Below are 56,367 nucleotides of genomic sequence, written 5' to 3' on the forward strand. Positions count from 1 at the left end.
CCAAACCTATGCTCAAACCAAACTTCGTGACACAAACCCGTGATCTTGGCGCGCCGCGCGCGGGGGCCGGTGTTCGCCGTGGTCGGTGATCGCGTCGATCTTGCGCGAAGTGTTAGCTATATGTCGGAGTTGTGCGTGTCGCGCCCACAGTTCGCGCAAGATCGGCGGGGTGGGGGTGGGCGGGACGACTTATGATCGCGGCCATGACCCATGTGCCTACGCCGCCCGTGCCGCCCGGTCCGGGGGCCGCGCCGCCGTTTCCGGCCGCGCCCGCCGAGGGTGGCGGGACCCGGCTGGGCTGGGCGCTCGGCGCGGCCGGGCTGATCGTGGCGCTGTGCTGCGGCGGCGGCCTGGTCGCCGGGGTGGGCCTGGCGGTCACCGGGGTCAAGGCGATCAACGAGCGGGCCCAGGTCGCGGTCGGCGGCTACCTCGGCGCGCTGAAGGACGAGCGCTACGAGGACGCGTACGACATGCTGTGCGACGCCGAACAGCGGCGGCTGACCCTGGACCGGTTCACCAGCCAGGAGCGCGCCCGCCCGGACCGGCTCGCGTCGTACGAGCTGGGCGACGTGGAGCTGGCGGCCGACATCACCCTGCCGGTGACCGAGCGTTACACCGACGGCGACTCGGCGCAGGTGACCTACCTCCTGGTGCAGAACACCAAGACGACGGCGCTGGAGGTCTGCGGCAAGCGCTCCGGCACGCGCTGAGCGCCCCGCCCGGCGCGCCTGCTCACGCGGCCGGTGCAGTAGCGTTAACCGAATGCGGGTTGCCGTCGGTGGCCCGTACCGTATCCACGTCGGCGGGCAGCTGAGCCCGACCGACCTCCGCCGACAGCCAGCCGGCGGCTATCTCCAACGGAATGGAGCCTGATCATGCCCGCGGACCGCATCGACTCCGTCGTCAGCCTGGCCAAGCGCCGGGGCTTCGTCTACCCGTCGAGTGAGATCTACGGCGGCACCCGCTCGGCCTGGGACTACGGTCCGCTGGGTGTGGAGCTCAAGGACAACGTCCGGCGCCAGTGGTGGAAGACGATGGTCCAGCAGCGCGACGACATCGTCGGCCTGGACTCCGCGGTGATCCTGGCCCGCCAGGTGTGGGAGGCCTCCGGCCACATCGAGGCGTTCGTCGACCCGCTGACCGAGTGCACCCATTGCCACAAGCGCTTCCGGGCCGACCACCTGGAGGAGGCGTTCCTGGCGAAGAAGCCGGGCGCGACCTTCGCGCTGTCCGAGCTGAACTGCCCCAACTGCGGCAACAAGGGCGGCTTCACCGAGCCGCGGATGTTCAACGGCCTGATGAAGACGTTCCTCGGCCCGGTCGAGAGCGCCGAGGGCGTGCACTACCTGCGGCCGGAGACGGCGCAGGGCATCTTCGTGAACTACGCCAACGTGGCCACCACGGCGCGCAAGAAGCCGCCGTTCGGCATCGCGCAGGTCGGCAAGAGCTTCCGCAACGAGATCACCCCGGGCAACTTCATCTTCCGGACCCGCGAGTTCGAGCAGATGGAGATGGAGTTCTTCGTCGAGCCCGGCACCGACGAGCAGTGGCACGAGTACTGGCTGAACGAGCGCTGGAACTGGTACCTCGACCTCGGCATCTCCCCGGACAACCTGCGCTTCTTCGAGCACCCGAAGGAGAAGCTGTCGCACTACTCGAAGCGGACCGTGGACATCGAGTACCGGTTCCGCTTCGGCGGCACGGAGTTCTCCGAGCTGGAGGGCATCGCCAACCGCACCGACTTCGACCTCACCACGCACAGCAAGCACTCCGGCGCCGACCTGTCGTACTTCGACCAGGAGAAGCAGGAGCGCTGGGTGCCGTACGTGATCGAGCCGGCGGCCGGTCTGACCCGCGCCGTGCTCGCCTTCATGCTGGAGGCGTACGACGAGGACGAGGCCCCCAACACCAAGGGCGGCGTGGACAAGCGCACCGTGATGCGCTTCGACAAGCGGCTGGCCCCGGTGAAGGTGGCCGTGCTGCCGCTGTCGCGCAACGAGCAGCTCTCGCCGAAGGCCCGTGAGCTGCAGAAGGCGCTGAGCATGCGGTGGACCGTCGACTTCGACGACGCCCAGGCGATCGGCCGCCGCTACCGCCGCCAGGACGAGATCGGCACGCCGTACTGCGTCACCGTCGACTTCGACACCTTGGACGACAATGCGGTGACCGTACGTGATCGTGACTCGATGGTGCAGGAGCGCGTCTCGCTGGACCAGGTCGAGCGCTACCTGATCGAGCGCCTGCCCGGCTGCTGAGCAGCTGAGCTGTGAGAAGTCCCCGGGATCCGTTCCCGGGGACTTCTCAGCGAAGCCCTGGCACGATTGTCGAGTTAGTTTCGGGTCTTCCCCGGTAACATACGGACAGTGACCACCATCGAGCTGAAAAAGACGCCGGGAGCCGCGCCCGAGCCGGCCCGGTCGCGGCCGTCCTGGCGCGCGTGGCTGGTCATCGCCGCCGCGCTGCTGCTGGCCGTCTTTCTCGCGGGTCACCGGCTGGTCCCCAACCGGCACGGCGTGGGCAGCGTGCTGGACAGCATCGCCCCCCTGTTCGGCCTGGCGGTCCCGGTGCTCGCGATCGCGGCGCTGCTGGTCCGCTCGGGCAAGGCCCTGCTGGCGGTGCTGCTGCCCGCCGTGATCTGGCTGGCGATGTTCGGCGGCGCGCTGCTGCCGCCCGCCGGCGGGCCGGTCGAGCTGCGGGTGGTCACCCAGAACCTGTACGCCGGCAACCCCGACCCGGCGACGACGGTGCGGGCGCTGGCCGCGGGCGGCCCGGACCTCATCGCGCTGCAGGAGGCGTCCGGCGGCACCATAGAGGAGCTGGCCGAGGAGCTGTCCGAGACCTACCCGCACCACGCGATCAAGTCCACGGTCGGCCTGCTCAGCAAGCACCCGATCACCAAGGTCACCGGGGTCGACACCGGCCTGGACTGGACCCGCGCGCTGCGCGCGGTGGTCAAGGCGCCGCAGGGCGACATCGCGGTGTACGTGGTCCACCTCGGCTCGGCCCGGATCAACGAGACCGAGACCCGCGACCACACCATCGACATGCTGGCCAAGGCGCTGCGCGCGGACAAGGCCGAGCGGGTGCTGGTGCTGGGCGACCTGAACACGGCGGCCACCGACCGGGCCATCGCGCCGCTGTCGGAGCTGCTGCACGACGCGCAGGCCGACGCCGGCTGGGGCTGGGGCTTCACCTGGCCGTCGACGCTGCCGGTGATGCGCCCGGACCACGTGCTGTACCGCGGGTTCACCGCCACGCAGGCCGGCACGCTGCGTACCCCCGGCACCGACCACCGGGCCGTGACCTCGGGGTTCGCGTTCTAAGAAATCCGTACGTGTACTTTCCTCTCGTCCGGACTGGTACTTTCGGGCACTTACTTGGTAACGTCATGTCTGCTCGGCTTCGGCCGGGCCGGCTATCAGCCGTAACGTCGCTCAAGAAACGGGTGCCGGGTCCGTCACAGCAGGACCGCGTCCGGAGACCCCGTCACCGGATCCCCCGCGGTTCAACTGCGCCGGAGGCTTTGTAATGTCTGTCCAGATCGCCCGCGAGACCGTCGTGTCCGCGTCCCCCTCGTCCCTGACCGACACCACGCTCGACGCCACGACCGGCGAAATGCTGCTGGTCCGCCTCGCCGAGCTCGACGAGCAAGACCCCAAGCACGAGGACGTGCGCCAGGAGGCCATCTGCGCCTTCCTGCCGCTGGCCGAGCGCCTGGCCCGCCGCTTCCGCCACCGTGGCGTGGACAGCGACGACCTCGTGCAGGTCGCGACCATCGGCCTGATCCAGGCGGTGGATCGTTTCGACCCCAACCGTGGCAGTGCCTTCGTGCACTTCGCGGTGCCGACGATCGTCGGCGAACTCAAGCGCCACTTCCGCGACCGTGGCTGGAGCATGCGGGTGAGTCGCCGCATGCAGGAGCTCTACCTGGACATCAACCGGGTGTCCCCGGAGCTCTGCCAGACCCTCGGCCGGTGGCCGAGCATCGAGGACCTGGCCGAGCATCTGCAGGTGAGCGCGGAGGACGTGCTCGCCGGGATGCACTGCGCGCAGGCCTACCGCATCAACTCGCTCAACGTCGCGGTCAGCGGCGAAGACGGTGATGTGGAGCTCGGTGAGCTGGTGGGCGAGACCGACAACGCACTGGAGTCCGTTCCGGACGTGCACGCGGTGCGGCAGTTCGTCAAGGAACTGCCGGAGCGCGAGCAGCGCATCCTGAGCCTCCGCTTCGACCTGGGCCTGAACCAGGCGCAGATCGCGGAGCGCATCGGGGTCTCCCAGATGCACGTGTCCCGCCTGCTCAGCCGGTGCCTCGCCCAGCTGCGGGAGCGCATGCTGGCCGAGGACTGAGCCGGGGTGACGATTTCTCGGTTTCACGTCCGGTGTCGCGGGTAGATGGTTGCCATGGAACTTCTGCTGTGGATCCTCGCCGTGGTACTGGTCGTGTCCGGGATCGTCTCGCTGGCTCGGCGCCAGATTCTCTGGGGCGTCGTGCTCATCGTCGTCGGTCTGCTCGTGGGACCGGGGGGCGTCAGCATCTTCTCGTAGGGTGCGCGCCGCAAGAACTGGGGTGGGTGGACCGCGGTCCACCCACCCCTTGCTGTGTGACCACAGACACCGGGCGATTTCACATCCGCGCCGTAGATTGGCGCCGTGACGGTACTCGGCAAGCCCCTCGAACTGCGCGGCGTCACGCTGCCCAACCGCATCGCGCTGGCGCCCATGTGCCAGTACTCGGCCCGGGACGGGCTGCCCGGCGACTGGCACCTGGCCCACCTGGGCGCCCGCGCCGTCGGCGGGGCCGGGCTGGTCATCGCCGAGGCGACCGCCGTGCTGCCGGAGGGCCGCATCTCGCCCCGCGACACCGGCATCTGGTCCGGCGCGCACGTGGACGCGTGGCGCCCGATCACCGCGTTCATCGCCGCGCAGGGCGCCGTCCCGGCGCTGCAGCTGGCCCACGCCGGGTTCAAGGCGTCGACGTACTGGCCGTTCGCGCAGGAACGGGGTGGGGTGCCGGACGGCGACGGCGGCTGGCAGCCGGTGGGCCCCGGCGCGGAGCCGTTCATCCCGTCGTATCGCGCGCCCCGGGCGCTGGACGAGGCCGGGATCACCGCGGTGATCGACGCGTTCGCGCAGGCCGCCGTGCGGGCCGTGGACGCCGGCTTCCAGGCCGTGGAGATCCACGCGGCGCACGGCTACCTGCTGCACGAGTTCTACTCCCCGCTGACCAACCACCGCACCGACGGCTGGGGCGGCGACCGTCCCGCGCGGATGCGCCTGGCGCTCGCCGTCGCGCGGGCCGTACGCGCCGCGGTGGGCCCGGACCTGCCGGTGCTGGCCCGGGTCTCCGCGACCGACTGGACCGACGGCGGCTGGGACGTCGCCGACACCGTGGTGCTGGCCCGGGAGCTGGCCGCGGCCGGGGTCGACCTGATCGACTGCTCGTCGGGCGGGGCCGCGCCGCACGCCGACATCCCGCTCGGGCCCGGCTACCAGGTGCCGCTGGCGCAGCGGGTACGCGCCGAGGCGGGCGTGCTCACCGGCGCGGTCGGCCTGATCACCGAGCCGGAGCAGGCCGAGCGCATCGTCGAGGACGGTCAGGCCGACCTGGTGCTGCTCGGGCGGGAGCTGCTGCGCGACCCGTACTGGCCGCGCCGCGCCCTGGACCGGCTCGGCGGCCTGCCGCACTGGCCCGACCAGTACCAGCGCGCCTTCTGACGCACCGGGAGGTCAGCCCGGTCCGGGGCGGTCGCGGGCGTCCAGCAGCGACTGGCCCGCGGCGGTCGCCACGTAGAGCACGGTCCGGCCGTGGCGGCTGCGCGCCAGCAGGCCCGCGGCGTGCATGACGCCCAGGTGCTCCGATACGGTGCCCGCCGCCATGCCGGTGCGACGGGCCAGCTCGCTGGTGGTGGCGGGCTGGCGCAGTATGTCCAGCAGCCGCGCCCGGGACGCGCCGAACAGCGCGGCGAGCGCCCCGTCCGCGGCCGGGCCGTCCTCCCACACGCTGCCGACGGCGCGCGCCCGCATCCGCGCCCAGTACGGCGCGACCGCGACGCGGTGCCACTCGCGGGCGCCCGCGACCAGCTCATCGAGCAGGCGGGGCGGGTCGTCCAGCAGCGCCGTGGTGCGCGGGCCCAGCGGCAGCTTCTCCGTGGTGGCCGCCAGGTCCGCGTGCAGCACGTCGGCCGGGGTCGCGGCGACCACGGCCAGCTCGTCGTCCAGCTCGCCGAGCGGGCCGGGCGGCGCCGGGGTCAGGAAGTCGGGCAGGTAACCGTGCGCCCGGGTCAGCTCGCTGAGCAGCGCCAGACCGTCGGCCGCCGCCGGATCCGGGCGGACCTGCCGCGCCCAGCGCAGCCACGGCAGGTGCACCGGGAAGCGGTCCGAGTTGCCCAGCACGTACCTGCCGCGGACCGTCTCCCACAGCGGCGAGATGCAGAAACGGATGTCCGCGGCGTCGCGCACCCCGAACAGGATCCGGCTCACCGGGCTCTCCGATCTTTCGGCGTACGCCGAATCGCTGGGTGGCGCAACCACCCTACTGATGGGATATCCACAAGCGACAACACGCCGGTCGAGAGGGCGGGCGAGGTCGTGCCGAGGCGGCACGGGCCGGGCGCTCTTGTAGGAACGGGGGAGAGCGCCCAGCCCCGCCATACCCAAAGGAAGGGCACCTTCTTAACGCTATGCGTTGTAGAAGGTGCCCTTCCTAACGTCTCCCAGGTCACGGGCGACCCGCCGTCGCGAGCGCCGAAACCCACGCGCGGCAGGGTGATGATCGCTGTCGCGTGTCAGAACCTGAGGCTGGACAACACTTTTCGACACGAGACAGCGATCTGGGAAAGCGTGCCCGCTTTGCCTGGTCGGGGAGCTGGCGCGGGGGTGGGATCATGGGGTCAGCGCCGGTTCTCGAGCGGCGCGGGGGAGGTGACGGGCCGTGTTGGAGACCGCCACCGAGGTGCGGCGGCCGTTCCCGTTCGGGCGGGAGGATCTCGATCCCGAACGGATCGGGCTGGGCGTACGGCAGACGCTGGACCACTACTTCCACTGGCGGGACGACTCGCCAGGCGTGATCGCGGCGCATGTGGACGGATACACCGAGCAGCTGCGGCAGATCCTGTCCCGGCACGGCGCGGCCGGCACGCTGCACCGCGCCGCGTGGCCGCCGCGCCGCCGCCGGGAGGAGCGGGCGCAGGCGGTACGCGAACTCAACTACTTCGGCGTCTACAACCTGAGCGAGATCCCCGGCCCGGCCGACGTGGCGCGCGCCGAGCGGCTGGCCCGGGTGCATGCGGGCGCGGTACGGGACACGCTCGCCGCGATCGAGGGGGGCCACGGCCCGGCCGGGGTGGTGGCGGCGCTGGAGGCGCGCTTTCCCGGGCTGCGCGGGGTGCCCGAGACGCGCTGGCTGCTGGCCCGGCTGGACCGGCTGCACCGCTGCCTGCCGGACACCGTGGTGCGCGCCGGGGCGATGGGCAAGGTGGTCCGCACGCTGGCCGGGGTGCTGGCGATCGGGGCGTACGACACCCGGGACGCGGGCGGGGCCGCCATCCGCGCCCACCTGACCCGGATCCTGCCCGGCGCGTACGCGTACGGGGCCGCGTACGCCATCGTCGACGACTCGTTCCAGGACCTGCGCAGCGAGCACATCCCGCAGGCCGACCGGGACCGGCTGCACCGGCTGATCCTGCGCGGGCTGTCCACCGGCGGCGCCGTCGACCCCGCCGACATCCCCGACCATCCGCTGGCCGAGGAGCTGCACGAGCTGTACGGCGTCGCGCTCGACGTCTACCCGTTCGGCACGCACCGGCACCTCTACCAGGCCGCCGAGTCGATGTACCTGGCCCAGCACCGGGACGCGGAGCTGTCGCCGGAGGGCGGGCTGGACGCGGCGTATCCGGACATCTTCCTCAAGGCCGGGCTGAGCCGGGTGGTCGCCAACCTGCTGGGCAGGCGCGAGGTCGACGAGGGTTTCTACGCCCGCTGCCTCAACACGATCTTCCTGAGCCAGTTCAAGGACGACCTCGCCGACCGCGAGGAGGACCGGCGCGCGGGCCGGACGACGCCGTTCACGCTGCCCGCGCCGGCGCGCGCCGGTGGGCGGGCCGATCCGCTGTACGATCTGTTCGCGTACGACGCGTACGTGGTCGAGCAGGTGTACGGCGGCCACCCGGCGGCCCGTGACGCGCTGATCGGCGTCGGCACCGTCAAGCTCGTCGCGCACCTGTGCCGCGACCCGCGCGCCACTCTCGCGTTGCTGGACGAGTACCCGGCGACGGCGCAGATCGCGTCGTTCCTGCGTACCGCCGCGTCGGTGCCCCGCCGCGCGCTGCCGCACCTGACCACGGGCGACCTGCGGGTCAAGCGGGCGGCCGCCGTGATCATGGGCGAGCGCGACCCCAACAGCGTGGACGCGCGGACCTTCGTGCTGGACCGGCTGGAGCGCATCAACGAGCTGGTGCACGAGTGCCACACCGGGGTCGACGCGGGCGAGCTGGCCCCGATCCTGGCGTACACGATGGACGGTCCGGCCAAGCGGCTGCGGCCCGCGCTGACGCTGATGCTGGCCGAGGGGCTCGGCGTCGCCGACACGCTGTCCGAGCCGCTGCTGGGCGCGATCGAGCTGTTCCACACCGCCAGCCTGATCTTCGACGACCTGCCCGCGCAGGACGACGCCGCGCTGCGCCGGGGCCGCCCCGCCGCGCACACCGTGTTCGACGAGGGCAGCGTGCAGCTCGCGGCGATCTCGATGCTGTCCTCCGGGTTCGGCATGCTGGCCCGGCTCGACCGGCACTACCCGGCGCAGCGGGTCACCGACGTCATCGAGTACGTCGGCAAGGTGCTCGGTCCGCAGCGGCTGTGCCGGGGGCAGTACCTGGACCTGCGCTTCGCCCGCGACGCGCGGCCGGTCACCGGCGAGGACATCCTGGAGATGTACCGGCTGAAGACCTCGACCATGGTGGAGGCCGCGCTGGTGCCGCTGATGATGCTGCTGGAGCGCCCGGCGGGGGAGATCGAGCTGGTCACGCGGTACGCCGACCACGCCGGGGTGGTGTTCCAGGCCCGCGACGACATCCTCGACGCCACCGCCACCTCGGCTCAGCTCGGCAAGGACGCCGGTGCGGACCTGGGCAAGGCGAACCTGGTCCGGGTGTACGGGCTGCCGGAGGCGCGACGGCTCATGGAGCAGCACCGCGCCGACGCGGTCGCCTGCCTGCACGCGCTCCCCTTCGACACCCGCCTGCTGGAGGGCATCGTCGACCACTTCGCCGACCGCCGCAGGTGACGGCTTAGCCGGGCAGCTCTGCGGCCCATGATCGCTGTCTCGTGTCGAAAGCTCTGCTCAGGCCCCAGGTTTCGACACGAGATAGCGATCATCACGAGGTCGCGGGGCCCGCCGAGCGGTCGGTGCCGGTCAGCCGCCGGAGTCGTCGTGCTCGGCGTCCTCGGGGACGGCCTCGGAGTCGCGGTCGTCCAGCCAGCCGTAGGGGAGCACGACCTTGGCGGGGGAGTTGGTGCGGCCGCGCGGCTGGCCCAGGTTGGCCTCCGGGAACGGCACCCCATGGTCCAGCTTGCCGAGCAGGTCGTCCAGCTCCATCAGCGACGACGCCATCGCCATCGACCGGCGCAGCTCCGACCCGACCGGGAAGCCCTTCAGATACCACGCGACGTGCTTGCGGAAGTCGGTGACCGCCTCGCGCTCCTTGCCCCACCACAGGGTGAGCAGCTCGGCGTGGCGTCGCATGACCAGCGCGACCTCGCCCAGGCTCGGCATGACCCGCTCGGGCCGCCCGGCGAACGCGGCGGCGAGGTCGGCGAACAGCCACGGCCGCCCCAGGCAGCCGCGCCCCACCACCACCCCGTCGCACCCGGTCTCGGCCACCATCCGCAGCGCGTCGTCGGCCTCCCAGATGTCGCCGTTGCCCAGCACCGGCACGTCGAGCGCCTGCTTGAGGGTCGCGATGGACTCCCAGTCGGCCTCGCCGGAGTAGCGCTGCGCGGCGGTGCGCGCATGCAGCGCCACCCACTTCGCGCCGGCCTCCTGCGCGATCAGCCCCGCCTCGACGTACGTCAGGTGCTCGTCGTCGATGCCCTTGCGCATCTTCACGGTGACCGGGATGCCGGCGGGCGCCGCCGCGTCCACGGCCGCCTTCACGATCGACCCGAACAGCCGCCGCTTCCACGGGATCGCCGACCCGCCGCCCTTGCTGGTGATCTTCTTGACGCTGCACCCGAAGTTGAGGTCGATGTGATCGGCCAGGTTCTCGTCCACCACCCGGCGGACCGCCTTGGCCGTGATGTCCGGATCGACGCCGTACAGCTGCATGCTGCGCGGCTGCTCGTCCGGCCCGAACTCGATCATCTTCTCGGTCTTCGGGTTCCGCACCGCGAGCGCCACCGTGGTGATCATCTCGCAGACGTAGATCCCGGCCCCCTGCTCCCGGCACAGCTGCCGGAACGCGACATTGGTGATCCCCGCCATCGGCGCCAGCACCACCGGCGGATCAACAGGGATCCTCCCCAACATCAACGTCGCACCACTCACCCGCCAAGAATCTCACGCCCCACCCCACCCCCCACCCCCTGGTTACCGACACCACACCCCGCCCCCCGCCCCGCCCTCAAGATCGCGTCGATCTTGCGCGAAGTGTTAGGGATATGGGCGATTTGTGCGTGTCGTACCCACAGTACGCGCAAGATCGACGCACTTGAGGCGGGTGCGGGTGCGGGTGCGGGTCAGGGCTGTCAGGAGCGGGTGCGGGCGCCGGAGCGGAGGCGGTCGGGGTTGATCTCGCGGTCGGGGAAGCGGCGGACGTAGTCGGTCTCGAGTTCCACGGTTCTGGTGGTGTGGCGGGTCAGGGCCTGGTCGGAGGCGTGGCGGAGGGAGTCGAGGCGGGTGCGGTAGAGGGCCGCCAGCTCGCGGTAGAGGTCTTCGTCGGAGAGGTCGCGGGCGGGGACGCCTTCGCCGGTGTCCTGTTGCCAGGCGTAGACGATCTCCACTACTTCGTCGTAATCGCGCATTTCTTCGGAATACCCCGGATCGGGGGCGGGTATGCGTCATCGGAGACGATCTGGAAGTGGGTGGATCATGAATCCGACTGGTAAGAGCGTCGCCTTCCTCGTGTCGAAGGAGGGCATCGAGCAGGTGGAGCTGACCGAGCCGTGGCGGGCCGTGGCGGAGGCGGGGGCGACCCCGCGGCTGATCTCGCCGGAGCCGGGCACGGTGCGGGCGTACCACCATCTGGAGCCGGGGGACACGTTCCCGGTGGACCAGGCGGCGGGGGAGGCGGACGCGGCGGAGTTCTCCGCGCTGGTGCTGCCGGGCGGGGTGGCCAACGGGGATCTGCTGCGCTGGCAGGACAGCGCGCGGGACTTCGTGCGGCGGTTCCTGGACACGGGGCGGCCGGTGGCGGTGATCTGCCACGGCGGCTGGGTCCTGATCGACGTCGACGCGGTACGCGGGCGGCGGCTCACCTCGTGGCCGAGCATGGCGGCGGACTACCGCAACGCGGGCGCCGACTGGGTGGACGAGGCGCTGTCCGTGGACAACGCCGGCCCGTTCACTCTGATCAGCAGCCGTAAGCCGGACGACCTGCCGGGATTCTGCGAGGAGCTGGTACGCCAGCTCGACAAGGTCTGACCGGTCAGCGGCCGCGGCGGCCCTTGCGCAGCAGCGTCTGCAGCGCCTGGGCCTCGTACGCCGCGTCGGCCGCCTCCTGGGTGAGGGCGTGCGACGAGACGCGGGCCACCTCGGCGGCCCGTCGCGCGGCCCGCTCGCGGGAGGCGGCCACCTGGTAGAGCCGCTGCGCCTCGGCGTCCTCGGCGCGCAGCCGGGACAGCTCGTGCGAGCGCTCCTGGCGGGCCTGGTCCCAGCCGTCGACCTGCTGCCAGACCGCGCGCAGCTGCTCGATGGTGAGATCACCCCGTTTGTACGCGTCCCGCGCGGCCCGGGAGATCTCCCGCACCGCCTCCTCGGACACCGCCGGCTCCTCCGCCGGGGGCTGCGCCTGCAGGGCCTCGCCCGCCTCCTCCAGCCGGCCCGCCGCGTCCAGGTGGGCCTGCCAGGCGGTGTCCCGCTCGGCCTCGGCGGCGGCCAGCTCGGATGCGGTCTTCTCAGCCTTCAGCACGGCGGTGCGGGCTGCTTCGAGCACCTCGGCGGCGACCTCCTCCAGCTCCTGCGCCTCGGCGGACAGCCGCTCGCGCGCGGCGGCGTTCAGGCGGACCGGCCGCCCGTCCGCGGCGGCCTGCATCCGGGCCAGCAGGCTCAGGAAGGCGATCGCGAGCAGCGTGAACGGCACCCCGCCCAGCAGCATCAGCGCTGAGGAAGACACATCCTGCACCCTAGTATCGATCCGCGTTGATCGTTAGGGGCTGTAGGCAAATCGTCACCCGCCGTTGAGCGCGGGCAGCAGCTCCTTGTGCGCGAAGTCGAGGAACTCCGGCTGCGAGTCGCCGCCGATCTGCAGCACCGCGACGTCGGTGAAGCCCGCATCGGTGAACTCGCGGATCGCCGCGACGTGCCGGTCCACGTCCGGGCCGCACGGGATCTTCGACGCGACGTACTCCGGGGTGACCGCCGCGGCGGCCGCGTCGAACGCGCGCGGGCCGGGCAGCTCGGCGTTCACCGCCCAGCCCAGGTTGAACCAGCGGAACTGCTCGTACGCCGTCTGCGCGCACGCGTCGGCGTCCGGCCCCCAGCACAGCGCGACCTGGCCGTAGCGCGGCCGGCCGTTGCCGCCGGACTTCTCGTACGCCTCGATCAGCTCGGCTTTCGGCTCGACCGCGATCAGCGCGGCGTCGTGGCGGGCGGCCAGCCGGCACGAGGACGGCCCGGACACGGCCACCCCGATCGGCACCCGCTCCTCGGGCAGGTCCCACAGCCGCGCCTCGGGCACGTCGTAGAACTCGCCGCTGTGGTGCACCGTCTCACCCGCCAGCAGCGGCTTGATGATGTCGAGGGCCTCGGCCAGCATGGCGTGCCGCTGGGTGGCCTGCGGGTAGGCGCCCACCACGTGCTCGTTGAGGTTCTCCCCGGCGCCCAGGCCGAGCGTGAACCGCCCGCCCGACATGACCCCGACGGTCGCCGCCATCTGCGCCACCACGGCCGGGTGGTAGCGCATGGTGGGGCAGGTCACGAACGAGACCAGCCCGATCCGGTCGGTCACGTGGGCCGCCGCGCCCAGCACCGACCAGGCGAACGGCGCGTGCCCCTGCTCGGCCAGCCAGGGGTAGTAGTGGTCGGAGCAGACCGCGAAGCCGAACCCGGCCGCCTCGGCGCGTACCGCGTCGTCGACCAGGTCCCGCGGGCCGCGCTGCTCGCACATGAGCGTGTATCCGTAGTTGGTCATTCCCGCTGCTTACCCCCGGTGCGCGGGGCTGACACCCGGCGGGCCTGACACCCCCGCCTGGTAGAACTGCGGGATGGCCGAGGACAGGGCGCAGTTGCGGGAACGGGCCGAGGCGGTGCTGCGCCGCCTGGCGGGTGAGCACGCGGTGCTGCGGGCGGACCAGTGGCGGGCGATCGAGGCCCTGGTGGCCGACGCCCGGCGGGTGCTGTGCGTGCAGCGCACCGGCTGGGGCAAGTCCGCGGTGTACTTCGTGGCCACCGCGCTGCTGCGCGAGCGCGGCCACGGCCCCACGGTCATCGTGTCGCCGCTGCTGGCGCTGATGCGCAACCAGGTCGAGGCGGCCGGGCGGGCGGGCATCCACGCCCGCACCATCAACTCGGCCAACCTGGAGGACTGGGACCAGATCACCGCCGAGATCGCCGACGGGTCGGTCGACGTGCTGCTGATCAGCCCCGAGCGGCTCAACAACCCCGACTTCCGCGACGGGGTGCTGCCCCGGCTCGCCGCGACCACCGGGCTGCTGGTCGTGGACGAGGCGCACTGCGTCTCCGACTGGGGCCACGACTTCCGGCCCGACTACCGCCGCCTGCGCACGATGCTGGCCGAGCTGCCCGCGGGCACGCCCGTGCTGGCCACCACCGCGACCGCCAACGCCCGCGTCACCGCCGACGTCGCCGAGCAGCTCGGCGACGCTCCGGATCATGGCTCGTCCCGGCGCGCCGCCGCTCAAGCGGCGCACCAAGCGACTCACCACGATCCGCTGGTGCTGCGCGGCCGGCTGGACCGCGAGTCGCTGCGGCTGGCCGCGCTGCGGCTGCCCAGCCCCGCCCACCGGCTGGCCTGGCTCGCCGACCACCTGGAGCGGATGCCCGGCTCGGGCATCGTCTACACGCTGACCGTGGCCGCCGCGCAGGAAACCGCCCAGTTCCTGGCCTCGCGCGGGTACGCGGTCGCCGCGTACACCGGCCAGGCCGAGGACGCCGACCGGCGCGCCGCCGAGCAGGACCTGCTCGACAACAAGATCAAGGCGCTGGTCGCCACCTCCGCCCTCGGCATGGGCTTCGACAAGCCCGACCTCGGCTTCGTCGTGCACCTGGGCGCGCCCGCCTCGCCCATCGCGTACTACCAGCAGGTCGGCCGCGCCGGGCGCGCCGTCGCCAGCGCCGACGTGATGCTGCTCCCCGGTCCCGAGGACACGGCCATCTGGCGATACTTCGCCTCGCTGGCCTTCCCGCCGGAGGACCAGGTGCGCGGTGTGCTCCACGCGCTGGCCGACGCGGGCCGCCCGCTGTCCACGCAGGCCCTGGAGACCCAGGTCGACCTGCGCCGCAACCGGCTGGAGCTGATGCTCAAGGTGCTCGACGTGGACGGCGCGGTGCGCCGCGTCCGGGGCGGCTGGGAGCACACCGGCCTGCCCTGGTCCTACGACACGGCCCGCTACGCCCGCATCGCCCGTGCGCGCCAGGACGAGCAGCAGGCGATGCTCGACTACGCGGCCGGCACGGGCTGCCGTATGGAGTTCCTCCGGCGTTCCCTCGACGACCCCGAGGCGGGCCCCTGCGGCAACTGCGACAACTGCACCGCCCCCGCCTTCACCGCGGACGTGTCGGCAGAGGCCCTGCGCGCCGCGCAGACCTTCCTCGGCCGTCCCGGGGTCGAGATCGAACCGCGCAAGATGTGGCCCACGGGGCTGCCCGCTGTCGGCGTACCGCTGTCCGGCCGCATCCCGCCCGCCGAGCAGACCCACCCCGGGCGCGCCGTGGGCCGCCTCTCCGACCTCGGCTGGGGCGGCACGCTGCGCACCCTGCTCGCCGACGGCGCGGCGGACCAGGCTCCGCCCCAGGACCTGCTGGCAGTGCTGATCGAAGTCCTCAAGGACTGGTCCCACGGTGACAGCCCCTGGCCCGCCCGGCCCACGGGTGTCGTCGCCGTCGACAGCACCACCCGCCCCCGCCTGATCCAGGCCGTGGCTCAGCACGTCTCGCGCGTGGGCAGGCTGCCGTTCCTCGGCACCGTCACGAGCACCGCCCCGCCCGGCGTCCACCGCGCCAACAGCGCGCAGCGCGTCAAGGCCCTCCACGGCGCCTTCACCATCCCCGACGCCTTGGCTGCGGAGCTGCGCGAACAGACCGGCCCCGTCCTGCTCATCGACGACCTGGTCGACTCCGGCTGGACCATGGCCGTCGTCGCCCGGCAGCTGATCCAGGCGGGTGCCCCCGGCGTCCTCCCCCTCGCCCTCGCCCTGTCCGCCTGACCCCACCCCCCGTCCGCGTCGATCATGAACTTATGGGCGTGTTCGACGGCGTGTCGCGTCCACAACTGCCTGATCGACTCGCGGAGACCATGCTTGATCGCGTTCTCGTGTCGAAACCTAAGGCTGAACCGCACTTGTCGACACGAGACAGCATCAACCCGGTGGCGGCCCGCGAGCCGCGAGCTGCGGAGGTTAAGAAGGTGCCCTTCCACTACGGATAGCGTTAAGAAGGTGCCCTTCCTTCGCGGGTCAGATCGAGGGGTCGCCGCCGTGGACGTTGGATTCGACCTCGTCGGCGGCGGCCTCCAGGAGGCGGTGGGCCAGGCCGGAGAGGGCGCGGGCGCCGGCCATCTCCTCGCCGATGGAGGCCCGGGGCCGGTCGACCGGGTTGCGGCGGGCCTGGCCCTCGCCGACCAGCAGCCGCCCGTTGGGCAGCCGGATGGACGCGGTGGCCCGGGTGAGATCCACGTCCTCCTCGAACCGCAGCTCGACCATCAAGGTCTTGGTCATCGTCGCCGTGGTCATGCGCGTCCCCTCCCTGCTGCGATGCTGCTCTCATTGTCCCTCGCCAGGCGTGCCCGGCAGGCGGACACGCGGCCGATGGGGCAGGCTGACCCGCATGCAGGCGATTCAGATCATGCGGTACGGCGGCCCGGACGTGCTCACCCCGGCGGAGGTGGATCCGCCCGCCCCGGGGCCCGGCCAGGCGCTCGTCGAGGTGGCCGCGGCCGGGGTGAACTTCATCGACGTGTACCACCGGCTCGGCCGCTATCCGACGCCGCTGCCGTTCGTGCCCGGCGTGGAGGGGGCCGGGCGGGTGCTGGCGGTCGGGCCGGAGGTGACCGAGGTCCGCGCCGGTGACCGCGTCGCCTGGGCGCTGCTGCCCGGCACGTACGCGGAGCAGGCGGTGGTGCCGGTGGACAGGCTGGTGCCGCTGCCGGACGGGCTGGCCGAGCAGACGGCCGCGGCGGTGCTGCTGCAGGGCATGACCGCGCACTTCCTGACCCATGACGTGTACGCGATCCAGCCCGGCGACACGGTCCTCGTGCACGCCGCCGCGGGAGGCATGGGCCTGCTGCTGTGCCAGCTGATCCCGCACCTGGGCGGGCGGGTGATCGGCACGGTGTCCACCGAGGCGAAGGAGAAGCTGGCCCGGGAGGCGGGCGCCGCGGAGGTGATCCGCTACGACCAGGTGGACGACCTGGCCGCCCGGGTGCGCGAGCTGACCGGCGGCGAGGGCGTGGCCGCCGTGTACGACGGCGTCGGCGCGTCCACGTTCGACGCGAGCCTGGCGTCGCTGCGCCGCCGGGGCACGCTGGCGCTGTTCGGCGCCGCGAGCGGCCCGGTGCCACCGGTGGACCCGATCCGGCTGATGCAGGCCGGTTCGGCGGTGCTGACCCGGCCCACCCTCGGCGACTTCGTGGTCACCCGGCAGGAGCTGCTGGAACGGGCCACGGACGTGCTGGGCCGGGTGGCCGCCGGGACGCTGCGCGTGTCGGTCGGCGGCCGTTACCCGCTGGCCGAGGCGGCGCGGGCGCACGAGGACCTGACGTCGCGGCGCACCACGGGCAAGCTGCTGCTGATCCCCTGACCCGTCACTGGGTGAGGTCGAGGCAGTCGACGTTCGGGCCGCCGTCGCCGCTGACGGCGGTGGCCCGGATGATGTTCGCGCCGGCGGTCAGCGTGACGGTGACGGTGGCGGAGCCCCAGTCGTCCCAGTCCCGGGTGGCGTCGAAGCGCACGTCGCGGGCCACGACGGTGCCGTTGACGCTGATGTCCATGGGCCGGTTGCGCCCGCTGGCGTTGGCGAAGCGCAGCCGCAGGCTGGCCGGCCCGGCGTCGCCCTGCACCGTCCACTGCAGATAGCTGCCGGAGGTGTTCTCGTAGTCCATGAACCCGCTGCCGCTGTAGTTGCGGTGGTCGTTGGCGAAACGCGCCCGCGAGCCGGCGGCGTTCTCCGCCTCGTAGCGCACCGTGCGCTGCACGGCGGGCGGGGGAGTGGGCGACGGCGACGGCGGCGGAGCCGGTGAGCTCGCCCCCGGCGATGCTGCGGTGGACGCGGCGGTCCCGGTGCTGGGCCCGGTCGACGTGCGTACGCCGCTGCGCTGCGGGGCCGGGGTGTGCGCCAGCGGCACGTCCGGCGCGTTGGGCGCCCCGGCGGCCGGGGCCGGGCTGGGCGCGTCCTGCCAGGGCAGCGCGTCGTTCCAGGAGATCGGCTGCCGCACGGTGGTCACGATGAGCAGGATGAGCGCGCCGGTGAACACCGTGGTGGCCACCAGGGGCAGCAGGCGCAGCCGCTCCAGCACCGTGAACCGGCGCCTGCGGCGTCCCTCGTACCCGAAATCGTCTTCCACCCGGAAGTCCCGCCGTCCTCACCCGCCGCCATGCGGCCCGCCATCGCTCCGAGCGTGAAACGTAGTCATCGCGGAGCGGCGGCGGACCATCCGCTCGGTCAGCAATCCGCCAGCCGACGGTCCTGCGTTGTCCCCCGGATCGGGGTGGAACCGCGTCGATGGGTCGTGACTCGACCGTGCATGACGACGAGACGTGACGCGCTGGCACTGTTCGGCGCGGGTGCCGCGGCGGTGCTGACCGGCTGCGGCCAGGCCGGTCCGGAACCGGCCGTGTCCGCACCGGACCTGGTGCTGGCGCAGGTGGAGGAGGGGCTCGCGGTGCTCCGGCCGGACGGGGTCGAGCGGCTCGGCGCCGGGCTGGCCGCCCCGGACGGGGCGACCGTCTTCGCCGCGCGGGCCGAGGGCGTGGACACGGTGCTGTCCACCATCGAGCTGCGGACCGGACGGCGTACGCCGGGCCCGCGGCTGGCCGGGGCGTGGGTGCCGCGGGTCGCCTCGGCGGACGGGCGGCTGGTGGCGCTGGCCGCGCCGGACTCGGCGGGCGTCACCCACGTGCCCGCCGGGCGGGCGCGCACCCCGCTGGTGGTCGCCGGGAAAACGGCCGAGGTGGCCAGGCTGGAGCTGGCCGGCAACCTGGTGCCCGACGCGTTCACGTCCGGCGGCGAGGGCCTGTTCGTGCTGGACTGGCTGCCCCCTGCGGCACCGGACCGCTACCGGGTGCGCCACCTGGACGTGGCCTCGGGCACGGCGTCGCGGCTGCTGACCCGGCTGAAGTCGCCGGTGCCCGAGGGCGCGGAGGAGGAGATGAGCGGTGAGGGCCGGCTCGCCGTGTACGCGCCCGGCCGGCAGGTGCTCTACACGCTGTACACCCACCAGCCGGACCACACGCACACCCGGGACCTGGTCGCGGGCCGCCGCTCGAACGTGCACGCGTTCGTGCACACGCTGCACCTGACCGAGCAGTGGGCGTTCTGCGTGGACCTGCCGGCCCCGTTCGGCGAGGGCCCCGGCGCGGCGCACACCCTGGCCATCGCGCCCGACCGGTCCGAGCTGTACGTCCTGGACGTGTCCAGCGGCAGCTACGCGGTGATCGACACCGAGCAGCTGACCGTGCGATCGACCGCGAAGGGCCCGCAGGCGGCGGGCACGGCTTATGCCGCGGCCACGTTCGACGCGCTGTTCGTGGCGGTGGGCGAATCGGTCCACACGACACCGCGCACGGGCGTCTCCGCGTGGCGCAGCTGGACCGCGGGCGGCCCGGTGTCCGGCCTGGCCGCCAGCCCCGACGGCAGGCGTCTCTACGCCGCGTTGCCCGACCGCATCGCCTGGTTCGACGCGGCCACCGGCACCCGCCTCGGCGAGCAGCCCATTCCCGGCCTCACCGGCCTGAGCCGCGTGCTCTGACCCGGCGCTCGGTCCCGTCCCGCGCTGAGCGGGTGTTCCGGCCGGGTCCACAGTGGGAAGATCAGCGTTTCGTGTCACAACCTCGGCTCTGAGCAGAGGTTCTGACACGAAACGCTGATCTTCAACTCCGCCCGCGAGTCTTGGCGCGCCCCAGTGGCGGAACGCCGGCCGCGACCAGCGCCAGCAGCCAGGCGGGGGCGAGCAGCGCGGTGAAGACCGCGTACCAGGGCAGGCGCCAGGTCCAGGACGGGCCGGTGGCGGCGGTGAGGTCCCCGCCGGTCCACGGGCGGGCGGCCAGGGACCAGGCCAGGAAGGCGTCGCCGACGGGCAGCGCGCCGCCGAGGTGGCGCCGGGTGCCGTCCCACTGCACGGCCAGCCCCGCGCCCTCGGCCAGGCCGGTCAGCGCCGCGGCGGCCGGGCGGTCGCCGTAGAGGACCGCGTCGCCGAGCGCGACCGCGCTGGCCGAGGCGCTGAGCCCGCGGAACAGCGGGCCGGAGTCGACGTCGCCGGGCGCGTCCACGCCGAGCGGGTGCTCGCGTACCCCGGGCAGCCCCGGCACGTCCGAGGCGAACCGGTCGCGGAACACCGCCCAGTCGCGCGCGCCCAGGGCAGGGTCCACGTCGCGCAGGAAGCGCAGGATGATCACCTGCGAGGTGGCACGGGCGCCGCTGGTGGGCTCGCCGGTGCCCGGATCGACCGTGTGCGGGAGCAGTCTCGTGGCCGGGTCGCGGCGCGCTCCGGCCGCCCGCAGCCAGTCGGCGACCAGGGCGGACCGGTCGGTGCCGGTGAGCGTCCCGGCCACCCGCACCGCCGCGATGCCGACCGCGCTGTCGCACGGCCAGGCCTGTCCCGGGTACGCCGTGAGGAAGGGCGACCCGGTCGTGTCGAGCTGCCGCCGGAACGCGGCGGCCAGCGCCTGCGCGTCGGCGGCCAGCCGGTCCCGCTCGGGCGCGCCCGGCCCCGCCAGCCCGACCACCCCGGCCCGCAGCCAGGTGGTCCAGCCCTGGTAGAAGACGCCGTACGGCGGGTCCAGTGCGGCGTCGAAGACGGCCCGGCCGTCGGCGGAGTCGACATGCGACAGCGCCCAGCGCGCCTCAGCCAGCGCCCGCTCCCGCAGCGCCGGATCGTGCGCGCCCACGTCGACCCAGGTCAGGCCGTAGAGGGCGTAGCTGAAGAACCAGCCCTCCGGGAACAGCGCCTGCATGTCCCGGGCGCTGCCGCCGTCGAGCGCCTCGCGCAGGAACGCCAGCCGGGGCAGGGCGTCGGCGGCGACCTCCGCGCCGGTGCGCTCCAGCGGGCTGCCGGTGTGCAGGCGGGACAGCTCTATCCCGGCCACACTGGTCATCATCAGTACAAACAGGACGACGACCGAACGCAGCACCCTGATCACGCTGCGATAGTAGACGGGTGTGCATGCGTTCCGTCACCCCTCGGGCCTACCATCGACCGGTGACCCAGGGTGTGGAAGCAGTGGATCTGTTGCGGCTCATCGGATCGGCCGCGCACGACTACGACCGCATGGACGAGCTGGAGCAGGTGCTGCTGCCCGGCGACGACCTGCACCCGCTGGCCGCGCAGCTCGTCGCGCCGATCCTGGCCTTCGCCGCGGACCCCAAGACCAGACTGCCCGACCAGCTGCTGATGCTGGTCCGGGAGCTGGCCGCGCATCCCGGCGGCGGGGCGGTGCGCGACAGCCTGCGCGCCTTCACGATCACGCTGCGTAATCTGTCTGATCTCGACGATCACAGCGTCGTCGAGGAGTCCACCGCGCTGCTCGGCTACTGCGGCCCGGACCCGGCGCTGTCGGCCGCGCTGCTGGCGCGGGCCCGCGCCGAGGCCGACGACTACCTCCGGGTCACCCCGCTGGTGACGGCGGCGCAGCTCGACCCGGCCGCCGCCGCGGGGTGGCTGCCGGAGTTCCTGGCCGAGTCGCAGACGCCGACCACCCGGGTGGCCGCCGTGCTGGCCGCTCGCGAGGCGGGACTGCCCGCGGGTGCCGACACCGCCGCGGCGCTGGCCGCGGGCTGGTCCGCCGATCCCGACGCGCTGCGCTGGACCACCCGCAAGGCCCGGCTGGCCGGGCTGGTCGGCTACGCCGCCGGTCCCGGCCGCGAGGAGGAGGTGTACGCCTCGATCGCCCGCGACGGCCAGCCCCAGGCGCGCCGGGACGTGGCCCAGGCGCTGGCCGACCGGTCCGCCCGCGGCGACCTGCCCGACGGCCTCGGCGCCCTGCTCTGCCGGCTGCTCGACGACCCCGAGGAGCGGGTGCGCCGCTGCGCGTACCGGGCGGTCGTCGCCGACGACGCGCTGACCCGCCGCCAAGCGGGCTGGCTGGCGCTGAAGGTGGGCCAGGGCGCCCCGATGCGCCGCTCGGCGCTGGACGCGCTGCTGCGGGTGGGCGACCCGCGCTGGATGGACCACGCGCTGGACGCGCTGCGCCAGGGCTGGACCCCGCCCCGGCTGCCCGCCGCCCTCGTGGCGCTGCCGTCGCTCGACGCGCCGCTGCGCGAGGCGGTGCTGGGCCGGGTGCTGGCGCTGGCCACCACGATCGACGTGGCGCGCTCGCCCAAGGCGACCGCCAACGACCACCGCGAGCTGGTCGGCCTGCTGAAGGTGCTGGAGCACACGCCCGAGGGCGCGATCGCCCCGCTCGCCGCGCACCTGCCGCAGATGACCTTCCCGCCCCGGCTGTGGGTCGCGGAGTTCCTGGCCGAGGCGGGCCGGGGCGATCCGGCCGTGCTCGCCGCGCTGGCCGCGGTGGCCAACGGCGAGGTCATCTACCTGCGGCTGCTGTGGCTGGCCGGGGGCGACGACGCGCCGCTGCGGGCCGCGATCGCGGTGGCCCCCCGCCGGGACGTGCTGGCCGCGGTCGCCGCGGCCGAGGTGTTCGGCGACGCCGACCCGGACGTGGCGGCCCGGCTGCGCGACATCCGCGACAGCGACGCCGACGTCAAGGACCGTTTCGCCGCCGCGGGCGCGCTGTGGGAGCTCACCGGCGATCCGGCCGAGGCCGCGGCGACCGTACGCGAGGCGCTGCAGGCGCCGTGGCTGCGGACTCGGCAGCGGGCCGCCGAGCTGGCCGAGCAGCTCGGCCTCGCCGGGTGAGCCGCGGCTGAGAAAGCGCTCTATACCACAGTCTTTGCTGGTGCGCGTCCACTGAGGAGCCGCTCGCATATCCATAGTTGACTAATGGTTGCGATCTCGTTACGGGCGCTATGGTGCCGGTTCGGAGTGCGCGCCGGCCAACGTCGACAGGATGCGCGACGGATTCGGTCGAGCCACGGGAGTGTCCGGCATGGACCAGCGCGACCAGGAAAACTACGCCGCCCAGGCGCTGGCCGTCTTCGACGGGTTCGGCACGGCGGAGGCGATCGTGTACGGCGCCCGCCGGATCACGTACGCCGAGCTGGCCGCCGGGATCCGCGACATGGCGGCGACCCTGTACGAGCACGGCGTCCGCTCCTCCTCCGCGGTCGCCGTGCTCGCCGGCAACCCGCCGGAGTCGGTGCAGGTGCAGTTCGCGCTACACCTGCTCGGCTGCCGCTCGGTGTGGCTGGCGCCCAACGCGCCCCCGGCGCTGTGCGCGGACTACCTCGGCCTGGCCGGTGCCGACGCGTTCGTGTACGACGCGCGCACCCACGGCCCGCTGGGGGAGCAGCTCGCGTACGGCGCGGGCGAGCTGGGCGTGTTCTGCTTCGGCACCGGATCCGGCCCGGACCTGTCCGCGCCGCGGCTGCCGGGTGCGGCGCAGCTCGGGCTGCCGCCGTCGATCCGCGAGCCGCAGTCGCTGTTCCAGACCGGTGGCACCACCGGGCGGCCGAAGCTGGTGCACCACCGGCACACCTTCTTCAAGGCGGTGCAGGCCGTCGCGGCCAGTTACCAGGTGACCGACGGCCGGCCGCTGCGGCACCTGGCGGTCGGCGGGTTCTGGCACTCCAGCCAGCAGGTCGCCGCGATGATCACACTGTTCACCGGCGGGGTGCTGGTGCTGCACGACCGGTTCCACCCGGAGGACTTCCTGGCCACCCTGGAGCAGGAGCGCATCACCAGCGCGACGCTGCCGCCGCCGATGCTCTACCAGGTGCTCGACCACCCGCGGCTGCCCAAGACCGACACGTCCAGCCTGCTCACGCTGTCCTGTGCGGGCAGCGCGGCGGCCCCGTCCCGGCTCGCCGAGGCGATCGAGCGCTTCGGCCCGGTGCTGCGCCCCGTGTACGGCATGAGCGAGGCCACCTTCATCGCCGCGTACCCGAACCTGGCGCACGACCCGGCGCACCCGGAGCGGCTCGGCTCGTGCGGGCGGCCGTACCCCGGCGTCCGGGTGGAGATCCGCGGCGGCGACGGGACGCCGCTGCCGGCCGGAGAGGTCGGCGAGGTGTGGGTGCGGGCGGCGCTGATGACGTCCGGCTACTGGGGCCAGGCCGAGCTGACCGCCCGCACCATCGTGGACGGCTGGCTGCGCACCGGCGACCTGGGCCGCTTCGACGACGGCGGTTACCTGTTCCTGGTGGACCGGCTCAAGGACATGATCGTCACCGGCCAGACCTCGACGAACGTGTACTCCCGCACGGTCGAGGACACCCTGCTGCGCCACCCGCAGGTCCGGGCCGCCGCCGTCATCGGCGTGCCGCACGACGCCATGGGCGAGGCCGTGTACGCCTTCGTCGTGCCCGCCCCAGACGCCCAGGTGACCCCCACCCAGCTCCGCCAGTGGGCGGTCGCCGAACTCAACGAGCTCTGGGCCCCGTACGCCGTCGAGTTCGTCCACGACCTCCCCCTCACCGACGTCGGCAAAATCGACAAGAAGGCCCTCCGTGCCCGCCGCACCGCCACCGCCACCGGCTGAAAGGAAGGGCACCTTCTTAACGCTCCGCGTAGGAGAAGGTGCCCTTCTTAACCTCGCGCCTCAGGGCAGGCGCAGTGCGCGCTGCTCAGCCGTGCGCGGCCGGACGGACTGCCGGCCGGGCCGGTGAGCCGTGACGGCCGAGCGCGCCGACCCCGGGTTCACGCCAAGGCGGACTCGACGACATCCGCTGCCAGTGGCGCACCGCCGCAGGTCAGGATCTCCGCCTGGAGGCCTGCCACGGCCTCGCGTACGCCCCGGTCGGCCGCCAGCCGCTCCACCGCCGAGCGCAGCCCGGCCGCGGTGAGCGAAGCCGGGTCGAGCGGGACGGCCGCGCCCAGCTCTGCCGCGCGCTGCGCGTTGACCTCCTGCTCAGGCGTCTGCGCCAGCGTCAGCATCGGCACGCCCGCCCGGATCGCCTCCTGGATGCCGCCCATGCCCGCGTGCGTGACGAACACCGCCGCGTGCGCCAGCACGTCCAGCTGCGGCACGCTCGCCGCCACGGTCACGTCACCGGGCACCGGGCCCAGCTCGGCCGGGTCGGTCCGCTCGCCCACCGCCAGCACGAGCTGCCAGCCGCTGCCCGTGAACGCCTCCACGCAGGTGCGGTAGAAGCCCGGCAGCCGGTTGTACACCGTGCCCAGCGACACCAGCACCACCGGGCGGTTCGGCTCGGCGGGCGACCAGCGCTCCTGGAACGGCCGCGGCCCGGTGCACGGCCCGGTGAAGTGCCGGTCCGGCCCGAACGTCTCCGCCCGGTACTGCATGAACCGGGGGTAGAGCAGCAACTGCGCCACCGGCTGGAAGGCCCGCACCGCCTCGGGGTCGAACCCCTCGCCCGCCACGTATCCGTCGAGCTGCGCCTGATGATCGGGCAGGCCGGGCCGGGGCGTGACGGTCAGGCCGAGGTGCCGGGCGATCGACCAGTGCTCGTTGGCGGCCAGGAAGCTCTGGAACTGCACCGCGGGCAGCCCCTCGCGCAGCGCGACGAGGCGTCCCGCCAGGCTCTGCATCCCGTACACGACCAGCTCCGGCCGGTCGTCCCGGAAGTATGGTGCGAGCTGCGGGAACGTCGCGCGGGCCTCGCCGAGGAAGCCCTCCCGCACGGCCGTGATGTAGTCGGCCCGGTCCGGCCGGGTCAGCCCGCGGTCGCTCTCGCCGGGCAGGCTGGAGGTGTACGCCACGACCCGCGCGCCGGTCGCCGCGACCGCCTCGGCCCGCGCCTCGACGGTGGCGTAGCTGACCCGGTGGCCCCGCCGGACCAGCTCGGCCACGATCGGCAGGGTCGGGTATACCTCACCGACCGTCGGCGCGTTCACGAACGCGATGTGTCGCCCCACCGCCACAGCCTCCGGTCCACACCCCCGCACCTCAACCGCAGGAGTGTCCACCCTTTGGCAACCGATCGTCTGATGGACATGTCTCGAACAGATGCGTTTCTCCCGGCCGGGTGCCTGGTGTCGGGTGCCGGGTGGCCGGGTGGCCGGACACGGGCCCGAGTCGAAGGCCGGGCCCGTGTCAGAGCTTCAGGCCGAGATAGGTCAGCGGCCCGGCGTCGGGGACGTCGACGACGTGCATGCCGATCCGGTCGTAGAAGGCGCGCGCGGCGGTGTTCGCGGAGACCAGGCCCAGGTGCACACCGGGCACCCCGGCCTCCTGCAGCGCCAGCACCAGCCGCCCGATCAGCGAGCGGCCGTGTCCCTGACGCTGGTGCTCCGGCAGCAGGTCGATGTGCAGGTGCGCCGGGTACGCCGCCAGCTCCGGCACGATCATCCGCTCCGGCCGGTGCAGCAGGTCCCGCATGACCTCGTCGCCGTCGCGGGGCTCGGCGCCGTCCAGCGGCGGGTAGCGGTCGGCGACCAGCGGCAGCCACTCACGGCGGAACCGCTCCACGAAGGACGCGGTGTCGCCGGTGGCGAGCACGTATCCCACCGCTCGGTCGTCGGCGTCGGCGAGCACGAACGCGAACTGCGGCTCCAGGTGGGCGTACGGCCCGGCGAAGATCTCGGGCAGGATGCCCGGGTCGCGGTAGTGCGGCCGGGCGTCGCCGCCGAGGTGGGCGGTGCGGACGCAGATGTCGTACAGGTCGTCGCGATCGCCGGGACGGTAGGGGCGGATGATCGTCATGGCGCGACCCTACCTGGAAGCGCTCCCATCCGCCCGCCGGTCAATGCCTCGCCCGGAGATGTAGCAGAGTGCAGGGTATGACCGCACGCCCCGAGGACTACGCACCCGCGCTGGACCACGCCGTCGCGCACACCCTGGCCTGGCTGGCGTCCCTGCCCGACCGCCCGGTGCGGCCCAGGGCCACCGCCGACGAGCTGAGCGGGGTCTTCGGCGGCCCCCTGCAGTCCGGCCCGTCCGACGCCGCCGAGGTGGTCGACCTGCTGGCCCGGCAGGCCGAGCCGGGACTCATGGCGATGCCGTCCGGCCGCTTCTACGGCTGGGTCATCGGCGGCACCCTGCCCGCCGCACTCGGCGCGGACTGGCTGGTCAGCGCCTGGGACCAGAACGCCGCCATGCGCTACAGCACGCCCGCGACCGCGGCCATCGAGCAGGCCGCCGGCGAGTGGCTCCTCGACCTGCTCGGGCTGCCCGCGCACGCCGACGTCGGTTTCGTCACCGGCGCCACCATGGCCAACTTCACCGGCCTGGCCGCCGGGCGGCAGCAGGTGCTCGCCGACGCCGGCTGGGACCTCGACCGCGACGGGCTCACCGGCGCGCCCCGCATCCGCGTCCTCGTCGGCGCCGAGCGGCACGCCACCGTCGACCAGGCCCTGCGCTACCTCGGCCTCGGCGCGCCGGTCGAGGTGCCCGCCGACGAGCAGGGCCGCATCCGGCTCGACGCGCTCGCCGACGAGCTGGCCCGGGGCAGCGGCCCGGTCATCCTGTGCCTGCAGGCGGGCAACATCCACTCCGGCGCGTACGACGACATCGGCGCCGCCTGCGCGCTCGCCCGCGAGCACGGCGCCTGGGTGCACGTGGACGGCGCCTTCGGGCTGTGGGCCGCCGCGTCCCCGGCCACCCGGCACCTGATGTCCGGGCACGAGCTCGCCGACTCCTGGGCCACCGACGCGCACAAGACCCTGAACGTGCCGTACGACTGCGGGATCGTGGCCGTGGCCCGCCCCGGCGCACTGGCCGCCGCCATGGGTACGCAGGCCAGTTACCTCGTACGCACCGACGGCGGCCCGTCCGACCCGCAGGACCGGGTGCCGGAGCTGTCCCGCCGGGCGCGCGGCGTGCCGGTGTGGGCGGCGCTGCGCTCGCTCGGCCGCTCCGGGGTCGCCGACCTGGTCGAGCGCCTGGTCCGGCACGCCCGTGCGCTGGCCGACGGCATCAGCGCCATCGAGGGCGCCACCGTCCTCAACGACGTGGTCTTCACCCAGGTCAGTGTGTCCTTCGGCGACGACGCCCGGACCCGCGAGGTGACCGCCCGGCTGCTCGCCGACGGCACCTGCTGGATGTCCGGCTCCCGCTGGCAGGGCCGCGACATCCTCCGCGTCTCCGTCAGCAACTGGTCCACCGACGACACCGACGTGGCCGCCTCCCTCACCGCCCTCCACCGCGCCTGCGAAGGAAGGGCACCTTCTTAACGCTATCTGTAGTAGAAGGTGCCCTTCTTAACGCCGCTCCCAGTGCCTCTCGCCGGCGGGGCGGTGCTGTTGGGCCGAGATCGCGGGTTCGTGTCAAGATCTGCGGTTCTGCGCAGGGTTCCGACACGAAACACCGATCTTCGACGGCTTGGCCCGCGCGGGGAGTGCGCGGGGCTCGACAGGACTTCGGGGGAGGACGGATGAGTGGCGCTGAGTGGGCTGCGGAGCATGAGGTCGGTGCGGCGCAGGCGGCCGAGCTGATCGGCGCACGGTTCCCGCGACTGCGCGGGCTGACGGTGACGCCGTTCGCCACCGGCTGGGACAACACGGTGCACCTGGTCGGCGGCGAGTGGGTGTTCCGGTTTCCGCGCCGGGCGATCGCGCTGAAGCTGCTGGCACACGAGACGGCGGTGCTGCCCCGGCTGGCCGGGCGGCTCCCGCTGCCGGTGCCGTGTCCGGAGCTGATCGGCGAACCGGCCTGCGGCTACCCGTGGCCGTACTGGGGTGCCCGGCTACTGCCCGGCGTCGGGCTGGCCGACTCCGGCCTGCCCGACGAAGCGCGGGTCGCCGCCGCAGCCGGCCTGGGCGCGTTCCTGCGCGCCCTGCACGACCCCGCGCTGGCCGCCGCCGTAGCGGTTCGCCGCCCGGACACCCCGACCGGCGTACCCGGCACCACGCCAGGTACCGGTATCGGCCCCGACACCAGCACCACGCCCGGCACCGGCACCGACATCGGCACGATGCCCGGCACCAGCACCAGCACCATGCCCGGCACGGGTACTCCGGCACCTGTGCCTGATCTCGGCGGCCCGGCGGCCGGGGCCGGCGCAGCCGCGTCCGATGGCGGAGCGGACGAACCCCGGGCCGTGCTGCCGGTCGATCCCATGGGACGTGGCAATCCGTCGGTACGGGCGCCGCTGGCGCGCGAGCGCCTCGACCGGGTGGCAGCGCAGGGCATCTGGCAACCCGACCCCGCCGTGTACGCCCTGCTCGACGGGGCGGTCCGGCTCGGCCCGCCGGACGGCGCACCCGTGCTCGTACACGGCGACCTGCACCAGCGCCACCTGCTCCTGGACGCCACCGGCCGCGCCGCAGGGGTGATCGACTGGGGCGACGTGTGCCTGGGCGACCCCGCCCTGGACCTGTCCCTGGCGTTCAGCGGCTTCACCGGCCCCGCCCGCGCCGCGCTGCTGGACGCGTACGGCCCCGTCCCGCCGGAGCGCGAGGCACGGGCGCGCGTGCTGGCCGTCTTCCTCAGCGTGACGCTGGCCGAGTACGCCCACGGCGAGCACCGCACCGCCCTGCTGCGCGAGTCCCTCGCCGGCATCTCCCGCGCCGCCCGCTGACCAGCCGGAACCGCGGACCGGACAGCACCCCGCGACGCAGCAGCGCCACCAGGGAGCCGTTAAGAAGGGCACCTTCTACTACGGAAAACGTTAAGAAGGTGCCCTTCCTTCTAGACTGGGGGTATGGCGATCCTCGGCATCGACATCGGTGGCTCCGGCATCAAGGGCGCTCCGGTGGACGTCACTCAGGGCAACCTGGCCGGTGAGCGGTTCCGGGTGGAGACCCCGCAGCCGTCCGACGTGAACCGGGTGGTGGCCGCCGTCGCGGAGGTGGCGGGCCAGTTCGGGGTCGCCGAGCGGATCGGGATCACGTTTCCCGGGGTGGTGCTGGGCGGGGTGACCCGCACGGCCGCCAACGTGGACAAGTCGTGGCTGGGCGCGCCCGCGCAGGACCTGTTCGCTCAGGCGGTGGGCGTGCCGGTGACGCTGCTCAACGACGCCGACGCGGCCGGGATCGCGGAGATGCGCTTCGGCGCGGGCCGCGGCCGCAAGGGTGTCACGGTGATGCTGACGCTGGGCACCGGCATCGGCAGCGCGATCTTCATCGACGACCGGCTGGTGCCGAACACCGAGTTCGGGCACATCCAGCTCGACGGCGAGGACGCCGAGGAGAAGGCGTCGGCGCACGCGCGTGAGGTGGACAAGCTGGGCTGGGGCAAGTGGGCCAAGCACGTCGAGGAATACCTCAGGGAGATCGAGAAGCTGCTCAACCCTGATCTGATCATCATCGGCGGCGGGGTGAGCAAGAAGTCCGAGAAGTTCCTGCCGCTCATCGACCTGCGCACCCCGGTCGTGCCCGCGGTCCTGCTCAACGAGGCCGGCATCATCGGCGCCGCCCTCGCCGCCGCCGAAAACGGCTGAAACCGACTCCGCCGGGCCGCTCGGCTGGGCGGCGGGTGGGGATGATCGCGAGTTCGTGTCCAAACGTGGGCTGGAACCGCGGATCTTGACACGAAACGGCGATCATCACAGGGGAGCAGGGGAGGTCGGGGGTATGCGTATCGGGAATACCGAGGTCAGGCCGTTGGGTGGGGCCTGGGGGTGCCTCGCCATGATCCTCGTGTCGATCCTGCTCTCGGTCGTCTGCACGATCGGGCTGAACCTGATCATCCGCTGACCGGGATGGGACCGGGACCGGCCCGTGCAAGGGGCGCGTTCCCCGGCCGGGAGGCCCGTCGGCGTTGGACAATACGCACAGGCACCGGCGTCCGGCGCCGGTTCCGGACCGAGGAGCCGTGATGGCCTTCCAGGACCGTATGACGCTGCGCAACCTGTACCTCTACCTGGTCTGCCTGATCACCCTGGTGATCTCGATCTTCGCCGCGGTCAGCCTCGTCCGGTCGGCGGTGGAGCTGTTCTACCCGGACCCGGGCTACTACGGCTACCCGCCGCGCTGCGCGGACGTGCAGGGCGGCAAGCCGTGCGACGCGGCGCAGCAGGCGGCCTTCGAGGTGGACCAGAAGCGCCAGCAGGAGCTGATGAGGGACTCGCAACGGCGCAACGCCATCCTGGGCCTGGTCACCTCGGGCACCACGCTGGCGATCGCGGTGCCGGTGTACGCGTACCACTGGAAACGGATCCAGACCGAGCTGCCGCCCCGGACCGTGGTGCCCGCCGGGGAGCCGCCCACGGTGTGACCGCTCAGGCCAGGGTGAGCCAGAGCTGCTCGTGGCCGCGCAGCATGAGCTGGCGCGGGGTGCCCGGCGGCGCGGCCAGCCGGATGTCGCCGAAGCGGTCCAGCAGCATGGCCAGCCCGCGCTGCCCTTCGAGCCGGGCCAGGGCCGCCCCGAGGCAGTAGTGCGCGCCGCCGCCGAAGCTGAGCGTGGCCGTCTCGGTCCGGTCGGGGTCGAACGTATCGGGGTGCGCGAACCGGGCCGGATCGCGGTTGGCGGCGGCGAGCAGCACCAGCACCCAGCACCCGGCCGGGATGGGCACCCCGGCGACCTCGCTGTCGGCGGCGGCCCAGCGTACGGAGAAGTGCGTGGGCACCTCGTAGCGCAGGATCTCCTCGACGTAGCGCGGGGTGAGCGAGGCGTCGGCGCGCAGCCGGGCCAGCGCCTCGGGGCGCTCCAGCAGCAGGGTGAGGCCGTTGCCGAGCAGGTGGGTGGTGGTGACGAAGCCGGCGTTGAACACCACGATCAGGTTGGCCAGCAGCTCCTCCTCGGACATCGGGGCGCCGTCGGCGTCCGTCGCCTGCACCAGCGCCGTGATCAGGTCGTCGCGCGGGTCCCGGCGGCGCAGGGCGGCCAGCTCGCCGAAGTACGCGGTGATCTCCTCGGAGGCGGTGTTCGCCGCGGCGACGTTGTCTGGGGTCGCGCCGCCCAGCTCCAGGATCGCGCCGAGCGCGAGCGCGCGGGGGCGATACCAGGCCCGGTCGGCCTCCGGCACGCCGAGCAGCTCGCCGAGCACGTTGGCGGGCAGCGGGAAGGCGAACTCGCTCATGAAGTCGACCTTCGCGCCGCCTGCGGCCTGCTCGGCGAGCCGGTCGAGCAGGTCCGCGGTGAGCCGTTCGACCGCGGGCTCCAGGGCGGCGATCCGGCGCGGCGTGAAGGTCTGGTTGAACATCCTGCGCAAGCGGGTGTGCCGGGGCGCGTTGGTGAAGAACACCGAGTTCATGAAGACCGCGTGCGCCCGGTTGCCCTCCCAGCTGGGTTTGGCGCCGAGCAGCGTCTCGTCCATCACCTTGAAGGTCGCCGAGTCGCGCAGCACCTGTGCCGCGGCGTCGTACCCGTGCACGACGTAGCTGTACCGGTCGCCCGGCTCGACCCTGCAGACGGGGCCGTGCCGGTGCAGCTCGGCGTAGAACGGGTACGGGTCCCGGCGCACCTCGTCGGTGTGCAGCGAGGCGAGGGAGACCTCGGCGGCCATGGTCAGTCCTCGTCCTCGTCGTCTTCGAGCAGCAGGTCGAGCGGGATGGCCTTGGCCATGGCCTCGTTGCCGGCGTCGTTGGGGTGGATGTGGTCGCCGCTGTCCCACTCGGGGCGCAGCTTGGTGGGGTTGGCCGGGTCGCGCAGCGCGGCGTCGAAGTCGATGACCCCGTCGAAGTCGGTGCTGGTGCGGATGTACGAGTTCACGGTGAGCCGCACCGAGTCCAGCGTCGGCGTGTACGCGACCACCCCCGGCGCGGACTCGAACGCGTTCCACGGGCTCAGCGTGCAGACGATGATCTTCAGCCCGGACTGCCGGGCCAGCGACGCCAGCTGCTGGATGCGCGCGATGATGTTGTCGGCGCTGTCCTGGCTGAGCCACACGTCGTTGATGCCCAGGGCCAGGATCACGGTGCGCACCCCGGTCTGCCCGAGCACGTCGAAGTGGAACCGGGACGAGCCGTTCATGCCCAGCTCGTTGACGCCGAGGTCGGCGCCGTCGAGGGTGAGCCGGTTGCCGGACAGGCCCGCGTTGAGGATGCCCGGCGCCCTGCCCTCGGGCGCCTCCTTGACCAGCCGCGCGCCGAGGTAGTCGGTCCACCGGCGGTCGGCGTTGACGGTGGACTTCAGCCCGTCGGTGATCGAGTCGCCGAGGACCACGATCGAGCCCTGGCCGCTGCGGTTGAGCACGTCGAGGCCGGTCAGGTAGTACCAGTTGTTGCGCGTCTCGGCGAGCTTGGCGCCGCTGGCCGAGGTGGCGTGGTCGCCCGCGCCGATGTAGGCGGTCTCGCGGGCGTACAGGTGCCAGGTGGCCGGGCCGGGGGTCTGCGTGGGCAGGTACAGGGTGACCGCGATGTCCTGCGACGCGGGCACGTCCATCTGCACCGGGTCGCTGACGGCGCTGCCGCCGGCGGGGATGGTGACCGATTTCTGGCCGTTGAAGGTGGCGTCCACGATGGAGCCGGGCTTGAGGTCGCCCGGACCGGCCTCGGGCCACGGCAGCGCGAGCGTGGCATGCCCGATGGTGAGCGGCTTGGTGCCGTACCGGTTGGACAGCCGGATCCGGGCCTGGCTGCCGCCGACCGACGTGTGCACGAACATGCGGATGCTCTGGTCGCTGAAGCCGTCCTTGGACTTGCCCGCCCCGGCCGGGGTCAGCGCCGCCGACCACGAGCCGGTCCAGCGCTCCGGCTCGGGCGCGACGGCCTGGCCGTTCGCGGTCGCGACGAGCAGGGTCGAGCCGACGGTCACCAGGGTGACCAGGGCCATCACGAATTGCCGTTGCCGGGGGCTGTTCATCGGCGCGGACGCTCCTCGGGCATCGAGGGACATGGCCAGAGGTCGATCACCGGGCACGACGGAAGCGGGTCCGCTGGCGCGTCCGGGACGGGCCGGGGTGTCGGCAGTCTAAGCCGATCCGAGGGCGGTTTGCATCATCGGAATCGATGAGGGATCCGGTCCGGACGTCTGCATACGCAAATGTCCCGATTGACAATTGTCGGCTGCACGAATCGACGGTCCGCAGTGGTGGCTGATTCACGATCGTGGCGGTATCGTCGCCGCTTAGGCCGTTGCCACACACCGGTAATCGGCCTGTTACCAGCGAATCCGCTGACTTCCGGCCGAACTGGGGTGACTCGATCGTGGGTGAACAGATCTTTGATCCGAAAGCGAACTATGCCGCGCAGGCATTGACGCTCTTCACCCGATACGGTGACGCCGAGGCGCTCGTCGCGGTCGACGGGCAGCGCTACACCTACGCGGAGTTGCACGCCGAGGTGGTCGCGATGGCCGGGGCGCTGTGGGCGCACGGCATCCGCCCCGGCGCCGCGCTCGGCGTGCTGGCCCGCAACCCGGCCGAGTCGATCTTCCTGCAGCTCGCGGCCGGCCTGCTCGGCTGCCGCACCGCCTGGATCGCCAACAACGCCCCGCCCCGGTTCCGCCGGGACTTCCTCGACCTGGCCCAGGTCGACGCCTTCGTGTACGACGCCCGCAAGCTGCCCGAGATGGGCGCCGAGCTGGCCGCGCTCGCCGCGCCGCGGCCGGTGTTCTGCTTCGGGCCGGGCGGGCTCGGCCCCGACCTGACCGGCGGCCCGCGCGCGACCGAGCTGCCGATCGACCCGCTGACCGTGCCGCACGAGCCGTCGTCGCTGTTCCAGACCGGCGGCACCACCGGCCTGCCGAAGCTGGTGCACCACGGGCACTCGTTCTTCGCCGCGCTGCACCTGCTCTCCCGGTACTACGCCGACAGCGGCCAGCCCACGCTGCGCCACCTGCTGATCGCGGGCACCTGGCACGTCAGCGCGCAGACGGCGGTGTTCATGACGCTGTTCACCGGCGGCACCGCGTTCCTGCACGACGGCCTGGACTACCCGCTGTTCTACGACACCATCGAGCGCGAGCGGATCAACAGCACGCTGCTCGCGCCGCCGCTGCTCTACCTGCTGCTCGACGACCCGAAGTCGGCCGGGGTGGACTTCAGCAGCCTGCACACGCTGACCATCTCGGGTGCGGCGGCGTCCCCGACCCGGCTGGCCCAGGCCATCGAGCGCTTCGGGCCGGTGATGCGCATCGTGTACGGCATGAGCGAGTCCCCGTTCATCTCGGCGCTGCCCAATCTGGACCACGATCCGGCGCACCCGGAGCGGCTGGCCTCGTGCGGCATCCCGTACGGCGACGTGCGCGTGGAGATCCGCGACGCCCGCGGCGCGGTGCTGCCGGCCGGCGAGGTGGGCGAGGTCTGGGTCACCGGGTCGCTGCTGATGCGGGGCTACTGGGGCATGCCGGAGCTGACCGCCGAGACGCTGGTGGACGGCTGGCTGCGCACCGGCGACGTGGGGCGGCTGGACGCCGACGGCTACCTGTACCTGTTCGACCGGGTCAAGGACATGATCGTGACCGGGCTGAGCAGCACGAACGTCTTCTGCCGCCCGGTCGAGGACGCGCTGGCGGCGCACCCGCAGGTGCAGGCCGCCGCCGTCATCGGGGTGCCGCACGAGCTGGAGGGCGAGGCGGTCCACGCGTACGTGGTGACCACGCCCGATGCGACGGTCACCGCCGAGGAGCTGATCGCGCTGGTCAGCGCCGAACTGAACGCGATGTGGGCGCCGCAGACGGTCGGGTTCGTCGACGCCTTCCCGCTGACCGAGTTCGGCAAGGTCGACAAGAAGGCGCTGCGCGCGCGGTACGCGGCCGACGCCTGATCTGGAGGGTAGTGATGACGGTCCACGCGGCGCCGGCGCTCGGCGATCCCACGGCCGAGCCGTCCGGCACGCCGGTCCGGCTGCCGGTGTCGGCCGCCGAGTCGGTGTCGGTGCTGGCCACCCGGATGTCGTTCGTGGTCGTGCCGTGGCTGCTGCTGGCCGCCGACGCGGGCCTGCGTACGGTCGGCGTGGTCGCGGCGGCGCAGCTCGTGGCATACCTGCTGGCCGGCCCGGTGGGCATCGCGCTGGCGGACGGCCGCCGCCCGGTGCGCGTGGGCGTCGCGGCCGACCTGCTCAGCGCCGTGGCCCTGACGGGCGTGGCGTACTTCGCGCTGCCGGACTCGCCGGTGACCGGGTGGCCGGGCCTGGCGGGCACCGCGGGGCTGGCCGCGCTGGCCGCCGCGCTGCGCTCGGTGAGCGACCGGGCCAAGGACGCGGTACGCCGCGACGCCGACCCCGAAGAAGCCCGCCCGCCGCGCTCCGGGCTGGCCCGCGCGTTGCAGGTGCTCGCGCTGCTGGCCATGGGCGCCGGGGCGGGCGTGCTGGCGGTGCGCCTCGGCCCGGCCGGGGTGCTGTGGCTGGACGCGGTGCTCTGCGCCCTGGCCGCGGCCCTGCTGGTGCAGGCCGTCACCGAGCGCCCGCGCCCGGCCGGTGCCGCCGCCGCGCCCGAGGTGCTCAGCGGCGAGGTGCTGCCCGCGAAGCCCGGCGCGGCCCCGGAGGCCGCCGCGGGCGAGGAGGCGGCGGCGGGCTCCGGCGACGAGCCCGACCCGGCCGGCCCGGCTGATTCCCTGAACGGCTCCGGTGGCGAGCACGCCGCGGCGCGCATCCGCACCGGCGGGAACGCGGTCCATGCGGCGATTCCGGCGCAGGCGACGGGCAGCCCGTCCGCCAACGGCAGCCACCCGGCGGGAGCGGAGCAGGCCGAGGGCAGGGCGCGGGGCGAGGCGGCGCCGCCGATCGCGCGGACCCGCGCGAAGGACCTGCGCCGGGGGGCCATGGCCGAGCTGCGCTCGGACGGGCTGATCCGGCGGCTGGCCGTGGTGCTGTTCCTGACCAACCTGCTGGTGCAGGCCGGGGCGGTGCTGCTGGTGCCGGCCTGGATGACCCACGTGCTGCGCGAGCCGGAGCTGCTCGGCCTGGTCGGCGGGGCGTTCGTGCTCGGTGCGGTCACCGGCGGGGTGGTGCTCGCCGGGCTGACCCGCGAGCCGTACCGCTGGGTGGTGGCGGCGCTGGCGTTCCTGGCCGGCGGCGGCACGGCCGCGGTGCTGGGCGGGCTGCCGCCGCTGCTGCTGCTGATCGTGGTGGTGGCGTTCGTATGCGGGGCGACCCTGTCGTCGGTGACGCCCGCGCTGGGCACGCTGCTCGCGCAGCGGGTGCCCGCGCCGGTGCGCAGCCGCGTCGGCGGCTTCGCCGCGTCCACGGCGTACCTGGGCCTTCCGGTGGGCACGGTCGCCGCGGCGTGGGCGCTGCCGGTGCTGGAGCTGCGCTGGGCGCTGGCCGCCGCGGCGGGGGCGTACCTGGTGGCGCTGCTGGTGCCGGTGTTCGCGTACCGGACCTGGCGGCAGCTGAGCGCGGGCGCGCCCGCGGTGCTGACCGGCGCGGCGCGGCTGCCCGCCCGGCTGTCGGTCACCCTGGCCTACGCCAACGGCCAGTGGCTGGTCGAGGTGCGCAAGGGCCGGGCCCTGCTCGGTACGCGGCACCTGGTGAAGACCGCCGAGGCGATGAGCATGCTCGCCTCGCTGGACGTGCCCGGGGTGCGCAGCAGCGTCGAGGAGGCGCTCGCCGTTGACCAGACCGAGGCGGCCCGCCAGGCCGAGCGGATGCGCGGCGAGCTGGCCGAGTTGGAGGCGAAGCTGGCCGGGCTGTCCGAGATGGCCGAGTTGAGCGACGTGCGGCTGCCCGCCCAGCCGGGGCCGCCGCCGGCCGAGAAGGCCGCGAAGCATGGCTGACGGCTATGCCGTGACGCTGGAGGCGGCCGATCCGTGGTGCCTGCGGCCGGGAGAGGCGGCCGCGCTGCTGGCCGGGCATCCGTGGCGGCGGTTCGCGGTGGTGGGCGACAGCGTCGCCGCCGGGCTCGGCGATCCGGTGCCCGGCTACGTCGAGCTGTCCTGGTGCGACCGCATCCGGACCGAGCTGGCGGCGGTGCGCCCCGAGCTGGTCTACCTCAACCTCGGGGTGCGGGACCTGCGCGCCGCCGAGATCCGGGCGGGCCAGCTCGGCCCGGCGCTGCGCTTCGCACCGGACCTGGTGCTGGTCGCGGCGGGCGGCAACGACGCGCTGCGCCGGTCGTACGATCCGGACGCGGTGGACGGCGAGCTGGCCGGGATGATCACCGAGCTGCGCCGGGCGGGCGCCGAGGTGATCACGGTGGGCATGTTCAACGTGTCCTACGCGCCGTCCTTTCCCGATCCGGTGAAGCACCTGGTGCGCGAGCGGATGGACACCCTGGCGGTGCGTACGGCGGCGCTGGCGGCGCGGCTGGGGGCGATCCACGTGGACTGCTCCGGCCACCCCGCCGAGCGCGACCCCGGCAGCTACAGCGCCGACGGCATCCACGGCAACCTGCGCAGCCACAGCATCTGCGCCGCGCTCACCATCCGCCGCCTCGGCGCCCACCTGGGCAACACCTTCGCCTGACCGGCCCCCACCACCACGGCCGCGTCCGCGCGTCGCCACCCGGCCACAGGCCCCCGGCGCGCAGACGCGGCTCCGGCCTGCCCGGTTCCCGAGCGGCGCACATCTGGCACATACATTTAGCACAGTAAATATTGAAGATTCTTGCATTGTTTGGCATCGTGTTCCACGACCGAGCGCCCTAACCGGGCAACCCGGTCACCTCCGGCATGTCATCCCACATGCCACAACCCCGAGGAGGAACCGTGACCAACTCCAGGTCTCCGCTGCTCCGCGCCGCGGTGCGCGCCGCCGCGGCCACCCTGCTGGGCGCCGCCCTGATCGTGCCGGCTACCGCGCAGGCCGCCCCGGTCGGCGGCACCGGCCCCGCGCTGAGCCCCGCCGCGGCCGAGACGCTCGCCGCCGAGCTCGACTCGCCCGGCGCGTACGTCGACGACAGCGGCCGCATGGTCGTCACCGTCACCGACGGTGCCGCCGCCGCGCAGGTCCGGGCGAAGGGCGGCGTGGCCAAGCTCGTCACCCGCAGCGCCGCGCAGCTGAACGCGGCCACCGCCGAGCTCGACCGGCTGGCCCGCATCCCCGGCACCGCCTGGTCCACCGACCCGATCACCAACCAGGTCGTGGTGACCGCCGACGACACCGTCACGGGCGCGAAGCTGGCCAAGCTCAAGGCCGTCACCGACCGCCTCGGCGACGCGGTGCGCGTGGAGAAGGTCGCGGGCACGCTCAGCCCGACCATCGCCGGCGGCGAGGCCATCTACGGCGGCGGCTCACGCTGCTCGCTCGGCTTCAACGTGCGCAACTCGGCCGGCCAGCAGTTCTTCCTCACCGCCGGGCACTGCACCAACCTGGCCGCGACCTGGTACGCCAGCCCCAACAACCAGAACCTCCTCGGCACCCGCGTCGGGTCCAGCTTCCCGGGCAACGACTACGGCATCGTGCGCTACGACAGCTCGATCGCGCGGCCGGGCTCGGTGTACCTGTACAACGGCTCCTACCAGGACATCACCAGCGCGGCCACCCCGTCGGTCAACCAGACGGTCTACCGCAGCGGCAGCACCACCGGCGTGCGCAGCGGCCGGGTGCTCGGCCTCAACGCCACCGTGAACTACGCGCAGGGCAGCGTGTCCGGCCTCATCCGCACGAACGTGTGCGCCCAGGGCGGGGACAGCGGCGGGTCCCTCTACGCGGGTACTGTCGCCTACGGTCTCACCTCCGGCGGCAGCGGCAACTGCACCACCGGCGGCCAGACCTACTTCCAGCCTGTCGTCGAGCCGCTGTCGGTGTACGGCGTCAGCGTCTACTGAGCCATCCTCCACATGAGGCGGCCGCCGGGGGTCCCGCCCGGCGGCCGCCGCCATTCCCGTTCCGGGGTTCAGCGGCTGGACTTGTAGACCTCCTGCACCGCGGTCAGCAGCTGGTCCCGCTGCGGCTGCACGGCCAGGTCCAGCTCGCGGGCGAACGGCAGCACCGCCCCGTCCGGCCGGGTCACCCGCTTGGGGGGCACCGCCAGCCGCATCTCCTCCGCCGCGACGGCCAGGATCTCCCCGCCGATGCCGCACATGCGGTTCGAGTCGTCGACGACGACCAGCCGCCCGGTCTTGTTCACCGACGCCGCCAGCCCGGCCCAGTCGAACGGGTAGAGCGTGCGCGGGTCGAACACCTCCACCGAGATCTGGTCGGACAGCTGCTCGGCGACGTCCAGCGCGGCCTGCACCAGGTGCCCGACCGCGACCACGGTCACGTCGGCGCCCTCCCGGTGCACCCGGCCGACGCCCAGCGGCACCGGGCCGAGGGAGTCCATGTCCACGTCGGCGCGTACCCCCAGCGAACCGGCGGGCGCGAACAGCACCACCGGGTCGTCGTCGCGGATCGCGGTCAGGAACAGCCCGTACGCGTCCTCCGGCGTAGCCGGCACCAGCGTCTTCACCCCGACGTGCGCGAACAGCCCGTACGGGTGGTCGGAGTGCTGCCCCGCCCAGCCGCTGCGCGAACCCGAGCCGGGCACGAAGTACGTCACCGGCACCTTGGCCTGCCCGCCGGTCATCAGCGAGAACTTGTGCGCCTGGTTGGCGATCTGCTCGAACACCAGGAAGAGCAGCGACGGGATCTGGAACTCGATGACGGGGCGCAGCCCGGCCAGCGCCGCCCCGGTGGCGAAGCTGGTGAACGCCTGCTCGGACAGGGGCGTGTCGACCACCCGCTGCGGGCCGTGCTTGGCCAGCAGGCCGGTGGTGACGTTGTTGACGCCCACCCCGATGTCCTCGCCGAGCACGCACACGCTCTCGTCCCGGGCCATCTCGTCGGCCAGCGCCCGCTGCAGGGCCTTCAGGTAGGACAGCCGCGCCATCAGCGCACCCCCTCGAACAGTCCGATGCCGTTGCGCCCCCGCAGGCCGGTGGCGTAGAGGTGGTCGAGCGCGCCGGCCGGGTCGGGCGCCGGGCTGTCCAGCGCGAACGCGACCGCCTCGGTCAGCACCGCCTCGATCTCCGCGTCGATCACGGCGCGGGCGCCCTCGGGCAGCCGCGCGCCCTGCACGTCGAGCGGGTCGCGGGACCGGCCCGCGGCCACCTCCTCGTCGGTGCGGTAGCGCACCCGGGCCTTGTGCTCCCAGGTGTGGTGCGCGTCGAAGCGGTACGCCGTGCACTCCAGGAAGCTCGGGCCGCCGCCCGCCCGCCCCAGCGCGACGGCCTCGGCGGCGGCGTCGCGCACCGCGCGGGCGTCGGTGCCGTCGACGGTGACCGCCGGCATGCCGAACGCCGCCGCGCGGGCGGTGATCGACCCGGCCACGCCCTGCTCGATGGTGAGGGTGGTGGCGTAGCCGTTGTTCTCGCAGACGAACAGCACCGGCAGCCGCCACAGCGCGGCCAGGTTGAACGTCTCCAGCAGCACGCCCTGGTTGACCGCGCCGTCGCCGAAGAAGCTCACCGCGACCCGGTCGCTGCCCTCCTTCACCGCGGCCCAGGCGGCGCCGGTGGCGATCGCGCCGCCCGCGCCGACGATGCCGTTGGCGCCGTAGATGCCCTTGCTGAAGTCCGCGGCGTGCATCGAGCCGCCCCGGCCCTGGTTCAGGCCGGTCGCCCGGCCGGTCAGCTCGGCCAGCATGCGCACCGGGTCGGAGCCCTTGGCGAGCACGTGCCCGTGCCCGCGGTGGGTGCTGGTGATGACGTCGTCGTCGCGCAGCGCCGCGCAGACGCCGGCCGCGATCGCCTCCTGCCCGATGTACGGGTGGATGCCGCCGACGATCTCACCGCTGTGCACCAGCTCGATCGCGCGCTCCTCGAACCGGCGGATCAGCCGCATGGTCCGGTACAGCTGCTCATCCAAGACGCGCCTCCAGCACCCCGTCGCGGGACTCCACGACCTCGAACCCGGCCTTGCCCAGCAGCTCCCGGTACTCCGCCTCGGTGCGGTCGCGGCCCTCCAGGGTGACCAGCATCAGCAGGTCGACCAGGCCGGCCGCCGAGCGGGAGGCGGCCGGGGCGCTCTCCGGCAGCAGCTCCTCCAGCACGATCACCCGGCCGTGCGGGGGCAGCACCGCGTGCACCCGGCGCAGGATCGCCACCGCGTTGTCGTCGTTCCAGTTGTGCAGCACCCGCGCGAGCACGTACGCGTCGCCGCCCTCGGGCACGCCGTCGAAGAAGCTGCCCGCCACGCACGACGAGCGCTCGGCCAGTCCCGCGGCGGCCAGCCGGGCCCGCGCCGCCTCGGCCGCGTCGGGCAGCTCCAGCAGCACACCGCGCAGGTGCGGGTGACGGGTCAGCACGTCGAGGAGCAGGCTGCCGTTGCCGCCGCCGACGTCCACCACGGTGCCCGCCCAGGTCAGGTCGCACTCGGCGAGCCCGTCCGGCGGACGCTGGTCGCCCATGGACTCGTTGAACACGGCGGCGGCCTCGGGATTGTCGTCGAGGTAGTCGTAGAACGGGCGGCCGTACACCGCCTCGAAGGCGGGGCGGCCGGTGCGCAGCGTGTGCACGATCTCGGCGAACGAGCGGAACACCTCGTCGCCCTGCATCAGCGCGTTGAGCCGGACCGAGCCGGGCACGTCGGCGCGCAGCAGCTCGGTGGTGGGGGTGAGGCCGAACGTGTCCGGCTCCGGCTCGGTGAACAGGCCCATGAGGGCCAGCGCGCGCAGCAGCCGGCGCAGCGCGGCGGTGTCGGCCCCGCAGTCGTGGGCGAGCTGCCCGACGTGCACGGGGCCGTCCGCCATGAGGTCCGGCACGCCCAGCTTCACCAGCGCGTACACCCCCTGGGCGACCCAGGTGCCGGAGAGGATGCCGAGCAGTTTGCGGCGGGCGAGGGATTCGTTCATGCAGCGCTCCGTGCCGTGTCGTCGATGTGCCGCAGCCGCGGCTCACTTGTGGCGGTCGCCGTAAGTGAGCCGCGGCCGAAAAAAAGAGAGGTCAGCAAGCCTTGATCGCGTCGTGGATGCCCGTCCACAGCCGCTGCCGGGCCGCCAGCGCCGCGTTCACCGTCTGCGCTGCCTCCGCCCACCGCTCGTCGGCGTCGCCGCACAGGTCGGTGACCATCTGCATGGCCATCGGGGTGTGCTCCTCGCCGTCGACCTCGATGTGCCGGGCCAGGTAGTCGACGAACGTGTCGAGCTTGCCGCCCTCCTGGTTCACCTTGATGACCTGCTGGAACATGTCCGGGATCAGGTCCTCGCGGCCGAACGCGAACGAGGCGGCCTGGCAGTGCACCGGCAGCGTGTCGATGAAGCGGAACGTGGTCCGCACGAACTCGGCCGACACCGGGTTGACCTTGGCCTCGACCAGCGCCTGCTCGACGGTGCTGCCGGTCCGGAGCAGATCGATGAAGGTGTTGATCACCGTCGTGTCCGCGCCGGCCTCGTCCATGCCCTTGACGTACAGCTCGAAGTGGCTGATGAAGCCGCCCTGCAGCTCGTCGCTCTCCTCGACCAGCACGATGTCGTTGATCAGGCGGCGGCTGCCGGTCGGGCCGCTCGGGATCCACGGCACGGTGACGCTGGTCAGGCTGCGCTGCAGCGACTTGAGCAGCGACATGAAGTCCCACACCGCGAAGACGTGGTGCTCCATGAACGTCACGATGGCCTGGTGGCTGTCCAGCGCGGCGTAGATCGGGTGGGTGATGACGGCGGTGCGGGCGTCGCTGACGGCGTCCTCAAGCCTGGTGATGCCCGGGTGAGTCTGGCCCCAGTCGTATCGCGACATGCGTTCCTCCTAGTGGATGCGGTGTTGGGTCAGCTGCTCGCTGAGGTCCAGAGGACGGGGCAGTAGTCCGGGTCGGCGTAGTCCGGACGGCCGTCGGGGGTCTTGCGCACCAGCTCGTCGTGGTTGTAGCCGACGACGGTGCCGTCGCTGAGCGCGTACGGCCGGTAGGTGTTCTCGCCGTCCTGCAGGTGCAGGGAGATCGCGCGGCGCGGGCGGTCGCTGCGGTTGGCGCCGCTGCCGTGGTACGTCCGGCAGTGGTGGAAGCTCATGTGGCCCTTGGGGATGATCATGGGCACCTTGCGCACGGTCTCGCCGTTGAACTCGGCGTTGCGGGCCAGCAGGACCTCCAGGTCCTCCTTGTCCCGCTCGGCGAAGTGCTTGGCGGTGGTGTCGTTGTTGCCGATCTCCCGCCACAGGTGGCTGCCGTCGACCATGGTGATGGTGCCCATCTCCTCGCCGCAGTCATGGAAGGGGATGAACGCGGTGAGCATGCGCTCCGAGGTCGACGACGCCCAGTAGTGCCGGTCGAAGTGCCACGGCACCACGTTGGTCGGCTCCTCCGGGCGCGGCGGCTTGTAGATCAGCGTGGACTGGAAGATGCGGATCTCGTCCGCCTGCGCCAGCCGCGCCGCGACCGCGCCGATCAGCGGCTTGCGCAGCAGCTTGGCCAGGCCGTCGTGCTCGTAGTGCACGTAGTCGTTGTGCCGCTGCACCGCCCCGTGCGAGGGCTCCCAGTACGCCAGGCGGCGCGGGCGCAGCGGCAGGGAGCGGCTGCGCTCCCCGGCGTAGAAGCGCTCGCTCGCGTCGACCAGCTCGTCGACCTCGGCATCGGTGAACAGCTTCTTCGTCAGGTACCAGCCGTGCGCGGCGTAGAACGCGACGTCCTCGTCGGACGGGAGCAGCTCGCGCTCCTCGTCGGTCAAGTGGAACTGCTCAGCCATGGGTCTCGCTCCTCATATCGGGGTGGTGGTGGAGGCTGTGGTGCACGGGGGTGTCCCGGTCTCAGGCGGCGGCCAGTCCGGCGGGCCGGGGCGCGGCTTCTGCTGCTGCGTCGCCCGGCCGGGCCAGCTCACGCTCCTTGGCCTCGTACAGCGCCTTGATGTTGCTGCTGCCGAAGGTCAGCGCGCCGTGCCGCTCGATCAGCTCCAGGAACAGCGTCCGGCGCACGTGCATGGACTGCGTGAAGATCTGGTAGAGCTGGCCGTAGTGGTCGGTGTCGACCAGCACCCCGAGGCTGCGCAGCTCGGCGATGGGCAGGTCGACGCTGCCCAGCCGCTGCTCCAGCGCGTCGAAGTACGCCTGCGGCGTGCTCAGGAAGCCGACCCCCTTCTCGGCGAAGGTGCGCACGGCGGTGACGATGTCGTCGGTGCGGAACGCCACGTGCTGCACCCCGGCGCCGGCGTGCCAGGAGAGGAAGTCGTCGATCTGGCCCGGCTTACGCGACAGGTCCGGCTCGATCAGGGTGAACGTCACCTGCCGGGACTGGCTCTGCACCACCTTGGAGTCCATGCCCTGGCCGCCGACCTCGATGTACTCCTCGAAGATCTCCGCGAAGCCGAAGACGTCCTGGTAGTAGCGCGAGGTGGCGCCCAGCTCCCCGGCGGGCACGCAGATCGCGCAGTGGTCGATGACCCGCAGCAGGTCGGCGTCGAACGACTGCTCCGGCAGGGTCATCTCGAACGTCCCGGGGAGGAACTCCCACGGGTTGCCGTGCCGCTCCACCAGGCGGTGGGTGACGTCGCCGAAGCCTGACACGCTCGCGGTGACGACCCGCCCGTCGGCGTTCTCGTGCACCTGCGGCCCGGCCAGTGCGGCGGCCCCGCGGGACACCACCGCCTCGTAGAGCCCGGTCGCGTCGTCGGTCTGGAACGCGATGATCGCCACGCCGTCGCCGTGCCGGCCGACATACTGCGTCGCCGGATGCTCCGGCACCAGGCCGGAGGTCAGCACGATGCGGATGTCGCCGTGCTGCAGCAGCAGCGAGCGCTGCCCGGTCAGACCGGTCTGCGGACCACCCTGCCCGCAGACCCGGAAGCCGAACGCGGTGCACAGATAGTAGGCCGTCTGCCGGGCGTCACCGACGTAGAACTCCAGGTGGTCGATGCCGAGAATGTTCATTCCTACCTACCCCTTGGCGGTCGCTGTCCTGTGTCGCACGTATTGCCAGGACTCGATCCCCGCCAGGTGGGGCGCGGAACGGGTCCACGGATCGGGGTTCGCCCCGGCGTGTTTTCGCGCACGCCGAATGAACCCCCGATGATCCGATTGGCCGTCGTGCCCCTGTGACGTCCCTCGTCACGGCCGTCCCACCGGAGCCGACTGCTCCGGCGGAAGGCCGTCATCTGTCACGCTAGCGGGTTGTGCAGACGTCTCTCAATACCTATCCAGGCAAATATTTAACTGAGACAGTATGTTGTCTGATGCAAACTTTCCGGCGATGCCTCACTCGGCAAAACGGCTGAGTCTGGTGGTGGGCCGACCCAGGACAAGGCTCACATTGTGACCGCCGAATCCGAATGAATTGGACAGCGCGAAATCGATCGGATTTTGTCGAGCCTTACCGCGAATATGGTCGAGATCGCACGCCGGATCGGGCTCGTCGAGGTTGACCGTGGGCGGCAGCAAGCCGCGGCCGACCGCCAGCGCCGTGGCGGCCGCCTCGATCACCCCCGAGGCGCCGAGCATGTGCCCGGTGACCCCCTTGTTGGAGCTGACCGCCGGCATCGCCCCGGCGAACACCCGGCCGATCGCCGCCGACTCCGCCACGTCGCCCATCTTCGTGCTGGTCGCGTGGGCGTTCAGGTAGCCGATGTCGGCCGGGCCGAGCCCCGCGTCCGCCAGCGCCCGGCGCATGGCCTCGGCCTGCGCGTCGCCGTCGGGGCGGGGCGTCGTCGGGTGGTGGGCGTCCGTGGTCGCCCCCCAGCCGTGCAGCGTGGCGTACGCCGCACGCCCGCGCGCGTCGGCGTCGGCGGCCCGCTCCAGCACGAACACCCCCGCCCCCTCGGCCAGCACCAGCCCGTTGCGGCGTTTGTCGAACGGCCGGCTCGCGGCGGTCGGGTCCTTGGCCCAGCCCCGGGCCAGCGCCCGGGTGTTGTGGAAGGTGTCGGCCAGGGTGGGGAACAGCGGCGCCTCGCCGCAGCCCACCAGCACCACGTCGGCCTCGTTGTTGCGCAGGATGCGCATGCCCTCGGCGATCGACTGCGCCCCGGCGGCGCACGCGGTGCCGATCGACGAGCTGTAGCCGCGCAGGTCGTACTTGATGGCGATGCGCGCGGTGGCCATGTTCGGCAGCATGCCCGGCAGCAGATACGGGCTCACCCCGAAGCGGCCCTGCTGGGTGCGGGTCACCACCTGCGACTCCAGGGTGGCCAGTCCGCCGGTGCCGGACACCACGGTGGCCGCCCGGTACGGGTCCACGTCCCGCCCGACGACCAGGTCCGCGTCGGCCATCGCCTGCTCCGCGGCGACCAGCGCGTGCACGATGTACCGGTCGAGCGTGCGCGACTCCGGGCCGGGCAGCACGTCGGCCGCGTCGATGTCCGGGCCCTTGCCCATCACCTCCAGGGACCCCTGCGCGGGATGCCCCTCGGGTGTGGCGACGATCCCGGAGCGCCCGCCGCACAGCGCGTCGAAGATCTGGTCGAGCTCCTGCCCGACCGGGGTGACCAGGCCGATGCCCGTGACGACGATGTCAGGGCGGCTGCTGTCCGTCACGCGGCACCTGCCAGCGCCCGCTCGCGCAGCACCAGCTTGCGCACCTTGCCGGTCGCGCCGGTCGGGATGTCCTCGTCGTGCACCGCGTTGATCGCGCGCAGCGTCGGCGCCGCGTGCTCGCCCAGCGCCGCGACCACGGCCGCCCGCCGGTCCGCCGCCGCGTCGGCCTCGGGGCGCAGCAGGAGCAGCACGTCGGTGACCACGATGCCGTTCTCGCGTACCGCGACCACGGTGCAGTCGAGTACGTCCGGGCAGGAGGCGAGGATCTTCTCCTCGGTGAGCGAGGTGTGCAGCCAGTGCCCGCCGTCCAGCACGACGGAGTCCACCGCGCGGTCCACGTGGTAGTAGTAGCCGTCCTCGTCGTAGTACACGAGGTCGCCGGTGAGGTAGTAGCCGCGCTGGCGGGTGCGGAACGTGGTCACCGAGTCGTTCCAGTAGCCCAGCGTCACCGTGGGCGACTTCAGGCCGAGGTGGCCCACCGTGCCCGGCCCGACCGGCTCGCCCTCGTCGTCGAGCACCGCGACGTCGGCGAACACGTGCGGGCGGCCGATGCAGCGGTCGTAGCGGTCGGTGTCCAGCCGGTGGGTGATGTGGAAGGCGGAGTGGCCCATCTCGGTGGAGCCGATGCCGTCGATGAACATCGAGCCCTTCACCCGGGTCACCCCCTCACGGGTGACGGTGTTGCGGCTGCCCACGTTCACCAGCGGCCGGATGTGCGCCTCGTGCGCGCAGTCGCCGGTGTTGAACCAGATCGCCACCGAGTCGATGTCGCGCTTGGTCAGGTCGTGGCGGGCCATGTCGGCCCAGGTGACCGCGAAGCCGAAGACGCCGGTCGGCTTGTAGCGCTCGATCGCGTCGAGCACGTAGTCGCCCCGCTGGGAGGACAGGAACACCAGTTCGGCCCGGTTGCACAGGGCCTGGTTGATGGACAGGATGCCGGCCGTGTGGGCGGCGGGCAGCGCGCACACCACGCGCTCGGTGCCCTGCGCGCGCGGGCCGGACAGGCGGATCTTGCGGGTGGCCGCGAACAGCGTGGTGTGCGAGTGCACGATCGCCTTCGGCAGGCCGGTGGTGCCCGAGGAGTGCGTGATCGAGATCGGGTCGTCCGGGTGGTGCCGGTACACCGCGGGCGCCTGGGCCGGGTCCCCGGTGCCCATCTCGGAGACGTCGCCCAGCAGGCGCGAGCCGAAGTCGCGGCCCTCCAGCAGCGCGGCGTGCTTGGCGTCGGTCAGCACGCCCACGGCGCGCAGGCGGCGGATGTACTCGGCCGCGATCTCACCGCTGAGGTTGCCGTTGAGCAGCGCCGGGATCGCGCCGAGCCGGTTGAGGGCGAGGAAGCTCAGCACCACGTCGGCCGACGTGCTGGTGTAGACGGCCACCGGGTCGCGCCAGCCGATGCCGCGCTGGTGCAGCCACGCGGCGCGGGCGGCGACCCGCTCGTCGAGCTGTCCCAGCGTGAGCGGCTCCCAGGCCGGGTGCCCGTCGACGTCGACGTCGAAGGTCAGCCCCGGCCCGGCCGGGTCGGCGCCGTGCGCCAGCAACCGGGTGATGACGTTCCCGGCGCCGAGGTCGGCGTCGGCGGCGAGGATCGCCCGCAGGTTGGTGCTGGACATCGCTGCACTCCCTCTACTCGCTACTCGGTGATGTCGCTGCTTCGTACGAGCACGGCCAGCGCGCGGTCGCGCCCGCCGTCGTCGGTGGCCTGCTCGGCCACGATGACCAGGGCCTCGTCGGCGTCGCCGTCGCGGATCAGCAGCGACGCCGCGGACAGCCCCTCGGCCAGGGACTCCGGCACCGGGTCGGCGCCGCCGTCCGGGCTCAGCGAGACCACCGGCCCGCCCAGCTCCCACCGCGCCGCCACGTAGCCGGCCACCGCGTTGGGCACGGCCTGGAAGAACAGCAGCGGTCCGAGCCGCTGCCCGGCGGCGACCGCACGGGCCACCGCCGCGGCGGTCGTCGCGTCGCCGGAGCAGGACGAGATGATCACCGCGGTACGCGCGCCGCGGGCCGGGTCGGCGGGCGGCTGCCCGTACGCGGCGGTCAGGCACCGGCGGGCGGCCTCGGCGACGAGCGGGCTGAACGAGGACAGCACGAAGCCGGCCAGCTGCGGCGGCTCGGCGTCGGCGGGGGACTCCGGCCAGCTGCCGCGGGCCAGTTCGACGAGGCCGGGCACCGCGTGCGTGGGGGAGGTGGTCCGGCTGCTCATACGCCGATCACCAGGGCCGTGTTGGCGCCGCCGAAGGCGGCGTTGAGGCTCAGCGCGTACGCCGGGCGCGCGGCCAGCGGCTCGCCCGTGATCAGCCGCAGCTCGCAGCCGGGGTCGGGCTCCAGGAAGCCCGCGTTCACCGGCAGCAGCCCGGCGCGCATGGTCAGCACCGTGGTCACCAGCTCCAGCAGCGGTGACGCCTCCAGCGCCTGCCCGTGCAGCGACTTGGTGGAGCTGATCGGCACCCGCGCGGCATGCCCGCCCAGCGCCCGGTGCAGCGCGGCGGCCTCACCGGCGTCGCTGGCCGCCGAGCCGGAGCCGTGCGCGTTCACGTAGCCGATCTCGGCCGGGGCGAACCCGGCCCGGTCCAGCGCGGCGCCGATCGCGCGGGCCAGCCCGGCGCCGTCGGGCCGCGGCTGTACCACGTGGTAGCCGTCGCCCGCCCGGCCCCAGCCGTGCACCGCGGCCAGCACCTCGGCCTTACGGGCGCGCGCGGCGCGGTCCGATTCCAGGACCACCGCCGCCACCCCGTCGCCGAGCAGCAGCCCCTTGCGCCCGGCGCTGAACGGCCGCACGGCACCGTCGGCGGCCAGCGCCCGGCCCGCGTCGAACAGCGCGAACTGGTCCGGATCGACCAGGTAACCGGCGGCCACGACCAGCCGCTCCGCGTCACCCGCCGTGATCATGGCGGCCGCGTCGGCGACGGCGGTGCTCGCCGCGACACAGGCGCTCGTGTAAGTGCGGGGCCGCATGGCCAGTCCGGCCTTGGCCGCGACCATTGCGGCGAAGCCGCCGGCACCGGATGGGGCCTGCCATGCAGCGTCGTCCGGCGCCCGCCGCATCGCGGGGACGCGCGGCGTCGCGGCACCCGCCGCGCGGGGCCGGGAGCCGTCCGGGTCGCCGTGCACGGCAAGCAGCAGCCGGGTCGCGGCGCGGTCGGCGGTGGACAGCCCGGCCTGTGCGCAGGCCTCGTCCACCACCGACAGCAGCTCGTCGACCAGGGACGGATCGCCGGGCAGCAGCGCGCCGACCCGGACCCGGCGGTCCTCGACGTCGAAGCGGGTGACCGGCGCGAACGCCGGCCGCCCCGCCAGGACGCCGTCGAGCAGGGCCTGGTTTCCCCGGCCGTACGCGCTGACCGCCGACAGCCCGGTGAGCACGACCTGTGGCCGGTCGTGCCGCCGGGTCGCCGCGGCCGGGCGCGCTTCAGTCACCGGCCCGCTCCGCGAGCGCCTCGCCGAGCACGACGACCGCGCCGTCCACCGAGGTCATCCGCATCAGCAGGTCGTCGTCGAGGTCGAGCACCACGCCGTAGCGCTGCTCGACCTGGTGGATCAGCCAGGCCAGTTCCAGGGAGTCGATGCGGTCGCGCACCTGCTCCGGCGTGCGCTCGCCGTACGTGGCGAGCATGCTCACCACGTCGTCCCGGCCCGGCGCGGAACGGGTGGTCACTACGCGCTCGCCAGCTCGGCGCGCTGCGCGACGGCCTCGGCGAACTCGCCGACGGTCATCGCCGCCATCTGCTCGGACTCCTCGTCGGTGAAGGTCACGCCGTAGGCGTCCTCGACCCGCACCGCGAGCTCGGCGACGGCCAGCGACTCCAGGTCCACCCCGGCGGAGCCGAGCGGGGTGTCGGCGTCGACGTCGTCGATCGGGTAGTTCATCGCCGCGATCGCGTCGATCACGAACTGGCGCACCTCGGCACTCATAGCGGATTCCTTCCATGGTTGACGGCCCGGCGGGCCCGGATCGGCTGCGGTCGGGTGGCTTGACGGACACGGCGGAGGGCCGCTCCGGGGCTCATGGGGCCGGCTTCGGCTCCGCCGTGCGGAGCACCGCGCGGTCGCGGACCAGCTTGCCGGTCGCGGTGCGGGGCAGCTGCTCGACGATGTGCAGCACGCGCGGCCGCTTGTACGGGGCCAGCCGCACGGCCAGCTCGCCCTCCAGTGCCGCCGCCGCGCCGGGGTCGGGCACCACGGCGAAGGCTTCGATGCCGCCGTCGTAGACGACCACCGCCCCCTCCACGCCCGGCAGCGCGGCCAGAGTGTGCTCCACCTCGGTCAGGTCGACCTTGAGGCCGCCCACCGACACCTGCGAGTCGAGCCGGCCGAGCACGGTCATCAGCCCGGTGGCCGGGTCGACCCGGCCCGCGTCCTTGGTGTGCAGCCAGCCGTCGATCCAGCGGGTCGGGTCGGACAGCCCGATGTACGGGCTCGCGGGCGTCGCCACGAGCAGCTCGCCGTCCTGCTCCCGCACGGTGATGCCGGGCGCGGGCATGAGGGAGGGCCGGTGCTCGCCGAACAGGTCGGTGGCGATGACCCCGACCTCGGTCATGCCGTACATGTTGCCCAGCGTGATGCCGTAGCGGTCGGTGAAGCGCTGCGCCACCTCGGCGCGCACCAGCTCGCCGCCGGTGGTCATCCGCTTGAGCTGGGCCAGCTTCGGCGGGTTCGGGTTGGACGCCAGCAGCTCGGTGTGGAACGGCACCCCGAGCAGCGTGGTCGGCGCGTCGCCCGCCTCGACCGCGCGCAGGATCGCGTCCACGGTGAGCCGCTCGGGCAGCACCAGCTCGGTGCCCGCGTGCAGGCAGTAGAGCAGGCCGCCGACCAGGCCGAGCACGTGCACGACCGAGGCCAGCAGCACCACCCGCTCGCCGGGCAGCGGCACGCCGTCGATGCGGGTGTACCGGTCGACCTCGGCGACGAGCTGCTCGGCGGTACGCGCGATGACCTTGGACGGGCCGGTGGAGCCGGAGCTGAGCTGGACCACGGCATGCCCGGTCTCGGCGGGACGGCCGTCCCGGGCCTCGGGCACGTCGGTGACGTCGTAGAAGGCGCGCAGCCCGCCGGGCAGGGTGCCGGTGAAGCCCACCAGGACCTGCGGCTGGAGCCGCTCCAGAGCGCGGTCGGTCTCGTACGCGGTGAGCCGGTGGTCCAGCAGCGCGACCTGCGCGCCGATCCGCCACGCGGCGAGCAGGTTGGCCGCGTACGCCAGGGAGGGCGGCAGGCGCAGCGCGACCGAGCCGCCCCGGGCCAGGCCCAGCCCGCGCAGGGCGGTCTCGCGCTCGGCGACGGCGGCGCGCAGCGCGGCCCGGGTCACGGGAGATCCGAAGTGCAGGCACACCTCGCGGTCGTCGCCGCGCAGCAGGTGCTCGTCGACCCACTCGGAGGTGGCTGCCAGGGGCGCGCCGGTTGCCCAACCTGTGTTGCTCATGATCTGCTCCGCCAGTTGCTCGCGCAGAAGGTGCTCGCGCAGAAGGGTGCTGGGAACCCGATCCGTGCGCCCCCGACGGACCGGTGAATCCGGAGCCTAACAAGCCGATCGAAGCACTTGCAATGTTCGCTTTAACTCTGTCGATACGTGAATGGAGGGGGCGATATTCGGGCTTTTCATGGCAGATGCGGGGCCCGCAATCCGGCATTTATGTCGCTCATGACGTATTCCATCCGGGCCAGTTCGGTACGTTTCCGGGCGGCCTCCAGCCGCGTGGTGTCGCGGTCCCGACTGACCAGTTCGGACACCGCCGTGTGCACCGCCGGCACCTCGATCCGGGTCAGCGCGTGCAGCGCGGCCTTCGGCGCCACCGGCCGCCGCCGGGCCAGCGTGCGCAGCCCCTGCCGGGCGTGCACGGTCCAGCCGCCGTCGGCGTAGCGCAGCGTCACCCGCGGGCCGAGCGCCGCCGCGCCCAGCCCGTACCCCTTGGGCAGCGGGGCCGTCCGGTCGGCCGCGGGCGCGCGGGCCCCGGCGTCGTTCAGCTCGCGCCACACCCGGTGCCGGATCACCGGGGTCAGGGTGACCGCGAAGTACAGCAGCGAGGCCAGCAGCACCCCGTTGACCAGGCCCAGCCGCTCCACGACCAGGCCCGCCAGCACGCCGCCGAGCGGGATGCCGGCCATCGCGACGGCCGTGATGATGCCGCCCGCGCGGGCCAGCATCGGACCCGGCACCCGCTGGTAGATGACCGCGCCGACGGTCGGGTTCACCGAGCACATCACCATGCCGCTCAGGAACGTCACGATCACGATCACGGTGAGGTCGTCGCTGATCGCGAAGATCAGGAAGCGGGGCGCGCCGCCCACGAAATAGCCGAAGACCAGCGCGCTGTAGCGCGGCAGGTACGGCGCGAGCGTCGCGAACACGACACTGCCCACGATCATGCCGATGGCGTACGCCGCCGCCACCGAACCCAGCGCCACCGGCGAGTGCAGCACGGTGAGCACCCACATCGGCACGAACACCACGGCGCTGGCCTGGTTGAACAGGTTGGTGAAGAACAGCATCCCGGTCACCGCCCGCAGCAGCGGCTCGTTCCGGAAGTAGGTGAACCCGCCCCGCAGCGCGGTCAGGTACGGCTCGTGCGGCGCGGCGGCCCCGGCCCCACCCTCCTTGCGCGACGCCGGGTCCGGGATGAAGAACACCACCAGCACCGCGGCTGCCAGGAAGGTGAGCGCGTCGACCCAGATCGCGCCGACCGCGCCGAACGCCGCGATGGCGACCCCGCCCACCGACGCTCCGATCAGGCCGGACGTGCGCAGCACGCCCTCGCGGGCGGCCGCCACCCGGCCGAAGTCCGTCTTCGCCTCGTCCATCAGCGGCTTGAGCAGGTTGTTCTTCGACCGGTCGGCCTGCGCGCGCAGCACCCCCGCCAGCATGGACAGCACGATCAGCACGCCGAAGCCGAGCTGTCCGGTCAGCGCGATCGCGCCCATCACCACCGCGCTCGCCCCGTCTGACACGATCGACGTGGTGCGCGAGCCGATCCGGTCCTGCAGCGGCGCGGCGAGCACCCCGCTCAGCACATAGGCCAGCGTCTCCGCCCCGGCGACCACGCCGACCTTGACCGGGCTGCCCGTGGTGACCAGCACCAGCCAGGGGATGGCCAGGAACGACATCCGGCCGCCGATGACGGAGATCGCCTCCGCGGCGACCAGGCCCGGGATGGCGGCCCGGCGGCGCCAGGGCGACTTCGGCGTCGCGACGGACAAGGCGGCTCCTCCTCATGCGGCCACGACATTTGTACCAGCAGGCAACCTCCCGCATCGAAGCATCCAGCGGTATCGCCCCGTCGCGCTATGGACACGCCAGGTCGCCGTCGATACGGTGACCTTCGATCCGCGGGGTGCGGCCGCGGTCCGACCCGGGAAGGCGGTTCGCTCGATGCGGTTGCTCATGGTGGGTGCGGACCTGCCCGCATTGGCCGCCGCAGCCTCCGATGTGGACGTCACCGTGCTGCTCGGCGCGACCACCCGCGACGGCGGCCTGCCGCTGCCGGACGGGGTGCGCACCGTCTTCGTCGACGACCACAAGAGCATCGACGCCGCCGTGAACGGCCTGCTGCGGGCCGGCTTCGGCCCGGGCTCCTTCGACGCGGTGTACGCCTACGACGACCCCGCGCTGATGACCGCCGCGATGCTGGCCGGGCTGCTCGGCGCGCGCGGCCCGGCGCCGGAGACGGTCGCCCGGTTCCGCGACAAGTTCCTGCAGAAGCAGGCGGTGCGCGAGGCCGGGCTGCCGGTCACCGCCTGCACGCTGATCGACGACATCCGCGAGCTGCCGGACGGCTTCCGGCTGCCCTACGCGCGGGCCGTGGTCAAGCCGGTGGCGGGCATGGCCACCCAGTCGACCCACGTGGTGAGCGGCGACGCGGAGCTGGCCCGGATCAGCGCGCAGTGCCGCGCGGCGGGCACCGCCGCGCGCAACTTCGTGGTCGAGGAGTTCGTCACCGGCGAGGAGTGGTTCGCCGACGGCTACCTGTCCGAGGGGCAGCTGCGCTTCCTCAGCCTCGGCCGATATGCCCAGCCCTGCCTGAGCGCCGTGCTGGACAAGGCGCCCGTGCAGACGTACCTGCTCGACCCGGTCGCCGACAAGGACGCCTACGAGCTGGCCTCGCCGCTGGTGAGCGCGGCGCTGTCGGCGCTGGGCCTGACCGACGGCGTCTTCCACATGGAGCTGTTCCAGCGGCCCGACGGCAGCCTGGTGTTCAGCGAGTGCGCGGCCCGGCGCGCGGGCGGCCCGATCCGCGACCAGATCCTCTGGAAGTTCGGCGTGGACCTGGCCGCCGACGGGGTACGCGCGCTGCTGGAGCCGGTCGGCCCGGCGCGTTCGCAGCCGCGCGACGGCGTCGTCGCCGCCACCTTCCTGCCGCTGCGGCCCGGGATCGTGCTCGGCTATCCGAGCGCCGCCGAGGTGCTCGCCCAGCCCGACGTGGTGCATGCCCGGCTGTTCGTGCCGAAGGGCATGCGCATCCAGGGCAACGCGGCCAACACGTTCGCCCGGATGGGCGAGATCGTCGTGCACACCGCGGACCTGGACACCGCAAGGCGGCGGCTCACCGAGCTGGCCGACTGGTTCACGGCGCACATCGAGGTGCTGCCGCTCGCGCCGACGCTGCGGGAGCTCTACACCGATCCCCGCAACGCGGACTTCGTACACGCCGCCACCGCGACCGGCTGAGCGGGCCCGAGGAGATCAGGAGAGGTCGATGCCGCTTCACCCGCAGGTCCAGGCGATGCGCACGCGCCGCGAGGCCAGCCGCACCCCGCAGCTCTACACGCTGTCGGTGGACGAGGCCCGCGCCGCCGACCTGGCCTCGATCCAGGCGTCCGGCGGCGACCCGGAGCACGTCGCCGAGGTGACCGACCGCGAGATCCCCGGGCCGGGCGGACCGCTGCCGATCCGGATCTACCGGCCGGTCACCGGCACCGAGCTGCCCGTGCTGGTGTACTTCTTCGGCGGCGGCTGGACCCTGGGCACCATCGACACCTCCGACGCGGTCTGCCGCAGCCTCGCCAACGCGACCGGCTGCCTGGTCGTGTCGGCCGGCTACCGGCTCGCCCCGGAGCACCGCTTCCCGGCCGCCGTGCACGACTGCCACGCGGCCGTGCGCTGGGTCGCCGAGCACGCCGCCGAGCTGGGCGCCGACCCGGCCCGCATCGCCGTCGGCGGGGACAGCGCCGGGGGCAACCTGGCCGCCGCGGTGACCCTGCTCGCCCGCGCGGACGGCGACCTGCCGCTGGCCGGGCAGCTGCTGGTGTACCCCAACACGGACTACCACTCGCACACCGCGTCCATGCGCGACGGCACCGACCCGTACCTGTTCAACGCGACCTCGGTCGCCTGGTACTGGGCGAACTACCTGACCCGGCCGGAGGACGGGCTGGACCCGCTGGCCTCCCCGCTGCGCGCCGAGACGCTCACCGGCCTGCCCCCGGCCCTGGTCATCACCGCGGAGTACGACCCGCTGCGCGACCAGGCCGAGGAGTACGCGCGCCGCCTCGGGCGCGAGGGCGTGCCGGTCACCCTCACCCGCTACGACGGGATGGTGCACGGCTTCTTCTGCATGGGCGGCGAGCTGGAGGCCGGCCGCCGTGCCCTGGCCCAGGCCGCCCAGCAGCTGCGTACCTGGTTC

Annotated in this window: 50 protein-coding genes (1 of these 50 only partly in view); 24 read left to right on the top strand and 26 right to left on the bottom strand. The window is 73.1% G+C overall.

All coding sequences use genetic code 11. The features are described 5' to 3' along the window. Window positions 1-203 precede the first annotated feature (203 nt). From Cba03nite_RS00005 to Cba03nite_RS00030, 6 genes are all read left to right on the top strand, one after another. On the top strand, window positions 204-710 hold the full coding sequence (locus tag Cba03nite_RS00005; protein WP_203740194.1) for a hypothetical protein: 507 nt from the start codon (window positions 204-206) through the stop codon (window positions 708-710). 165 nt (window positions 711-875) lie between these two features. Next, window positions 876-2,255, top strand: a complete 1,380-nt coding sequence (locus tag Cba03nite_RS00010; protein WP_203740196.1) for a glycine--tRNA ligase — start codon at window positions 876-878, stop codon at window positions 2,253-2,255. 108 nt (window positions 2,256-2,363) lie between these two features. Further along, the gene (locus tag Cba03nite_RS00015) at window positions 2,364-3,323 is read left to right on the top strand and encodes an endonuclease/exonuclease/phosphatase family protein (RefSeq protein WP_239125343.1); all 960 of its coding nucleotides are present in this window, start codon (window positions 2,364-2,366) and stop codon (window positions 3,321-3,323) included. A gap of 205 nt (window positions 3,324-3,528) precedes the next feature. Next, complete coding sequence (locus Cba03nite_RS00020) at window positions 3,529-4,350, top strand: SigB/SigF/SigG family RNA polymerase sigma factor (RefSeq protein ID WP_239125344.1); 822 nt, start codon at window positions 3,529-3,531, stop codon at window positions 4,348-4,350. A 54-nt stretch (window positions 4,351-4,404) separates the two neighbouring features. Next, on the top strand, window positions 4,405-4,548 hold the full coding sequence (locus Cba03nite_RS00025) for a GPGG-motif small membrane protein (protein ID WP_203740198.1): 144 nt from the start codon (window positions 4,405-4,407) through the stop codon (window positions 4,546-4,548). Window positions 4,549-4,653: 105 nt separating this feature from the next. Beyond that, entirely contained in the window at window positions 4,654-5,718 is a 1,065-nt protein-coding gene (locus Cba03nite_RS00030) for an NADH:flavin oxidoreductase/NADH oxidase (protein ID WP_203740200.1), read from the top strand. 12 nt (window positions 5,719-5,730) lie between these two features. On the opposite strand, the gene Cba03nite_RS00035 is transcribed toward Cba03nite_RS00030, so the two are convergent. Then, window positions 5,731-6,483: an ArsR/SmtB family transcription factor gene (locus tag Cba03nite_RS00035; RefSeq protein ID WP_203740202.1), complete on the bottom strand. Its 753-nt coding sequence runs from the start codon at window positions 6,481-6,483 to the stop codon at window positions 5,731-5,733. Between the two features lie 451 nt (window positions 6,484-6,934). Here Cba03nite_RS00035 and Cba03nite_RS00040 point away from each other — a divergent pair, with 451 nt between their 5' ends. Continuing rightward, complete coding sequence (locus Cba03nite_RS00040) at window positions 6,935-9,283, top strand: polyprenyl synthetase family protein (RefSeq protein ID WP_203740204.1); 2,349 nt, start codon at window positions 6,935-6,937, stop codon at window positions 9,281-9,283. A gap of 129 nt (window positions 9,284-9,412) precedes the next feature. Here Cba03nite_RS00040 and dusB read toward each other — a convergent pair whose 3' ends face one another. Together dusB and Cba03nite_RS00050 are read right to left on the bottom strand one after the other, a co-directional pair. Next, window positions 9,413-10,525: a tRNA dihydrouridine synthase DusB gene (gene dusB / locus Cba03nite_RS00045; RefSeq protein ID WP_203740206.1), complete on the bottom strand. Its 1,113-nt coding sequence runs from the start codon at window positions 10,523-10,525 to the stop codon at window positions 9,413-9,415. A 218-nt stretch (window positions 10,526-10,743) separates the two neighbouring features. Next, window positions 10,744-11,019 carry a DUF6158 family protein gene (locus Cba03nite_RS00050; protein ID WP_239125345.1) on the bottom strand — a complete coding sequence of 92 codons (276 nt, stop codon included), beginning with the start codon at window positions 11,017-11,019 and terminating at the stop codon, window positions 10,744-10,746. A 67-nt stretch (window positions 11,020-11,086) separates the two neighbouring features. Here Cba03nite_RS00050 and Cba03nite_RS00055 point away from each other — a divergent pair, with 67 nt between their 5' ends. Beyond that, window positions 11,087-11,638: a type 1 glutamine amidotransferase domain-containing protein gene (locus tag Cba03nite_RS00055; protein WP_203740208.1), complete on the top strand. Its 552-nt coding sequence runs from the start codon at window positions 11,087-11,089 to the stop codon at window positions 11,636-11,638. Window positions 11,639-11,642: 4 nt separating this feature from the next. On the opposite strand, the gene Cba03nite_RS00060 is transcribed toward Cba03nite_RS00055, so the two are convergent. After that, complete coding sequence (locus Cba03nite_RS00060; RefSeq protein ID WP_203740210.1) at window positions 11,643-12,329, bottom strand: hypothetical protein; 687 nt, start codon at window positions 12,327-12,329, stop codon at window positions 11,643-11,645. Window positions 12,330-12,383: 54 nt separating this feature from the next. Beyond that, complete coding sequence (locus tag Cba03nite_RS00065; protein WP_203740212.1) at window positions 12,384-13,346, bottom strand: TIGR03557 family F420-dependent LLM class oxidoreductase; 963 nt, start codon at window positions 13,344-13,346, stop codon at window positions 12,384-12,386. Between the two features lie 73 nt (window positions 13,347-13,419). Between Cba03nite_RS00065 and Cba03nite_RS00070 the strand changes: the two genes are divergently transcribed. Further along, on the top strand, window positions 13,420-15,600 hold the full coding sequence (locus tag Cba03nite_RS00070) for a RecQ family ATP-dependent DNA helicase (RefSeq protein ID WP_203740215.1): 2,181 nt from the start codon (window positions 13,420-13,422) through the stop codon (window positions 15,598-15,600). 249 nt (window positions 15,601-15,849) lie between these two features. Here the strand turns inward: Cba03nite_RS00070 and Cba03nite_RS00075 are convergent, their stop codons facing one another. Next, window positions 15,850-16,125, bottom strand: coding sequence for a dsRBD fold-containing protein (locus Cba03nite_RS00075; protein WP_203740217.1), 276 nt, complete (start codon window positions 16,123-16,125; stop codon window positions 15,850-15,852). A 94-nt stretch (window positions 16,126-16,219) separates the two neighbouring features. Here Cba03nite_RS00075 and Cba03nite_RS00080 point away from each other — a divergent pair, with 94 nt between their 5' ends. Next, window positions 16,220-17,191 carry a quinone oxidoreductase family protein gene (locus tag Cba03nite_RS00080; protein WP_203740219.1) on the top strand — a complete coding sequence of 324 codons (972 nt, stop codon included), beginning with the start codon at window positions 16,220-16,222 and terminating at the stop codon, window positions 17,189-17,191. Between the two features lie 4 nt (window positions 17,192-17,195). Here Cba03nite_RS00080 and Cba03nite_RS00085 read toward each other — a convergent pair whose 3' ends face one another. Continuing rightward, window positions 17,196-17,954 (bottom strand): CBM35 domain-containing protein, encoded by a 759-nt coding sequence (locus Cba03nite_RS00085; RefSeq protein ID WP_203740221.1) that lies wholly within the window; start codon window positions 17,952-17,954, stop codon window positions 17,196-17,198. 180 nt (window positions 17,955-18,134) lie between these two features. On the opposite strand from Cba03nite_RS00085, the gene Cba03nite_RS00090 reads away from it, so the two are divergent. Further along, window positions 18,135-19,358, top strand: a complete 1,224-nt coding sequence (locus tag Cba03nite_RS00090; RefSeq protein WP_203740223.1) for a YncE family protein — start codon at window positions 18,135-18,137, stop codon at window positions 19,356-19,358. 121 nt (window positions 19,359-19,479) lie between these two features. Here Cba03nite_RS00090 and Cba03nite_RS00095 read toward each other — a convergent pair whose 3' ends face one another. Then, window positions 19,480-20,748 carry a hypothetical protein gene (locus Cba03nite_RS00095; protein ID WP_203740225.1) on the bottom strand — a complete coding sequence of 423 codons (1,269 nt, stop codon included), beginning with the start codon at window positions 20,746-20,748 and terminating at the stop codon, window positions 19,480-19,482. A 59-nt stretch (window positions 20,749-20,807) separates the two neighbouring features. Between Cba03nite_RS00095 and Cba03nite_RS00100 the strand changes: the two genes are divergently transcribed. Beyond that, window positions 20,808-22,463 (top strand): hypothetical protein, encoded by a 1,656-nt coding sequence (locus Cba03nite_RS00100; RefSeq protein ID WP_203740227.1) that lies wholly within the window; start codon window positions 20,808-20,810, stop codon window positions 22,461-22,463. A 190-nt stretch (window positions 22,464-22,653) separates the two neighbouring features. Beyond that, entirely contained in the window at window positions 22,654-24,204 is a 1,551-nt protein-coding gene (locus tag Cba03nite_RS00105) for an AMP-binding protein (RefSeq protein WP_203740229.1), read from the top strand. A 158-nt stretch (window positions 24,205-24,362) separates the two neighbouring features. On the opposite strand, the gene Cba03nite_RS00110 is transcribed toward Cba03nite_RS00105, so the two are convergent. Together Cba03nite_RS00110 and Cba03nite_RS00115 are read right to left on the bottom strand one after the other, a co-directional pair. Next, window positions 24,363-25,541 carry a macrolide family glycosyltransferase gene (locus tag Cba03nite_RS00110; RefSeq protein WP_203740231.1) on the bottom strand — a complete coding sequence of 393 codons (1,179 nt, stop codon included), beginning with the start codon at window positions 25,539-25,541 and terminating at the stop codon, window positions 24,363-24,365. Window positions 25,542-25,719: 178 nt separating this feature from the next. Beyond that, a complete protein-coding gene (locus Cba03nite_RS00115) occupies window positions 25,720-26,328 on the bottom strand; it encodes a GNAT family N-acetyltransferase (RefSeq protein WP_203740233.1) in 609 nt (202 codons plus the stop codon). Window positions 26,329-26,405: 77 nt separating this feature from the next. On the opposite strand from Cba03nite_RS00115, the gene Cba03nite_RS00120 reads away from it, so the two are divergent. The 5 genes from Cba03nite_RS00120 to Cba03nite_RS00135 all read left to right on the top strand — a co-directional run bounded on the left by Cba03nite_RS00120 (window position 26,406) and on the right by Cba03nite_RS00135 (window position 30,780). Continuing rightward, the gene (locus Cba03nite_RS00120; RefSeq protein ID WP_203740235.1) at window positions 26,406-27,797 is read left to right on the top strand and encodes a pyridoxal phosphate-dependent decarboxylase family protein; all 1,392 of its coding nucleotides are present in this window, start codon (window positions 26,406-26,408) and stop codon (window positions 27,795-27,797) included. Window positions 27,798-27,997: 200 nt separating this feature from the next. Beyond that, window positions 27,998-29,143, top strand: a complete 1,146-nt coding sequence (locus Cba03nite_RS00125) for a phosphotransferase (protein WP_203740237.1) — start codon at window positions 27,998-28,000, stop codon at window positions 29,141-29,143. Window positions 29,144-29,266: 123 nt separating this feature from the next. Continuing rightward, on the top strand, window positions 29,267-30,004 hold the full coding sequence (ppgK, locus tag Cba03nite_RS00130; RefSeq protein WP_203740239.1) for a polyphosphate--glucose phosphotransferase: 738 nt from the start codon (window positions 29,267-29,269) through the stop codon (window positions 30,002-30,004). Window positions 30,005-30,137: 133 nt separating this feature from the next. After that, window positions 30,138-30,260 (top strand): hypothetical protein, encoded by a 123-nt coding sequence (locus tag Cba03nite_RS40185; RefSeq protein ID WP_256442865.1) that lies wholly within the window; start codon window positions 30,138-30,140, stop codon window positions 30,258-30,260. A gap of 121 nt (window positions 30,261-30,381) precedes the next feature. Then, the gene (locus Cba03nite_RS00135) at window positions 30,382-30,780 is read left to right on the top strand and encodes a hypothetical protein (protein ID WP_203740241.1); all 399 of its coding nucleotides are present in this window, start codon (window positions 30,382-30,384) and stop codon (window positions 30,778-30,780) included. Between the two features lie 4 nt (window positions 30,781-30,784). Here Cba03nite_RS00135 and Cba03nite_RS00140 read toward each other — a convergent pair whose 3' ends face one another. Then, a complete protein-coding gene (locus Cba03nite_RS00140; protein ID WP_203740243.1) occupies window positions 30,785-32,011 on the bottom strand; it encodes a cytochrome P450 in 1,227 nt (408 codons plus the stop codon). Between the two features lie 2 nt (window positions 32,012-32,013). Continuing rightward, window positions 32,014-33,309: an SGNH/GDSL hydrolase family protein gene (locus Cba03nite_RS00145; RefSeq protein WP_203740245.1), complete on the bottom strand. Its 1,296-nt coding sequence runs from the start codon at window positions 33,307-33,309 to the stop codon at window positions 32,014-32,016. Between the two features lie 344 nt (window positions 33,310-33,653). Between Cba03nite_RS00145 and Cba03nite_RS00150 the strand changes: the two genes are divergently transcribed. The 4 genes from Cba03nite_RS00150 to Cba03nite_RS00165 all read left to right on the top strand — a co-directional run bounded on the left by Cba03nite_RS00150 (window position 33,654) and on the right by Cba03nite_RS00165 (window position 39,154). Next, window positions 33,654-35,213 (top strand): AMP-binding protein, encoded by a 1,560-nt coding sequence (locus tag Cba03nite_RS00150; protein WP_239125346.1) that lies wholly within the window; start codon window positions 33,654-33,656, stop codon window positions 35,211-35,213. 14 nt (window positions 35,214-35,227) lie between these two features. Continuing rightward, complete coding sequence (locus tag Cba03nite_RS00155) at window positions 35,228-37,162, top strand: MFS transporter (RefSeq protein ID WP_203740247.1); 1,935 nt, start codon at window positions 35,228-35,230, stop codon at window positions 37,160-37,162. Beyond that, entirely contained in the window at window positions 37,155-37,850 is a 696-nt protein-coding gene (locus Cba03nite_RS00160; protein WP_203740249.1) for an SGNH/GDSL hydrolase family protein, read from the top strand. The genes Cba03nite_RS00155 and Cba03nite_RS00160 overlap by 8 nt, the downstream gene beginning before the upstream one ends. Before the next feature lie 242 nt (window positions 37,851-38,092). Beyond that, window positions 38,093-39,154, top strand: coding sequence for a S1 family peptidase (locus tag Cba03nite_RS00165; protein WP_239125347.1), 1,062 nt, complete (start codon window positions 38,093-38,095; stop codon window positions 39,152-39,154). 68 nt (window positions 39,155-39,222) lie between these two features. Here the strand turns inward: Cba03nite_RS00165 and Cba03nite_RS00170 are convergent, their stop codons facing one another. The 14 genes from Cba03nite_RS00170 to Cba03nite_RS00235 form a co-directional block, all read right to left on the bottom strand. Continuing rightward, window positions 39,223-40,197 (bottom strand): alpha-ketoacid dehydrogenase subunit beta, encoded by a 975-nt coding sequence (locus Cba03nite_RS00170; RefSeq protein ID WP_203740253.1) that lies wholly within the window; start codon window positions 40,195-40,197, stop codon window positions 39,223-39,225. Continuing rightward, on the bottom strand, window positions 40,197-41,150 hold the full coding sequence (locus tag Cba03nite_RS00175; protein WP_203740441.1) for a thiamine pyrophosphate-dependent dehydrogenase E1 component subunit alpha: 954 nt from the start codon (window positions 41,148-41,150) through the stop codon (window positions 40,197-40,199). The genes Cba03nite_RS00170 and Cba03nite_RS00175 overlap by 1 nt, the downstream gene beginning before the upstream one ends. A 16-nt stretch (window positions 41,151-41,166) precedes the next feature. Next, window positions 41,167-42,159, bottom strand: a complete 993-nt coding sequence (locus tag Cba03nite_RS00180; protein ID WP_203740255.1) for a methyltransferase — start codon at window positions 42,157-42,159, stop codon at window positions 41,167-41,169. Between the two features lie 91 nt (window positions 42,160-42,250). Continuing rightward, window positions 42,251-43,039 (bottom strand): DUF3050 domain-containing protein, encoded by a 789-nt coding sequence (locus Cba03nite_RS00185; RefSeq protein ID WP_203740257.1) that lies wholly within the window; start codon window positions 43,037-43,039, stop codon window positions 42,251-42,253. 29 nt (window positions 43,040-43,068) lie between these two features. Continuing rightward, window positions 43,069-43,980 carry a phytanoyl-CoA dioxygenase family protein gene (locus Cba03nite_RS00190; protein WP_203740259.1) on the bottom strand — a complete coding sequence of 304 codons (912 nt, stop codon included), beginning with the start codon at window positions 43,978-43,980 and terminating at the stop codon, window positions 43,069-43,071. Window positions 43,981-44,041: 61 nt separating this feature from the next. Then, window positions 44,042-45,157, bottom strand: coding sequence for a 4-hydroxyphenylpyruvate dioxygenase (gene hppD, locus Cba03nite_RS00195; protein WP_203740261.1), 1,116 nt, complete (start codon window positions 45,155-45,157; stop codon window positions 44,042-44,044). A gap of 324 nt (window positions 45,158-45,481) precedes the next feature. After that, entirely contained in the window at window positions 45,482-46,753 is a 1,272-nt protein-coding gene (locus Cba03nite_RS00200; RefSeq protein WP_239125348.1) for a beta-ketoacyl-[acyl-carrier-protein] synthase family protein, read from the bottom strand. Further along, complete coding sequence (locus Cba03nite_RS00205; protein WP_203740263.1) at window positions 46,750-48,366, bottom strand: class I adenylate-forming enzyme family protein; 1,617 nt, start codon at window positions 48,364-48,366, stop codon at window positions 46,750-46,752. The genes Cba03nite_RS00200 and Cba03nite_RS00205 overlap by 4 nt, the downstream gene beginning before the upstream one ends. Before the next feature lie 20 nt (window positions 48,367-48,386). Beyond that, complete coding sequence (locus Cba03nite_RS00210) at window positions 48,387-48,959, bottom strand: beta-ketoacyl synthase chain length factor (protein WP_203740265.1); 573 nt, start codon at window positions 48,957-48,959, stop codon at window positions 48,387-48,389. After that, window positions 48,956-50,173, bottom strand: a complete 1,218-nt coding sequence (locus Cba03nite_RS00215; RefSeq protein ID WP_203740267.1) for a beta-ketoacyl-[acyl-carrier-protein] synthase family protein — start codon at window positions 50,171-50,173, stop codon at window positions 48,956-48,958. The genes Cba03nite_RS00210 and Cba03nite_RS00215 overlap by 4 nt, the downstream gene beginning before the upstream one ends. Then, the gene (locus Cba03nite_RS00220; protein ID WP_203740445.1) at window positions 50,166-50,369 is read right to left on the bottom strand and encodes a hypothetical protein; all 204 of its coding nucleotides are present in this window, start codon (window positions 50,367-50,369) and stop codon (window positions 50,166-50,168) included. The genes Cba03nite_RS00215 and Cba03nite_RS00220 overlap by 8 nt, the downstream gene beginning before the upstream one ends. A gap of 41 nt (window positions 50,370-50,410) precedes the next feature. Next, window positions 50,411-50,668, bottom strand: a complete 258-nt coding sequence (locus tag Cba03nite_RS00225) for an acyl carrier protein (RefSeq protein ID WP_203740269.1) — start codon at window positions 50,666-50,668, stop codon at window positions 50,411-50,413. A gap of 91 nt (window positions 50,669-50,759) precedes the next feature. Next, the gene (locus tag Cba03nite_RS00230; protein ID WP_203740271.1) at window positions 50,760-52,172 is read right to left on the bottom strand and encodes a class I adenylate-forming enzyme family protein; all 1,413 of its coding nucleotides are present in this window, start codon (window positions 52,170-52,172) and stop codon (window positions 50,760-50,762) included. A 176-nt stretch (window positions 52,173-52,348) separates the two neighbouring features. Continuing rightward, window positions 52,349-53,944 (bottom strand): MFS transporter, encoded by a 1,596-nt coding sequence (locus Cba03nite_RS00235; protein WP_203740273.1) that lies wholly within the window; start codon window positions 53,942-53,944, stop codon window positions 52,349-52,351. 172 nt (window positions 53,945-54,116) lie between these two features. On the opposite strand from Cba03nite_RS00235, the gene Cba03nite_RS00240 reads away from it, so the two are divergent. Together Cba03nite_RS00240 and lipP1 are read left to right on the top strand one after the other, a co-directional pair. Next, on the top strand, window positions 54,117-55,412 hold the full coding sequence (locus Cba03nite_RS00240; protein ID WP_203740275.1) for an ATP-grasp domain-containing protein: 1,296 nt from the start codon (window positions 54,117-54,119) through the stop codon (window positions 55,410-55,412). 28 nt (window positions 55,413-55,440) lie between these two features. Next, on the top strand, window positions 55,441-56,367 hold the 5' portion of the coding sequence (gene lipP1 / locus Cba03nite_RS00245) for a LipP1 family hormone-sensitive lipase (protein ID WP_203740277.1). Its footprint extends 9 nt past the window's final position; only the first 927 of its 936 coding nucleotides appear in the window; the start codon lies at window positions 55,441-55,443; the stop codon falls past the right edge of the window.

The sequence above is a fragment of the Catellatospora bangladeshensis genome (assembly GCF_016862575.1).
Lineage (GTDB): Bacteria > Actinomycetota > Actinomycetes > Mycobacteriales > Micromonosporaceae > Catellatospora > Catellatospora bangladeshensis.

What these genes read in the sequence shown, in the direction of transcription:
- Cba03nite_RS00050 (WP_239125345.1), bottom strand. Translation starts at nt 11,019, where the DNA reads ATGCGCGATTACGACGAAGTAGTGGAGATCGTCTACGCCTGGCAACAG.
- Cba03nite_RS00115 (WP_203740233.1), bottom strand. Translation starts at nt 26,328, where the DNA reads ATGACGATCATCCGCCCCTACCGTCCCGGCGATCGCGACGACCTGTAC.
- Cba03nite_RS00055 (WP_203740208.1), top strand. Translation starts at nt 11,087, where the DNA reads ATGAATCCGACTGGTAAGAGCGTCGCCTTCCTCGTGTCGAAGGAGGGC.
- Cba03nite_RS00205 (WP_203740263.1), bottom strand. Translation starts at nt 48,366, where the DNA reads ATGTCCAGCACCAACCTGCGGGCGATCCTCGCCGCCGACGCCGACCTC.
- Cba03nite_RS00105 (WP_203740229.1), top strand. Translation starts at nt 22,654, where the DNA reads ATGGACCAGCGCGACCAGGAAAACTACGCCGCCCAGGCGCTGGCCGTC.
- Cba03nite_RS00170 (WP_203740253.1), bottom strand. Translation starts at nt 40,197, where the DNA reads ATGGCGCGGCTGTCCTACCTGAAGGCCCTGCAGCGGGCGCTGGCCGAC.
- Cba03nite_RS00185 (WP_203740257.1), bottom strand. Translation starts at nt 43,039, where the DNA reads ATGTCGCGATACGACTGGGGCCAGACTCACCCGGGCATCACCAGGCTT.
- ppgK (WP_203740239.1), top strand. Translation starts at nt 29,267, where the DNA reads ATGGCGATCCTCGGCATCGACATCGGTGGCTCCGGCATCAAGGGCGCT.
- Cba03nite_RS00210 (WP_203740265.1), bottom strand. Translation starts at nt 48,959, where the DNA reads ATGAGCAGCCGGACCACCTCCCCCACGCACGCGGTGCCCGGCCTCGTC.
- Cba03nite_RS00180 (WP_203740255.1), bottom strand. Translation starts at nt 42,159, where the DNA reads ATGAACGAATCCCTCGCCCGCCGCAAACTGCTCGGCATCCTCTCCGGC.
- Cba03nite_RS00005 (WP_203740194.1), top strand. Translation starts at nt 204, where the DNA reads ATGACCCATGTGCCTACGCCGCCCGTGCCGCCCGGTCCGGGGGCCGCG.
- Cba03nite_RS00175 (WP_203740441.1), bottom strand. Translation starts at nt 41,150, where the DNA reads ATGCGGCTGATCCGCCGGTTCGAGGAGCGCGCGATCGAGCTGGTGCAC.
- Cba03nite_RS00075 (WP_203740217.1), bottom strand. Translation starts at nt 16,125, where the DNA reads ATGACCACGGCGACGATGACCAAGACCTTGATGGTCGAGCTGCGGTTC.
- Cba03nite_RS00155 (WP_203740247.1), top strand. Translation starts at nt 35,228, where the DNA reads ATGACGGTCCACGCGGCGCCGGCGCTCGGCGATCCCACGGCCGAGCCG.
- Cba03nite_RS00145 (WP_203740245.1), bottom strand. Translation starts at nt 33,309, where the DNA reads ATGAACAGCCCCCGGCAACGGCAATTCGTGATGGCCCTGGTCACCCTG.
- Cba03nite_RS00230 (WP_203740271.1), bottom strand. Translation starts at nt 52,172, where the DNA reads ATGAGCAACACAGGTTGGGCAACCGGCGCGCCCCTGGCAGCCACCTCC.
- Cba03nite_RS00125 (WP_203740237.1), top strand. Translation starts at nt 27,998, where the DNA reads ATGAGTGGCGCTGAGTGGGCTGCGGAGCATGAGGTCGGTGCGGCGCAG.
- Cba03nite_RS00160 (WP_203740249.1), top strand. Translation starts at nt 37,155, where the DNA reads ATGGCTGACGGCTATGCCGTGACGCTGGAGGCGGCCGATCCGTGGTGC.
- Cba03nite_RS00225 (WP_203740269.1), bottom strand. Translation starts at nt 50,668, where the DNA reads ATGAGTGCCGAGGTGCGCCAGTTCGTGATCGACGCGATCGCGGCGATG.
- Cba03nite_RS00135 (WP_203740241.1), top strand. Translation starts at nt 30,382, where the DNA reads ATGGCCTTCCAGGACCGTATGACGCTGCGCAACCTGTACCTCTACCTG.
- Cba03nite_RS00020 (WP_239125344.1), top strand. Translation starts at nt 3,529, where the DNA reads ATGTCTGTCCAGATCGCCCGCGAGACCGTCGTGTCCGCGTCCCCCTCG.
- Cba03nite_RS00010 (WP_203740196.1), top strand. Translation starts at nt 876, where the DNA reads ATGCCCGCGGACCGCATCGACTCCGTCGTCAGCCTGGCCAAGCGCCGG.
- Cba03nite_RS00025 (WP_203740198.1), top strand. Translation starts at nt 4,405, where the DNA reads ATGGAACTTCTGCTGTGGATCCTCGCCGTGGTACTGGTCGTGTCCGGG.
- Cba03nite_RS00080 (WP_203740219.1), top strand. Translation starts at nt 16,220, where the DNA reads ATGCAGGCGATTCAGATCATGCGGTACGGCGGCCCGGACGTGCTCACC.
- Cba03nite_RS00240 (WP_203740275.1), top strand. Translation starts at nt 54,117, where the DNA reads ATGCGGTTGCTCATGGTGGGTGCGGACCTGCCCGCATTGGCCGCCGCA.
- Cba03nite_RS40185 (WP_256442865.1), top strand. Translation starts at nt 30,138, where the DNA reads ATGCGTATCGGGAATACCGAGGTCAGGCCGTTGGGTGGGGCCTGGGGG.
- Cba03nite_RS00120 (WP_203740235.1), top strand. Translation starts at nt 26,406, where the DNA reads ATGACCGCACGCCCCGAGGACTACGCACCCGCGCTGGACCACGCCGTC.
- Cba03nite_RS00190 (WP_203740259.1), bottom strand. Translation starts at nt 43,980, where the DNA reads ATGGCTGAGCAGTTCCACTTGACCGACGAGGAGCGCGAGCTGCTCCCG.
- Cba03nite_RS00140 (WP_203740243.1), bottom strand. Translation starts at nt 32,011, where the DNA reads ATGGCCGCCGAGGTCTCCCTCGCCTCGCTGCACACCGACGAGGTGCGC.
- Cba03nite_RS00070 (WP_203740215.1), top strand. Translation starts at nt 13,420, where the DNA reads ATGGCCGAGGACAGGGCGCAGTTGCGGGAACGGGCCGAGGCGGTGCTG.
- Cba03nite_RS00065 (WP_203740212.1), bottom strand. Translation starts at nt 13,346, where the DNA reads ATGACCAACTACGGATACACGCTCATGTGCGAGCAGCGCGGCCCGCGG.
- dusB (WP_203740206.1), bottom strand. Translation starts at nt 10,525, where the DNA reads ATGTTGGGGAGGATCCCTGTTGATCCGCCGGTGGTGCTGGCGCCGATG.
- hppD (WP_203740261.1), bottom strand. Translation starts at nt 45,157, where the DNA reads ATGAACATTCTCGGCATCGACCACCTGGAGTTCTACGTCGGTGACGCC.
- Cba03nite_RS00090 (WP_203740223.1), top strand. Translation starts at nt 18,135, where the DNA reads ATGACGACGAGACGTGACGCGCTGGCACTGTTCGGCGCGGGTGCCGCG.
- Cba03nite_RS00220 (WP_203740445.1), bottom strand. Translation starts at nt 50,369, where the DNA reads ATGCTCGCCACGTACGGCGAGCGCACGCCGGAGCAGGTGCGCGACCGC.